This is a genomic window from Stenotrophomonas sp. SMYL41 (genome assembly GCF_036319965.1).
Lineage (GTDB): Bacteria > Pseudomonadota > Gammaproteobacteria > Xanthomonadales > Xanthomonadaceae > Stenotrophomonas > Stenotrophomonas maltophilia_R.
In genome coordinates, this window is sequence record NZ_JAWIRX010000008.1 from 54,728 (window position 1) to 109,517 (window position 54,790).

At 66.8% G+C, this 54,790-nt stretch carries 62 protein-coding genes and 1 tRNA gene (2 of these 63 cut by a window edge); 35 read left to right on the top strand and 28 right to left on the bottom strand.

What is annotated here, in order from left to right; all coding sequences use genetic code 11:
• Positions 1-628, bottom strand: the 5' portion of a protein-coding gene (locus tag V3B30_RS11130; protein WP_262083224.1) for an SDR family NAD(P)-dependent oxidoreductase. The gene continues 254 nt to the left of window position 1, outside the view; only the first 628 of its 882 coding nucleotides appear in the window; the start codon lies at positions 626-628; the stop codon falls past the left edge of the window.
• A 155-nt stretch (positions 629-783) separates the two neighbouring features.
• On the bottom strand, positions 784-1,647 hold the full coding sequence (locus V3B30_RS11135) for a DMT family transporter (RefSeq protein ID WP_262083223.1): 864 nt from the start codon (positions 1,645-1,647) through the stop codon (positions 784-786).
• Between the two features lie 132 nt (positions 1,648-1,779).
• Here V3B30_RS11135 and V3B30_RS11140 point away from each other — a divergent pair, with 132 nt between their 5' ends.
• Positions 1,780-3,159, top strand: a complete 1,380-nt coding sequence (locus V3B30_RS11140) for a PLP-dependent aminotransferase family protein (protein ID WP_262083222.1) — start codon at positions 1,780-1,782, stop codon at positions 3,157-3,159.
• Here the strand turns inward: V3B30_RS11140 and V3B30_RS11145 are convergent.
• Positions 3,098-4,042 (bottom strand): LysR substrate-binding domain-containing protein, encoded by a 945-nt coding sequence (locus tag V3B30_RS11145; RefSeq protein ID WP_262083221.1) that lies wholly within the window; start codon positions 4,040-4,042, stop codon positions 3,098-3,100. The genes V3B30_RS11140 and V3B30_RS11145 overlap by 62 nt on opposite strands.
• Positions 4,043-4,157: 115 nt before the next feature.
• Between V3B30_RS11145 and V3B30_RS11150 the strand changes: the two genes are divergently transcribed.
• Together V3B30_RS11150 and V3B30_RS11155 are read left to right on the top strand one after the other, a co-directional pair.
• Positions 4,158-4,856: a glutathione S-transferase family protein gene (locus V3B30_RS11150; RefSeq protein ID WP_262083220.1), complete on the top strand. Its 699-nt coding sequence runs from the start codon at positions 4,158-4,160 to the stop codon at positions 4,854-4,856.
• A gap of 87 nt (positions 4,857-4,943) precedes the next feature.
• The gene (locus V3B30_RS11155; RefSeq protein ID WP_262083219.1) at positions 4,944-5,618 is read left to right on the top strand and encodes a class I SAM-dependent methyltransferase; all 675 of its coding nucleotides are present in this window, start codon (positions 4,944-4,946) and stop codon (positions 5,616-5,618) included.
• A gap of 3 nt (positions 5,619-5,621) precedes the next feature.
• Here the strand turns inward: V3B30_RS11155 and smqnr are convergent, their stop codons facing one another.
• Entirely contained in the window at positions 5,622-6,269 is a 648-nt protein-coding gene (gene smqnr / locus V3B30_RS11160) for a SmQnr family pentapeptide repeat protein (protein ID WP_262083218.1), read from the bottom strand.
• A 159-nt stretch (positions 6,270-6,428) separates the two neighbouring features.
• Between smqnr and V3B30_RS11165 the strand changes: the two genes are divergently transcribed.
• Together V3B30_RS11165 and V3B30_RS11170 are read left to right on the top strand one after the other, a co-directional pair.
• Positions 6,429-7,205 (top strand): DeoR/GlpR family DNA-binding transcription regulator, encoded by a 777-nt coding sequence (locus tag V3B30_RS11165; RefSeq protein ID WP_262083217.1) that lies wholly within the window; start codon positions 6,429-6,431, stop codon positions 7,203-7,205.
• A gap of 11 nt (positions 7,206-7,216) precedes the next feature.
• Complete coding sequence (locus V3B30_RS11170) at positions 7,217-8,350, top strand: MFS transporter (RefSeq protein ID WP_262083216.1); 1,134 nt, start codon at positions 7,217-7,219, stop codon at positions 8,348-8,350.
• Between the two features lie 9 nt (positions 8,351-8,359).
• Here V3B30_RS11170 and V3B30_RS11175 read toward each other — a convergent pair whose 3' ends face one another.
• The 5 genes from V3B30_RS11175 to V3B30_RS11195 form a co-directional block, all read right to left on the bottom strand.
• Positions 8,360-9,865: a PepSY domain-containing protein gene (locus V3B30_RS11175; protein ID WP_262083215.1), complete on the bottom strand. Its 1,506-nt coding sequence runs from the start codon at positions 9,863-9,865 to the stop codon at positions 8,360-8,362.
• Between the two features lie 11 nt (positions 9,866-9,876).
• Positions 9,877-12,015, bottom strand: a complete 2,139-nt coding sequence (locus V3B30_RS11180) for a TonB-dependent receptor (RefSeq protein ID WP_262083214.1) — start codon at positions 12,013-12,015, stop codon at positions 9,877-9,879.
• Between the two features lie 129 nt (positions 12,016-12,144).
• The gene (locus tag V3B30_RS11185; RefSeq protein ID WP_262083251.1) at positions 12,145-12,543 is read right to left on the bottom strand and encodes a DUF2946 family protein; all 399 of its coding nucleotides are present in this window, start codon (positions 12,541-12,543) and stop codon (positions 12,145-12,147) included.
• A gap of 225 nt (positions 12,544-12,768) precedes the next feature.
• Complete coding sequence (locus V3B30_RS11190) at positions 12,769-13,023, bottom strand: hypothetical protein (protein WP_262083213.1); 255 nt, start codon at positions 13,021-13,023, stop codon at positions 12,769-12,771.
• Positions 13,024-13,034: 11 nt separating this feature from the next.
• Complete coding sequence (locus V3B30_RS11195) at positions 13,035-13,259, bottom strand: hypothetical protein (protein WP_262083212.1); 225 nt, start codon at positions 13,257-13,259, stop codon at positions 13,035-13,037.
• Positions 13,260-13,743: 484 nt separating this feature from the next.
• Here V3B30_RS11195 and V3B30_RS11200 point away from each other — a divergent pair, with 484 nt between their 5' ends.
• From V3B30_RS11200 to V3B30_RS11310, 23 genes are all read left to right on the top strand, one after another.
• Positions 13,744-16,080 (top strand): VapE domain-containing protein, encoded by a 2,337-nt coding sequence (locus tag V3B30_RS11200; protein WP_262083211.1) that lies wholly within the window; start codon positions 13,744-13,746, stop codon positions 16,078-16,080.
• Positions 16,080-16,355: a hypothetical protein gene (locus V3B30_RS11205; protein ID WP_262083210.1), complete on the top strand. Its 276-nt coding sequence runs from the start codon at positions 16,080-16,082 to the stop codon at positions 16,353-16,355. The genes V3B30_RS11200 and V3B30_RS11205 overlap by 1 nt, the downstream gene beginning before the upstream one ends.
• A 75-nt stretch (positions 16,356-16,430) precedes the next feature.
• The gene (locus V3B30_RS11210; protein WP_262083209.1) at positions 16,431-16,700 is read left to right on the top strand and encodes a hypothetical protein; all 270 of its coding nucleotides are present in this window, start codon (positions 16,431-16,433) and stop codon (positions 16,698-16,700) included.
• Positions 16,701-16,707: 7 nt separating this feature from the next.
• Entirely contained in the window at positions 16,708-17,346 is a 639-nt protein-coding gene (locus V3B30_RS11215; protein ID WP_262083208.1) for a hypothetical protein, read from the top strand.
• 153 nt (positions 17,347-17,499) lie between these two features.
• On the top strand, positions 17,500-17,883 hold the full coding sequence (locus V3B30_RS11220; protein WP_262083207.1) for a hypothetical protein: 384 nt from the start codon (positions 17,500-17,502) through the stop codon (positions 17,881-17,883).
• A gap of 355 nt (positions 17,884-18,238) precedes the next feature.
• A complete protein-coding gene (locus tag V3B30_RS11225; protein ID WP_262083206.1) occupies positions 18,239-18,667 on the top strand; it encodes a Mor transcription activator family protein in 429 nt (142 codons plus the stop codon).
• Entirely contained in the window at positions 18,664-19,014 is a 351-nt protein-coding gene (locus V3B30_RS11230; protein WP_005408337.1) for a hypothetical protein, read from the top strand. Before V3B30_RS11225 ends, V3B30_RS11230 begins: the two co-directional genes overlap by 4 nt.
• Positions 19,011-19,496, top strand: coding sequence for a glycoside hydrolase family 104 protein (locus V3B30_RS11235; protein ID WP_262083205.1), 486 nt, complete (start codon positions 19,011-19,013; stop codon positions 19,494-19,496). The genes V3B30_RS11230 and V3B30_RS11235 overlap by 4 nt, the downstream gene beginning before the upstream one ends.
• Complete coding sequence (locus V3B30_RS11240) at positions 19,493-19,870, top strand: hypothetical protein (protein ID WP_262083204.1); 378 nt, start codon at positions 19,493-19,495, stop codon at positions 19,868-19,870. Before V3B30_RS11235 ends, V3B30_RS11240 begins: the two co-directional genes overlap by 4 nt.
• Positions 19,871-20,228: 358 nt before the next feature.
• Complete coding sequence (locus tag V3B30_RS11245) at positions 20,229-20,783, top strand: hypothetical protein (RefSeq protein WP_262083203.1); 555 nt, start codon at positions 20,229-20,231, stop codon at positions 20,781-20,783.
• Positions 20,780-21,370, top strand: a complete 591-nt coding sequence (locus tag V3B30_RS11250) for a phage baseplate assembly protein V (protein WP_262083202.1) — start codon at positions 20,780-20,782, stop codon at positions 21,368-21,370. Before V3B30_RS11245 ends, V3B30_RS11250 begins: the two co-directional genes overlap by 4 nt.
• 52 nt (positions 21,371-21,422) lie before the next feature.
• Positions 21,423-21,761: a GPW/gp25 family protein gene (locus V3B30_RS11255; RefSeq protein WP_010483777.1), complete on the top strand. Its 339-nt coding sequence runs from the start codon at positions 21,423-21,425 to the stop codon at positions 21,759-21,761.
• A 2-nt stretch (positions 21,762-21,763) separates the two neighbouring features.
• Positions 21,764-22,660 carry a baseplate J/gp47 family protein gene (locus V3B30_RS11260; protein ID WP_262083201.1) on the top strand — a complete coding sequence of 299 codons (897 nt, stop codon included), beginning with the start codon at positions 21,764-21,766 and terminating at the stop codon, positions 22,658-22,660.
• Positions 22,661-22,880: 220 nt separating this feature from the next.
• Complete coding sequence (locus V3B30_RS11265) at positions 22,881-23,432, top strand: phage tail protein I (RefSeq protein ID WP_262083250.1); 552 nt, start codon at positions 22,881-22,883, stop codon at positions 23,430-23,432.
• A 7-nt stretch (positions 23,433-23,439) separates the two neighbouring features.
• On the top strand, positions 23,440-25,638 hold the full coding sequence (locus V3B30_RS11270; protein WP_262083200.1) for a tail fiber domain-containing protein: 2,199 nt from the start codon (positions 23,440-23,442) through the stop codon (positions 25,636-25,638).
• A gap of 1 nt (position 25,639) precedes the next feature.
• Positions 25,640-26,299, top strand: a complete 660-nt coding sequence (locus V3B30_RS11275) for a hypothetical protein (RefSeq protein ID WP_262083199.1) — start codon at positions 25,640-25,642, stop codon at positions 26,297-26,299.
• A 106-nt stretch (positions 26,300-26,405) separates the two neighbouring features.
• A complete protein-coding gene (locus tag V3B30_RS11280) occupies positions 26,406-27,608 on the top strand; it encodes a phage tail sheath C-terminal domain-containing protein (protein ID WP_262083198.1) in 1,203 nt (400 codons plus the stop codon).
• A gap of 2 nt (positions 27,609-27,610) precedes the next feature.
• Positions 27,611-28,114, top strand: a complete 504-nt coding sequence (locus V3B30_RS11285) for a phage major tail tube protein (protein WP_262083197.1) — start codon at positions 27,611-27,613, stop codon at positions 28,112-28,114.
• An 82-nt stretch (positions 28,115-28,196) separates the two neighbouring features.
• A complete protein-coding gene (locus V3B30_RS11290; protein ID WP_093817500.1) occupies positions 28,197-28,487 on the top strand; it encodes a phage tail assembly protein in 291 nt (96 codons plus the stop codon).
• 189 nt (positions 28,488-28,676) lie between these two features.
• A complete protein-coding gene (locus tag V3B30_RS11295) occupies positions 28,677-31,061 on the top strand; it encodes a phage tail tape measure protein (RefSeq protein WP_262083196.1) in 2,385 nt (794 codons plus the stop codon).
• A 2-nt stretch (positions 31,062-31,063) separates the two neighbouring features.
• Positions 31,064-31,531 carry a phage tail protein gene (locus V3B30_RS11300; protein WP_262083195.1) on the top strand — a complete coding sequence of 156 codons (468 nt, stop codon included), beginning with the start codon at positions 31,064-31,066 and terminating at the stop codon, positions 31,529-31,531.
• Entirely contained in the window at positions 31,515-31,730 is a 216-nt protein-coding gene (locus V3B30_RS11305; RefSeq protein ID WP_262083194.1) for a tail protein X, read from the top strand. The genes V3B30_RS11300 and V3B30_RS11305 overlap by 17 nt, the downstream gene beginning before the upstream one ends.
• Positions 31,721-32,794 carry a contractile injection system protein, VgrG/Pvc8 family gene (locus V3B30_RS11310; RefSeq protein WP_262083193.1) on the top strand — a complete coding sequence of 358 codons (1,074 nt, stop codon included), beginning with the start codon at positions 31,721-31,723 and terminating at the stop codon, positions 32,792-32,794. The genes V3B30_RS11305 and V3B30_RS11310 overlap by 10 nt, the downstream gene beginning before the upstream one ends.
• Before the next feature lie 31 nt (positions 32,795-32,825).
• On the opposite strand, the gene V3B30_RS11315 is transcribed toward V3B30_RS11310, so the two are convergent.
• The gene (locus V3B30_RS11315; RefSeq protein WP_262083192.1) at positions 32,826-33,206 is read right to left on the bottom strand and encodes a tautomerase family protein; all 381 of its coding nucleotides are present in this window, start codon (positions 33,204-33,206) and stop codon (positions 32,826-32,828) included.
• A gap of 567 nt (positions 33,207-33,773) precedes the next feature.
• Here V3B30_RS11315 and V3B30_RS11320 point away from each other — a divergent pair.
• Together V3B30_RS11320 and V3B30_RS11325 are read left to right on the top strand one after the other, a co-directional pair.
• Positions 33,774-34,181, top strand: a complete 408-nt coding sequence (locus V3B30_RS11320) for a hypothetical protein (RefSeq protein ID WP_262083191.1) — start codon at positions 33,774-33,776, stop codon at positions 34,179-34,181.
• Positions 34,182-34,233: 52 nt separating this feature from the next.
• A complete protein-coding gene (locus tag V3B30_RS11325; RefSeq protein WP_262083190.1) occupies positions 34,234-34,797 on the top strand; it encodes a hypothetical protein in 564 nt (187 codons plus the stop codon).
• 85 nt (positions 34,798-34,882) lie between these two features.
• On the opposite strand, the gene V3B30_RS11330 is transcribed toward V3B30_RS11325, so the two are convergent.
• From V3B30_RS11330 to V3B30_RS11395, 14 genes are all read right to left on the bottom strand, one after another.
• Positions 34,883-34,957 (bottom strand) — tRNA-Val (locus tag V3B30_RS11330).
• 113 nt (positions 34,958-35,070) lie between these two features.
• Positions 35,071-35,424, bottom strand: a complete 354-nt coding sequence (locus V3B30_RS11335) for a PilZ domain-containing protein (protein WP_005412452.1) — start codon at positions 35,422-35,424, stop codon at positions 35,071-35,073.
• Positions 35,421-36,377 carry a DNA polymerase III subunit delta' gene (locus V3B30_RS11340; RefSeq protein ID WP_262083189.1) on the bottom strand — a complete coding sequence of 319 codons (957 nt, stop codon included), beginning with the start codon at positions 36,375-36,377 and terminating at the stop codon, positions 35,421-35,423. Before V3B30_RS11340 ends, V3B30_RS11335 begins: the two co-directional genes overlap by 4 nt.
• The gene (gene tmk, locus V3B30_RS11345; protein WP_164136938.1) at positions 36,374-37,039 is read right to left on the bottom strand and encodes a dTMP kinase; all 666 of its coding nucleotides are present in this window, start codon (positions 37,037-37,039) and stop codon (positions 36,374-36,376) included. The genes V3B30_RS11340 and tmk overlap by 4 nt, the downstream gene beginning before the upstream one ends.
• The gene (gene mltG, locus V3B30_RS11350) at positions 37,036-38,097 is read right to left on the bottom strand and encodes an endolytic transglycosylase MltG (protein WP_100471464.1); all 1,062 of its coding nucleotides are present in this window, start codon (positions 38,095-38,097) and stop codon (positions 37,036-37,038) included. The genes tmk and mltG overlap by 4 nt, the downstream gene beginning before the upstream one ends.
• A gap of 231 nt (positions 38,098-38,328) precedes the next feature.
• Positions 38,329-39,693, bottom strand: a complete 1,365-nt coding sequence (locus tag V3B30_RS11355) for an aminodeoxychorismate synthase component I (RefSeq protein ID WP_262083188.1) — start codon at positions 39,691-39,693, stop codon at positions 38,329-38,331.
• Positions 39,694-39,794: 101 nt separating this feature from the next.
• The gene (fabF, locus tag V3B30_RS11360) at positions 39,795-41,057 is read right to left on the bottom strand and encodes a beta-ketoacyl-ACP synthase II (RefSeq protein WP_100471462.1); all 1,263 of its coding nucleotides are present in this window, start codon (positions 41,055-41,057) and stop codon (positions 39,795-39,797) included.
• A gap of 142 nt (positions 41,058-41,199) precedes the next feature.
• Positions 41,200-41,439 carry an acyl carrier protein gene (acpP, locus tag V3B30_RS11365; RefSeq protein WP_005415509.1) on the bottom strand — a complete coding sequence of 80 codons (240 nt, stop codon included), beginning with the start codon at positions 41,437-41,439 and terminating at the stop codon, positions 41,200-41,202.
• A gap of 152 nt (positions 41,440-41,591) precedes the next feature.
• Positions 41,592-42,335: a 3-oxoacyl-ACP reductase FabG gene (gene fabG, locus V3B30_RS11370; protein ID WP_004146899.1), complete on the bottom strand. Its 744-nt coding sequence runs from the start codon at positions 42,333-42,335 to the stop codon at positions 41,592-41,594.
• Between the two features lie 82 nt (positions 42,336-42,417).
• A complete protein-coding gene (gene fabD / locus V3B30_RS11375; protein WP_100471460.1) occupies positions 42,418-43,362 on the bottom strand; it encodes an ACP S-malonyltransferase in 945 nt (314 codons plus the stop codon).
• 160 nt (positions 43,363-43,522) lie between these two features.
• Entirely contained in the window at positions 43,523-44,305 is a 783-nt protein-coding gene (locus V3B30_RS11380; RefSeq protein WP_100471459.1) for a serine/threonine protein phosphatase, read from the bottom strand.
• A gap of 77 nt (positions 44,306-44,382) precedes the next feature.
• On the bottom strand, positions 44,383-45,360 hold the full coding sequence (locus V3B30_RS11385) for a beta-ketoacyl-ACP synthase III (protein WP_100471458.1): 978 nt from the start codon (positions 45,358-45,360) through the stop codon (positions 44,383-44,385).
• Positions 45,361-45,451: 91 nt separating this feature from the next.
• Complete coding sequence (gene rpmF, locus V3B30_RS11390; protein WP_004154640.1) at positions 45,452-45,646, bottom strand: 50S ribosomal protein L32; 195 nt, start codon at positions 45,644-45,646, stop codon at positions 45,452-45,454.
• Positions 45,647-45,753: 107 nt separating this feature from the next.
• Complete coding sequence (locus V3B30_RS11395) at positions 45,754-46,263, bottom strand: YceD family protein (RefSeq protein WP_094001990.1); 510 nt, start codon at positions 46,261-46,263, stop codon at positions 45,754-45,756.
• Positions 46,264-46,376: 113 nt separating this feature from the next.
• On the opposite strand from V3B30_RS11395, the gene V3B30_RS11400 reads away from it, so the two are divergent.
• Positions 46,377-46,946 (top strand): Maf family nucleotide pyrophosphatase, encoded by a 570-nt coding sequence (locus V3B30_RS11400; RefSeq protein ID WP_100471457.1) that lies wholly within the window; start codon positions 46,377-46,379, stop codon positions 46,944-46,946.
• 114 nt (positions 46,947-47,060) lie between these two features.
• Here the strand turns inward: V3B30_RS11400 and V3B30_RS11405 are convergent, their stop codons facing one another.
• Positions 47,061-48,896 carry a glycosyltransferase family 39 protein gene (locus tag V3B30_RS11405; RefSeq protein ID WP_262083187.1) on the bottom strand — a complete coding sequence of 612 codons (1,836 nt, stop codon included), beginning with the start codon at positions 48,894-48,896 and terminating at the stop codon, positions 47,061-47,063.
• 42 nt (positions 48,897-48,938) lie between these two features.
• Between V3B30_RS11405 and V3B30_RS11410 the strand changes: the two genes are divergently transcribed.
• Genes V3B30_RS11410 through V3B30_RS11425 form a run of 4 tightly spaced genes read left to right on the top strand, consistent with a single transcriptional unit; the run spans position 48,939 to position 53,305 of the window.
• Positions 48,939-49,892: a MoxR family ATPase gene (locus tag V3B30_RS11410; protein ID WP_262083186.1), complete on the top strand. Its 954-nt coding sequence runs from the start codon at positions 48,939-48,941 to the stop codon at positions 49,890-49,892.
• 23 nt (positions 49,893-49,915) lie between these two features.
• Complete coding sequence (locus tag V3B30_RS11415) at positions 49,916-50,839, top strand: DUF58 domain-containing protein (protein ID WP_262083249.1); 924 nt, start codon at positions 49,916-49,918, stop codon at positions 50,837-50,839.
• On the top strand, positions 50,832-52,781 hold the full coding sequence (locus tag V3B30_RS11420; protein WP_262083185.1) for a DUF3488 and transglutaminase-like domain-containing protein: 1,950 nt from the start codon (positions 50,832-50,834) through the stop codon (positions 52,779-52,781). Before V3B30_RS11415 ends, V3B30_RS11420 begins: the two co-directional genes overlap by 8 nt.
• The gene (locus V3B30_RS11425) at positions 52,778-53,305 is read left to right on the top strand and encodes a Slp family lipoprotein (RefSeq protein ID WP_014036182.1); all 528 of its coding nucleotides are present in this window, start codon (positions 52,778-52,780) and stop codon (positions 53,303-53,305) included. Before V3B30_RS11420 ends, V3B30_RS11425 begins: the two co-directional genes overlap by 4 nt.
• A gap of 80 nt (positions 53,306-53,385) precedes the next feature.
• Here V3B30_RS11425 and V3B30_RS11430 read toward each other — a convergent pair whose 3' ends face one another.
• The 3 genes from V3B30_RS11430 to V3B30_RS11440 form a co-directional block, all read right to left on the bottom strand.
• Complete coding sequence (locus tag V3B30_RS11430) at positions 53,386-53,745, bottom strand: histidine triad nucleotide-binding protein (protein ID WP_100471452.1); 360 nt, start codon at positions 53,743-53,745, stop codon at positions 53,386-53,388.
• Between the two features lie 66 nt (positions 53,746-53,811).
• Entirely contained in the window at positions 53,812-54,411 is a 600-nt protein-coding gene (gene recR, locus V3B30_RS11435) for a recombination mediator RecR (protein ID WP_005415496.1), read from the bottom strand.
• Between the two features lie 103 nt (positions 54,412-54,514).
• Positions 54,515-54,790: the 3' portion of a YbaB/EbfC family nucleoid-associated protein gene (locus V3B30_RS11440; protein ID WP_010483846.1), read on the bottom strand. It continues 45 nt past the right edge of the window; the window shows 276 of its 321 coding nt (coding positions 46-321); its start codon lies off the right edge, out of view; it ends in the stop codon at positions 54,515-54,517.

A 54,790-nucleotide genomic window follows, 5' to 3' on the forward strand; every position in this document is an offset into this window, starting at 1 on the left:
CCCACATGCGCGTCTTCGCCACCGGCGAAACCGCGTTGACCACGATGCCATGCCCGGCACCTTCCAGCGCCAGCACATTGACCAGGCCCAGCGCCGCCAGCTTGCCCATCGCGTAAGCGGACAGCCCGCGCTGTGCGTACTGCGGATACAGCGCGCGATCGGAGGTGGTGATGACGATGCGCCCACCACCCGCCGCGCGCATTGCCGGCCACGCCGCCTGCGCCAACCACAGCGGCGTCTTCGCCGCCAGGCACAGCATCTGCTCCAGCGCCTCGTCCTCGATCACTTCCAGCGCCTGGTACTCGACCCAACCCGCGTTGTGGATCAGGAAGTCAATGCGGCCGTGAGCCTGCAGCAGTTCCTGCACCAGCGCATGGCAACCGGCGCGATGATCGATGGGACCGCTTGCGGCCTGCACCGTCAGCCCCCGCGCCTGCAGCGCTTCGACGCTGCGCAGGATGCGCTGCGGATCGGCGCCGCGGCCGTCGGTGCCAGCACCGATGTCATGCATCAGCACCTGCGCACCGCGCTCGGCCAGCAAGCGACTGTAGGCCAGGCCCAGTCCTCCGGCGGCACCCGTCACCAGGCCCACCTGGCCCTCGAAGGAAATACGAGAAATTGGCTGCATCGGCACAGCTTCAGCCAAGCGCACCGCCCCGGCCAATACCGTTGACCACCGCCCACGATACGCCCGCGCTATCACAAGAAAAGGGGACGGAGGGGATTAAGTCGCTTCAGGCACAGCAGGGTCAGTTGCGACTTAATCCCCTCCGTCCCCTTTTTTCAGCGGCTGAAGCGGCGCGCGCCGGCCACGCAGATCACCGCGACCACGGTCACCAGCACCATGCTGAGGCTGACCGCTTCGTGCAGCAGCAGCGCGGCCAGGGCCAGGCCGAAGAACGGCTGCAGCAACTGCAGCTGGCCAACAGCGGCGATGCCACCCTGGGCCAGCCCGCGGTACCAGAACAGGAAACCGATCAGCATGCTGAACACCGCCACGTAGCCCAGCGCCCACCACGCCGAAGCGCCGACTGCCGCGAACGAGGCCGGGCGCATCAGCACTGCCAACGGCAGCATCACCGGCAACGCCAGCAGCAACGCCCAGCTGATCACCTGCCAGCCGCCCAGATGACGGGCGAGCCGGCCGCCTTCGGCATAGCCCAACCCGCACACCACGATTGCCGCCAGCATCAGCAGGTCGGCCTGCAATGACGCCTCGATGCCGTTGCGCACTGCATAGCCGACCACGCAGGCGCTGCCCAGCAACGAGAACAACCAGAACGCCCGGCGCGGCCGTTCGCCACCGCGCAGCACGCCGAATACCGCGGTGCTCAGCGGCAACAAGCCCAGGAACACGATGGTGTGCGCCGATGACGCATGGCGCAACGCGAGCGCCGTCAGCAGCGGAAAGCCGACCACAACGCCGAGGCCAACCACCACCAGCCCCGGCAGGTCGCCACGCCGCGGCCACGGCTGGCGCAGCAGCACCAGCAGCCCCAGGCCAAGTACAGCGGCGATGGTGGCGCGGGCGGCGGTGACGAACCCCGCATCCAGCTGCAGCACCGCCAGACGGGTGGCCGGCAATGAGCCTGCGAAGATCACCACACCAATGAAGCCATTGATCCAACCACTCGCCGACCGTTCCACGCCTGTAATCCTGAAGTGCCGGGCGACGCCTGGCGGAGCCTGTATGGAAGCATCCAGCGCGGAACCATCCCAGCTACAATCCAGTACAGTCGCAAATAACTGTACTGCCCACACTTCCACTACAGTGCTGCCATGTCACGTCCGCTTACCCGCATCGAATCGGTCATCCAGGCCGTCCGCAACCGCATCACCGCACGCGTGGATGGTCCCGGCTCCCGCCTGCCTTCGGTACGCGCGCAGGCGGCTGCGATGGGAGTGTCGGTCTCCACCGTGGTCGAAGCCTACGAGCGCCTCGCGGCCGAAGGCCTGATCACTGCGCGCGCAGGATCCGGCTTCTACGTCAGCGGGCCCGCCGCACCGCTGGCACTGGCCGAGATGGAGCCCCGGCTGGACCGCGCCGTGGACCCGCTGTGGGTGTCGCGGCAGTCGCTGGAAACCCCGCCGGGCCACCTCAAGCCCGGGTGCGGCTGGATGCCCAGTGACTGGCTGTACCACGACGGCGTGCGGCGCGGCCTGCGTCGGTTGGCGCGCGCCGATGCCATGCATCTGGCCGACTACGCCGGCCCACTCGGGCTGCCCGCGTTGCGCCAGCTGCTGCAACGGCGAAGCGCTACGCTGGGCATCGATGCACCGGTGGAGCAGATCGTGCTGACCGAATCCGGTACGCACGCGGTCGACCTGATCTGCCGCTTCCTGCTCAAGCCCGGCGACTGCGTGCTGGTCGATGACCCAAGTTACTTCAATTACCACGCGTTGCTGAAGGCGCACCAGGTACAGGCAGTGGGTGTGCCGTACACGCCCACCGGCCCGGACCTCGAAGCGTTCGAACGCGCATTGCAGGACCATTCGCCGCGGCTGTACATCACCAACTCCGGCCTGCACAACCCGACCGGTGCGGTGCTCTCGGCCAGCACCGCACATCGCTTGCTGGGCCTGGCCGAACGCAGCGAACTGATCATCGTCGAGGATGACATCTTCGCCGACTTCGAACTGCAGCCGGCACCGCGCCTGGCCGCACTCGATGGGCTGTCGCGGGTGATCCACGTCGGCAGTTTTTCCAAGACGCTGTCGGCGGCCTCGCGCTGCGGCTACATCGCTGCGCGCCGCGACTGGATCGAGGCGTTGACCGACCTGAAGCTGGCGACCAGCTTCGGCGGTGGCCATCTGGCCGCACAATTGATGCACATCGCGCTGACCGACAGCGGCTACCGACGCCACATGCAATCGGTGCGTTCGCGTTTGGCCGATGCGCGCCGGCACACGCTGCACAAGCTGCACACGCTTGGCATCACGCCGTGGCTGCGGCCAGAAGCCGGACTGTTCCTGTGGTGCCAACTACCGGATGGCCGCGATGCCGCCGCGCTGGCGCGGCAGTGCCTGCGCGATGGCATCGTGCTGGCGCCGGGCAACGCGTTCAGCCAGTCGCAGCGCGCGGCCGACTATCTGCGCTTCAACGTTTCGCAGTGCCAGGACGCACGGATCTGGCAGGTGCTGGCGCGGGAGTTGTGTTGAGCTGGTAATGCGCGACCAGCGCATCCACCACCACGCGCACGCCTGGCAACTGGCCGCGACGATGTGGCAGCAGCACGCTGGTGGTCACTTCGCCGGCGTGCCACGCCGGCAGCACGTGCTGCAGGCGACCGGCCACAAGAGCCGCAGCACACAGGCTGTAGGGCAGCACGGTGATGCCAAGGCCCGCCTCGGCCGCCGCGATCAGCAGCTGCGATTCATTGCCGACCATTGCCACCTGCGGCTCCACCTGCACGGTGCGGGCGTCGGGGCCGTGCAGCGTCCATCGCGTGGCGTGGCGCGCGGTGAGCAGGCCGGCATGCGCGCGTAGTTGCTCTGGTGCCACCAATGCTGGTGCAGCTGCCAGATAGCCAGGGGACGCGACCAGCACGATGCGTTCACTCCCCAACGCGCGTTGCACCAACCCCGAATCCGGCAGCGGACCGAAGTGGCTGCGCAGGGCGATGTCGATGCCCTCCTGAGCCAGATCGATGAAACGATCACTTGCTTCAACTTCGATCCGCAGCCGTGGATAGCGGCGGGCCAGTGCAGGCAGGCACGCGGCGAGCTCGCCCTGCACCACCGGAATCGAAGCGCTGATGCGCACGGTGCCGCTGGGTTCGGCCTGGCGGTCGCGGACGATGGCCTCGGCGGCCTCCACTTCAGACAGGGCCGTGCGTGCGCGTTCGAAGAACGCCTGGCCGACCTCGGTCAACGCGAAGCGACGCGAGCTGCGTTGCAGCAGCCGCACCTCGAGGTGTTCTTCCAGCAGCGCCACGCGCTTGCTCAGGGTCGAGCGCGGCAAGCCCAGATGGCGGCCACCAGCCGCGAACCCGCCCTGCTCCACTGCGGTCACGAATAGGGCCAGATCGTTGAGATTGAGCATGCGCAACGTCCACAGATGTGGACTTCAGGATGCCATTCTGACGGCTTCCGGGGCAATGTCCACGCAGGCACGCTTTCCTCACCCGCCGCATCGCGGCTTGAACCGGAAACCTGCCATGACCCCGATCCTCTTCTACGGCGTGCCCTCGGGCTGCTCGTTCGGCTCCATCGTTGCCCTGGAGTGGCTGCGCCAGCCTTACCAGCTGTGCCGCATCGACATGCCCGGCCAGGTGCAGGGCGAAGACTACCGCCGCCTCAATCCACTGGGCGAAACCCCGACCCTGCGCACCGCGCAGGGCGAACTGCTCAGCGAAAGCCTGGCCATCCTCAACCATCTGGCCGCGAAGGGCATCGCGCAGGGCCTGGGCTTCGCACAGGGCACGCCCGGCTTCGATCGCCTCAACCACCGGCTGGCCTATCTCAACACCAGCTTCTTCGGTGCCTACGCCCCGCTCTGGCATGCACTGGAACACGCGGAGGGTGCCGAAGGTGAAGCGTTGCGCCGGTACGGCACGACCAAGGTCCGCCACGCACATCAGGCACTGGAGCAGATGATCGGCACGGGCACGTGGCTGCTGGGCGCACAGCGCAGCTTCGCCGATGCCTACTTCGCCGGCATCGCGCGCTGGAACGATTACCATCAGGTGGTTGATCGTCGCGAGTTCCCCAGGGTGCAGCAGCTGTTCGAGCGCCTGCAGGACGACGCCGGCGTGCAGTTCGCCCACGCCATCGAGGCGCAGCAGCCGGCAACCAGCAGCGGTGGTTTCCTCGGCGAGGTACGGCTGCAGGACGTACTCGGGGCCGCGGCGGCCTGATCCCTGTCCTGCCCGCGCGGCAGCGGCGCGCAATGCCTCTTGCGCGCCGCGCTACAGTGGTATGTCCCCCGCCGCAGGAATCCGCGCATGTCCACGTTCTCCGATCCGCAGGCGGTGGCCCGCTATGCCGAAGCGCCGCTGCGCCAGGTGCCGGGTTTCCTCGCCCTGCAGCAGATGAGCCGTCTGCTGCTGGCCGAACGTGTCCCCGCGCAGGGCCGCGTGCTGGTACTCGGTGCCGGTGGCGGGCTGGAGCTGAAAGCCTTCGCCGAGGCGCAACCGGGTTGGCAGCTGCTGGGCGTGGACCCGGCCGCGCCGATGCTGGCCCTGGCCGAGCAGACGCTGGGCCCGTTGAACGCACGCGTTGAGCTGCTGGAAGGCTACATCGACGATGCCCCGGACGTGCGCTTCGATGGTGCCAGCTGCCTGCTGACCCTGCACTTCCTCGACGCCACGCAGCGCCTGCACACGCTGCGCGAACTGCACCGGCGCCTGCAGCCCGGCGCGCCGCTGGTGCTGGCGCACCACAGCGTGCCGCAGGATCCGGCCGGCAAGCTGCGCTGGTTGCAGCGCTACGCAGCGTTCGCCGAAGCCTCTGGCGTTGCCCACGCCGATGCTCAGCGCGCGATCGAGGCCATTGCCGAGCGATTGCCGCTGCTGGCTCCCGAACAGGAAGTGGCACTGCTGCAGGAAGCCGGCTTCGAGAGCATCGAGCTGTTCTATGCCGGCTTCAGCTTCAGGGGCTGGGTGGCGTACGCCGGATGATGCCTACGGCACTACGGTAATGCCGATGCGCTGCATCAACAGCGCTACCTGCTGCACGTCCAGCGTGGCGCCGCGCAGGTTGGTGCTGCGCAGGTCCAGCTCGCCCAGCTCCGAGCGGGTCAGGTCACAGTCGGTGAAGTTGGCGCTGTTCCAGTCGATGCCCTCGAACTGGCCGCCGGACAGATCCGAACCGGCGAAGCTGGCGCCACTCAGGTTCGCGCCATCCCAGCGGTTCTCCCACAGTTCGCACTTCTCCAATGTCACCCGCGAGAAATTGGCATAGCGCAGGTTCGACTTCTTGATGAAGGCACTGCAGAACCAGCTGCGCGTGGTGACCTGGTTCATGAAGCTGGCGTTGCTGAAATCCGCGCCCTGCGCGCGGCATTCGCTGATCTCCAGGCCCAGTGCCTTGATGAAATTGAAATGGCACATGCTGATGTCGCAGCTGCGGAAGCTGGCTTCCTTCAGCGTGGCGCCATTGAAGCGGCAGCCGGCGCGGCTGTCGGCGTCGTAGAAGCTGCAGTTGATGAACTCGGTGGCGGTCAGGTCGGCACCGGAAAAGTCGCACTCATGGAACTGCTGGTCGACCACTTTCTGGCCGGTGTACTGGTCCGCGCCGATGCGCAGCTTGCGGTGAACGGTGGGGGACATCGTGGATTCCACGCCAAGGGCCCCGCCATGATGCCGGGCCGCAAAGGTGATCCATAGACGCGGGCGCGGGCCGGTTCACCGGCAGTCCAGCCGTTCTGTGTCCACTCCCGCCCAATGCACGTTGTTGCACGTTAATGCACAAACGTGCAGACTTGCATCATGAGCTCCGATCCCAGCCCCCTCCCCGCCCAGCGCACCCAGCAGATCCTTGAGGAACTGCGCCAGCAGGGCCGCGTGGTCGCCGCCGAGCTGGCGCGCCGCTATGCCATCTCCGAAGATTCGATCCGCCGCGACCTGCGCGAGCTGGCGGCACAAGGCCTGTGCCAGCGCGTCTACGGCGGCGCCGTGCTGCCGCCGCCAAAGGAACGCCCGCTGCGCGAGCGACTGACCCGCGACCGCGGCGACAAGGCCGAGCTGGCCGCCCGCGTCTGCGCGCTGCTGCAGCCCGACCAGGTGGTACTGCTCGACGCCGGCTCGACCAACCTGGCGGTCGCCCAGCAGTTGCCGGCCGCCCTCGGCCTGACGGTGATCACCAACGCGCCACAGATCGCCACCGCCGCCAGCATGCTCGAAGGCACCTCGGTGCTGCTGATCGGCGGGCGTTTGGCCAACGGTGGTGGTGCGGTCGGCGCCGAAGCACTGGCCCAGGTGCAGCGCCTGCGGGCCGACGTGTACCTGCCCGGCCCCTGCGCGGTGGACGGCGACACCGGCGTGTGGGCGATGGATGCGGAAGAGGCCACGCTGAAGCGCGCGATGGTGGCGTGCAGCAGCCGCGTCATCGTCGCCGCCACTACTGAAAAACTCGGTGCACGCGGCAACTGGCAGATTGCCAGCCTCGACGAGATCGACGACCTGGTCCTGACCACCTCGGCACCGCCTGCGCTGGCCGCACGCTTCCGCGCCGCCGGCATCGCGGTGCACCCCACGCCTCCCTGACCGTACCGCTCATGTCCCTTGCCAACCGCGCGCGTGCCGAACAGCACGCGACCCGCGCTGCATTCTTCATTCCCGGCTTCGCCACCGCGCTGTGGGCCACCCTGGTGCCGTTCGCCAAGGCGCGCACCGGCATCAACGACGCCACGCTGGGCCTGGTGCTGCTCTGCCTTGGTGCCGGCTCGCTGCTGGCGATGCCCTTGTCCGGCGTGCTGGCCGCGCGCCTCGGTTGCCGCCGGGTGATGGTGGCCAGCAGCCTGCTGATCTGCCTGACCGCGCCCGGCCTGGCACTGGCCGGTTCGGCCTGGACGCTGGGCCTGGTGCTGTTCGTGTTCGGCGCCGCCGTGGGCGCGATGGACTGCACGATGAACGTTCAGGCCGTCATCGTCGAGCGCGAAGCACGCCGCGTGATGATGTCCGGCTTCCATGCCTTCTTCAGCATCGGCGGCTTCCTCGGCGCGGCCATCATGACCGTGCTGCTGTCCGCACAGTTGCCCCCTTTGGCATCGGTGATGATCGGCATCGGCGCCATGCTGCTGGTGATGCTGCTCTCGGCCGCGCACTGGCACAGCGAACGCACGCCACACGACACACCGATGCTGGCCCTGCCGCACGGCATCGTGCTGTTCATCGGCGTGCTGGCGTTCGTTGCCTTCCTCGGCGAAGGCGCGATGCTCGACTGGAGCGCGGTCTTCCTCAGCGATGTGCGTCGCGTCGATGCCAGCCTCGCCGGTATCGGCTATGTGACCTTCACCCTGACCATGACCGTCGCGCGCCTGTTCGGCGATGCGCTGGTGGCGCGCGTAGGCCGTGAGCGCGCGATCGTGTTCGGCGCGCTGCTCGCCGCCGCGGGCGTGCTCGTGCTGACCCTGGTCACGCCGTGGCAGGCGTCACTGCTCGGCCATGTGCTGGTCGGCCTTGGCTGCGCCAACATCGCACCGGCGTTGTTCTCGCTGGCCGGCCACCAGACCCGCATGCCCGGCGCACTGGCAATCACCGCCGTTTCCACGCTGGGCTTCGCCGGCATCCTTGCCGGACCGGCGTTGATCGGTTTTGCCGCCAACCACTTTGGCCTGATCGCTGCGTTCATCGGCGTGGCCACGGCCTTGTTGCTGGTGGCCGTCTCCACGCGTTGGCTGCGGGTGTAGCCCGCGGCATCAGCGTCGCCTGCGCCGCAGTTTCATCCGCAATCGCCGATAGCCGATCACCGTCGCCGTGGCACACAACGCGGTGCCGGCAGCGCTCAGCAGCAGCAACACGGCCAGCCGGGCACCTTCCTGGCGCAACATCGCGGGCAGATCCCAGCTGTGCAGGAAGTAGAACAGCCAGCGCCCCACCCGCTCGCGATGCCCCATCGTCAGCAACGGATCACCGGTGGCCAGGTCGAGATAGACGCGCGTCGCCTCGGCATCGCCGAAGTCCACCACGGCTACCGGGAAGCGCCGTACCGCTGCGCCATTCATGGCCTCGGGCGCACGCGGATAGAAGTACGCGTCCGCTGCATGCTGCACCACGAACTCCTGCATCGGCGCATCGGACAGCGCCCGCACCTTCTGCTGCAGCCACGCCGCCGGCAGCAGGCGCGCAACCTGCAGATGCCCATCGCTGCCGGACACGATGCGGGTATCGCCCTGACCGTCCAGCAGCACTGCGAACAGCTCGCCTCCGACGCGGCGCCACTGGATCTCCACCGGCCGGAAGCGCTCGGCATCGGCTGCGGCCAGAAGTGTCGCCGGCTCACCCAGCGCGCCATCCACCGCCACCACGCCGCCACGATAGCGCCCGCTGTCGATCGCTTCACGCGTGCTGCTGAAGATGCCCAGTGGATTCATCGACATCAGCCCGCTGAAGATCCAGGTGAACACGAAAGCCGCAGCCACCAGCCCGATCAGATGATGCCAGCGCATCCACGGCTCGACGTACGGCGTCTTCGCACCGGACCGATAGTGCCCCCGGAAACGCCAGCGCCACACACCCACCACGATGCCGCTGATCGCCGCCAGCGTGCACAGCGCGGACAGCACGATCACCACCCACGTCCACACCGGGTCCACCGACTGCATGCGCAGGAAGTACAACCAGTGCAGCCAGGCACCCACGTAGTTCCAGCGCTGCTGCACATGCGGTGCATCCAGCACCACTTCACCGGTACGCGAAGATACATACAGGTCGCCGGGCCGTGCGCCACCCACCTCCACCCGGTACAGCGGCCGGTGCACGTCCAGCGCGCGCGAATGGGTCCAGCAATCCTCGTCCACGCGCGTCACGCCCACGAAGGCCTGGCCGCCGGCGAACTGTGCAGCGGATGCTTCGGCACGCTGTGCCGACACCGGCAGCAGGGCCTGCCCGGTGGCGGCTGACCACGCCCCCACGTTGCTTCCCGTGCGCACCACATACGCAGGCTCGCCACGCAGCGTGGTCAGTGCCACGGTCTCCGGCTCGGCCTGCACGGCTGCAGGCAGCACCGACAGCCCGTTCAGATCGCGGGCCTCCGGCAGCACCGGCAATGCCGCCAGACGTTCACCGGGCGTCAGCTTCGGGTAGCCGATGAACAACATCACCATGCCGCTGACGAACCACAGCAGCATCAACAGGCATCCGCCGATGCCGAGCCAGCGGTGCACCAGGTAGGTCCAACGCTTGGCAGTGGATCGCAGCGACATGGTGCGCGTCCTCAGAAGCGACGGTCGACGGTGAATTCAATGCGCCGGTCCGCACCCAGCAGCCACTGCGTGCTGGTGTAGTACGCGGTGGCGTAGTACGCCTTGTCGAACACGTTGAACAGGCGCGCAGACAATCGCGTGCGCGGTGCTGCCTGCCAGGTCAGCGCCAGGTCGGTGGTGCTGTAGCCGGGCAGTTCCAGCGTGTTGGCATTGTCGGCATAGCGCTTGCCGACATAGCGGACGCCGGCCGCCGCGCTCCAGTCCGGCAGGAACTGCCAGCTCAACCATGCATTGGCCAGGCGTTCGGCTACGTTCGGCGGCACGTTGCCATCACGCGACACCAGCATCGGCGGCGAGCCGGTCGTCTCCAGGAAGTCCTCGAACTCGGCCTTCAGCACCGTGGCGTTGGCGTCGAGCGACCAGTGCGGCGCGAAGTTCCAGTTCAAGGAGGCTTCTATGCCACGCGAGGTCTGCGCGCCCACCTGCACGCGGCGATCCGGCACCAGCGGATCGCGGCTGAGCAGTCCGGTCTTGCGGATGCGATACGCGGCCAACGTCCACTCGCCGCCGTCGAAGGCCTGCTTCAGGCCCACTTCGATCTGCCGCCCCTTGGCCAGGTCGAACGCTCCGTTGGCCGGGCTGATCATCAGCAGTCCGCTGACAGGGTCTGCCGCCTGCGAGTACTGCGCATACAGGCTCAGCGTCGGCTGCAACGCGAACACCGTACCTGCGCGCCAGCCGGTGCTGCTGTAGGTCTTCGAGAACGCGTTCTGGCCGCCGATCAGATCGGAGCGATCGATGCGCGCGCGGTCGTGGCGCAGCCCACCCAGTACCGACCAGCGTTCGCTCAATGCCAGCCGGTCCTCCACGAACAGCGCGTATTGCTCGGCACGGTTGCGGTAGCGCGGCAGGTTCGGCGCGTCGCTGGTGAACTGGCCCGGAATCGGATCGAACGGATCGACCGGACCCGAGCTGCCGGCATAGCTGTTGTTGGTGTGCTTGAAGTGCGCGCGGTTGGCATCCAGGCCCACCGCCAAGCTGTTCGCCCAACCGCCCACATTGCCCTGCACACGCAGCGTTGAGGTCAGTCCGGTCTGGTCCTGGTTGTGGGTGATCTCGGTATTGCCCGATCGATCAATCAGACCGGTGGCGCGGTTGTAGACATAGGCCTCGGCATTGCGCCAATCGCGCTGGCTGTCGATCTGGTAGAGGCGCGTGCGCCATTCGACGTTCGCGCTCGGCGTCCACAGTGCATCGAGCTGGGTCCAGCGGTCGCGATAGCGGATCTCGCTGTCATCCACGTTGTAGTTGCGGTGGCGCAGCGCCTCCAGCTGGCGGCCATCCACCAGCGGCGTGCCAAAGTAGCGCATCGGTTGCTGGTAGCCCTGCGCATGGGTGAGGGTCAGCTGCAGGTCCGCACGCGGCTGCCACAACAAGGCACCGGAGAAGGTGGTGTCACTGTTGCGGCCACGGTCAACCCAGCCACCGCCGTAATTACCACTCACGTCCAGCCGGTAGGCCAGCTCGGGCGTCAGCGCGCCACCACTGCCGAAGCCCAGCCGCGCGGTGTCCTCGCTGCCCACGGTCACGCTGATCTCGTTCTCGATGGCGCCGCGCGAGGGCTTCTTCGGCACGATGTTGACCACGCCGCCGATCGCACCGTCGCCATGGATCACCGAGGCCGGTCCACGCAGCACTTCGATGCGCTCGATCGACCAGGTATCGAACGGGAACGTGATGCCCACGCCGCCGTACTGGCGCAACCCGTCGTACAGGCGCATCACCGAAGCGCCGTCGGTGAAGCCGCGGCTGGACAACGCACTCAGGCCGTTGCCGGGGTGCGGCATGGCACTGATGGCGCCTGCCCGGCTGATCGCATCGTTGAGGTTCGTGTCACCGCGCTGCTCCAGCTGTTCGCGCGAGATGACGGTCAAGCTCGCCGGTGTCTGCAGCACGCTCAGGCCCAGCGTGGAACCGGCGCTGGCGGTGGACGAAAGTTCGCCGCTGCGGGTGTCGACCACGCGCACGGTATCCAGCGTCGTCGGTGGTGCCGCGTCGGCGGCAAGCAGGGGCGCGGCATGCAGGAGCAACGCGCACAGGACAGGCAGCGTCGCCCGGCGCAGGCGCGTGGAGTTGGGGGTCGTTTTCATTTTTTCACGGCATGCAAGGCCACCCCGCGATGGCAGGGCAGCAATCAGAAAGTGACAAACACGCGCGTGCGGGCGCCGGCCATGGCCGGCAACCTCATGGATGGAAGATCAATGCAGCGCGCGTGCGGCTCAGGCGGCCATGAAGGCCGGCGGTCCGCGCGCTCCCAATGTGCCGCTGATCCGTTGCGGCAACGCCCGCACTGCACCGCGCAACGCGCGGCAGACCGGTTCCATCGGCGCCAGCAGCAGCAATGCGGCCACCAGCAGGGTGATCAACCGCGCGGCGATCAGGCAGTAATCGCAGTCCACGCCCATCCCATGGTCGGCGTGTGGATCGGCAGCCGGCTTCGGCGCTGGTTCAGCGTGCCGCATCGCCATCGCGTGATGGCCGCGGTGGCCCTCCATCGCGTGCTGCGCATGCTCTGCGTGCGTCGCGTGGCCCATCATGGCTGCCACCGGTGCGGCAGCGACCACGTGGCCTTGTGCCAGCCAGCGGCTCACCAACGGGGCGAGCAGCACCAGCAGCATGGCAAGCCATGCCAGGGCCTGGAACCGGCGGTGGAGGACAGAACGACGCACGCCACCATTCTACGGGGCGATGGCCAACCTTGGACCACGTTCAGGGTTTCCAGAAAGGTGCTGCGACGTTATGACGCAGCCTCGGGATGACGCAGCCTCGGGCACGGGCGCCCTCCATGGCCCCAGGGGGACGGAAGGCGACCTTACGGCCCCTTCCGTCCCCGCGTCACATCGCTAGAACCGTGCGGGCTGCTGCACCGCGCGTTCCAGGAACATGACGCCCGCCTGCAGGTTGTTGCGGGCGTTCTCCAACCAGCGCTCCGGATCGGCCACCGCGAATCGCTCCTGTGCATCCACATCACCCGAGTCGGCCAGGTCAGCCAACTGCAGATGGATGTGGTTCTCCACCAGGCTCACCAACAGGGCGAGCTCGGCCGACAAACCGGCGATGCGTTCGGTGAAGCCAGCGTCGTTGCTGTTCAGAGACATGTCCCCTGTTCCTATGCGTTGCGGTGTTGATGGATGGCTTCGAAACGCTCGGCACAGGCAGGCCCACAGAACAGCCTGGCCGGATCGTTGTCGAAGTCTTCGCTGCAGTCCGGGTTGTGGCATTCCCCATTGGGCGTGAGAGGGGCAGCGCTGCGGGCCCGCGTTGCGTGCTGGGCCAGTGCTCGTTGCAGATGGCGCGCGTCCAGTTCCTGCGCTTCGTCGATGGTGTCCGTCATGCGGGTTGTATTTTATCGAGGGGTCGTCGCACTGATTGAGAACGTCGCGTCCGCGGTCTGCGGCACGTATGCGCCGGGCCGGGGCATTTCATTGAGGTCGGCTTCAGTCATGCAGGCTCCTTGTGCATGGACGCCCTGGCGGGCGTTTGAGAGAGAGTGAAGGGCCGCTTCGAACGGCCCGACCATCATCCGGAAACCGGTTCTCGCCGATTGCGACACAAGGCGGCGATGATGCTGATCTGCGATCGCAGTCGCATGTCCAACGCATGGAGCGCCGACGGCGGCTCCGGGGATGACAGGTATCCAAAGGTGTTGCAAATGACAGGCCCATCCGACACCATGGTCGCGTCACCACCTTCCACCACCTACTAACCACTTCGCGTCGGGCCGCCGCCGCGTGGCCTGCACATGGCAGGCATCGCACAGCGCTGTTGCCGTCCACGGCCGCTGTGTACCGAACAACGCTCCAAGGGGGTCCCGCCGAATGTACACACCGCACCCAACGCAGGACATCGTTCCAGCGTTCCTGCAGGCCATGCATGCACACGGCATCGTGCCGGACGCGCGCGGACGCGATGCACTCAACGCCAACGGCACGCTGGTGCGCTTCCACGTGGAGGGTGACCGCCGTGGCACGCGCAATGGATGGGCGGTCCTGTTCGGCGACAACGTGCCCGCCGGCGAGTTCGGCAGCTGGCGTACCGGCACCCGTCACGCCTGGTGTGCGCAATCACCGGCCACGCTGAGTCCCACTGAGCAGCGCGCGATCCGGCAACGCCAGGAATCGGCCCGGATCGAACGGGAGCGGCAACAACGCGAGCGCGAGGATGCCGCGGCCAAAGCCGCCAACGTACTGTGGCAGCGGGCCATGCCCGCCGACGACAGCCACCCCTATCTTGCCCGCAAGGGCGTACGCGCCCACGGCGTGCGCGTGGCGGCGTGGCCGGTACGCAACAGCGATGGACTGGTGTTCCGCCACATCGAGAATGCGCTGTTGGTGCCGGTGGTGAACACTGCCGGACGCATCGTCTCCCTGCAGGCGATCTTTCCCCATGCCGACCCGGCACTGGGGCGCGACAAGGACTTCCTGGCCGGCGGCCGCAAGCAGGGCTGCTTTCATGTCATCGGCAAGCCATTGCCCGGGCATCCCATCGCCATTGCCGAGGGCTATGCCACTGGAGCGTCGATCCATCAGGCCACCGGCTGGTGCGTCGTGGTAGCGTGGGACGCGGGCAATCTGACGGCGGTGGCCCGTGCCTGGCGCAACGCCGTGCCCGATGCCTCGTTCGTGCTCTGCGCGGATAACGACCAATGGACGCGGCAACCGCTGGAAAACCCTGGTGTCAGCCAGGCTACGCAAGCTGCGGCGGACATCGGTGCGCGGGTGGTCTGGCCGGAATTCGCCATCGTGCACGGCGACGATGATCGCCCCACCGACTTCAACGACCTGCATCGGCGTGAAGGCCTGGAGGCACTGCGCGCGCAACTTGCTCCCGACCCGCCGTGTGCGCCGGATGAAGCACCCGTCGACACTGGCACAAGCTCCCCGGCCGCCGCGAGCTATCAGGTTCCCGGCAACCTCTCCGCCTTCGATACCTTCACTCCGTTCCCGGACAGCAGCGCACGCGGTCGCCCGTTGCCGACTGCGCGCAATCTCGCCGAGCTGTGCCGGCGTACCGGCGTTACGGTGCGCTACAACGTCATCCGCAAGGATCTGGAGATCCTGGTGCCGGACCTCCAGTCCACGATCGACAATGCCAAGGAGGTTGCCGCCGGCGAAGTGATGGACTGCATGCACCGCGCCGGCATGGCCACCGCCAGCTTCGAGACCAACCTGTGCCAGGTGGCCGAAGCCAATCCCTACAATCCCGTTGCAAGCTGGATTACCTCACAGCCCTGGGATGGCCAGTCCCGCCTCCAGGCGTTCTTCGATACCGTGCAGGAAGCCCAGCCCACGCGCATGGCCGATGGCCGCATCCTGAAGGAGGTGCTGATGCGGCGCTGGCTGATCTCCGGCGTGGCGGCGGCCTTTGAACCGGATGGTGTGGTCGCTCGTGGTGTACTGACCTTCGTCTCCAGGCAGAATCTGGGCAAGACGCGCTGGGCACGGCAGCTGGCACCGGCCGAACTGAAGCTGATCGCCGATGGCGTGGTACTCGATCCCGCCAACAAGGACAGCGTCAAGCAGGTCATCTCCAAGTGGATCGTGGAATTGGGTGAAGTCGACGCCACCTTCCGCCGCACCGATATCGCCGCACTGAAATCATTCATCTCGCGCAGCCACGATGAAATCCGCCGGCCTTACGCGCGCACTGAATCGCGCTATGCGCGGCGCACCATCCTGTTCGCCAGTGTCAACGACGAGCGCTTCCTGCGTGACGCGACCGGCAACAGCCGCTGGTGGACCGTGCATGCCGTGGCATTGGGTGAGCCGGCGCGGATCGACATGCAGCAGGTGTGGGCCGAAGCCCATGCGCTGTACCGCAATGGCGAGACCTGGCACCTGTCCACCGAAGAGCTGGATGCCCTCAATGCGACCAACAGCGAGCACGAGCCCATCTCGCCGATCGCCGAGCTGATCGACCGCCACTTCGACTGGTCCCTCCCCGCCGAGCATTGGAGCACGCACTACCGTGCCACCGAGATCGTCATCGCGGTGGGCATCGACAAACCGAACCGGCGCGAGGTCAACGAGGCCGCCGCCTACGTGGTGAAGCGGCATGGCGTGCGTACCCGCGTGGTGGGCAAGGAGCGGGCAAAGGTGTGGCTGATGCCGCCGCGCAGCCGCAGCCTCGCCGAACACATCGCAGGACCGTTCTGATGCCACGTACCCATGATGGCCGCGAGGTCGGCAGCGACAGCGCCGAGTGGCGCCTGGACTGCGAGGCACGTCGCCTGCTGCAACTGGCGGGCTACCGCTGCATCGACGCTCAAGGACGGTGCAGAACGATCAGCCCGCGCCGGCATCGCCAGCAGTACCTTGAGCGCGTTCAGGTCGCCCGGGGTCCTGTGGAGCGCGAGCGGTTGGCATCGCTGGCGGTACGGCAATGGAGCGTCAATCCAGCCTCCCGGCCCGATCAGGATGATAGTGGATGAAAGGTGTTGACTGGATCGATCCGCAGGGGCAAGATGGCTGTATCGGCCACGCCACCTTCCAGGAGCGCTTCCGCCATGCCTCGACCCCGACTGCATGCCTTCGAAGGTGAGCAGCTCACCGTGCGACAGATCCACCAACGTGTACCGGTACTGTCCGAGCGGACCATCCGCGATCACCTTGCTGCCGGCCGTCGTACGCGTACCGCCATGTTGTGCTTTGACCCGATCGCGGCGGCAGCGCGGGGTGGCCGGATCACCCAGCGCATCCTGCGCGCCCGCAGCACCGCCGAACCGCCGCACGGGATTCCTGATCCACCGGCAGCGGCCACGTTCTTCCAGGAGTAGATTCCCCATGATTCCCGCTTCCCTCGACAGCGGCCATCGCATGATCGCCGACACGCTGGCCGCGTTCCGTGCAGGGCCTGCCCTGGCCAGCACTGCGCTTCGCGCACGCCCTCAAGCGGGTCCGCCGCTCTACATCGGCATCGCCGGCGCCAAGCGTGCGGGCAAGGACACCCTCGCCAACGGGCTGGCGTCGGCACTGGCACTGCCCTGCGACAGCTTCGCCGCACCCCTTCGGCAGTTCGTCGCGTCCATCCTCGGGCTCTCCCTGTGTGAGCTGGACCGCCGCAAGGAGGACACCATCGACTGGCTGGCCAAACTCACCCCTCGCCACCTGATGCAGACTGCGGGTACCGAATGGGGCCGCGACCGCGTCCATCCCGAGCTGTGGGTACGCTCGCTGTTCGCGCGCCTGCCTGCGGGAGGACTGGTGCCCGACGTCCGCTTTGCCAATGAAGCCCGCGCGATCCGTCGCCGCGGTGGTGTCGTGATCCGCGTCAGCCGCCCGGGCCATGGCAGCCATGACACCCACGCCAGCGAGCAGCCACTGCCCGATGAGCTGGTCGACATCGAGGTGAGCAACGATGGCAGCCAGGCCGATCTGGTACGCAGGACGCTGGACCAGCTGCTGTCGCGCGGCGTGATCTGAGCCTGGAGCAGGGCCGCGCTGACCTGTCTTTTCCCTGACCCAACCGCAGGTTCCGGCCCATCATCGGCGAAAATGATGTAAGGTCGTCCCCCATCACCGACGGCACCTGTCGTCACCCTGCATCCCCAACCATTTTCGCAGAGAGGAATTGTCATGGAGGTCGAACAGTTCACGTCGACGCGCCAGAAGGCCATCGAATTGTTCAAGTCGCAGCCCAAGGGTGGCAAGGACATCGTGAGCCTGGACGCGATCTTCATCTCGTTGTGCTCGCTGGCCAACGCGGGGGCCGAAACCGGCACCACCCGGCAGGATCGAACGGCAGCCCGTCCCGGCAGCCAGCAGCCTCCGGCGCCGTGGTTTACCGAGACCCTGGCCGCCCTGAAGGGCAAAGGCGAATCGATCACCGTGGCGCGGTTCCTGATGTTCGCCAACCGCTTCCCGGTCAAGCGCATGGACCAGGTCAATGCGGCGCGTTGGCTGCGTGACGCCGGTTACATACCGCGCAAGACCGGCGGCAACCTGGTGTTCGACCTTTGATCCAGCACCACCTGCGGTTCTGAAGCCCCGGCACTGTCCGGGGCTTCTTCGTTTCAGGGCCTGCTCACCTGCATGAGGACGGCCAACGGGAAGCCATCCTCACCCCGTACCTGCCACATCCCCTTGATCTGCCTTTCCCTCCCCCTGTGAGGACTGCGAGTACGAAGGAAAGAGCGACCATCCGCAGCGACAGCCCACGGCCGCAGGGCGTCGCGGGCCGCCGTGCGGCCCTCCTCACCCGTCCTCGGGATGCCGATGAATATCTTCAGCACGCACACCCCGAAGTAGACGAAAGGTGTTGACTAGCACTAAGGGATGGCAACAGTGGAGATCAATGCCACTGAAGACATCCTCCATGAATGCCCTGCCCGACAGCATCCAGACCCTGGCCGAGGTCATCGGCGAATCCGCAGCCCTCACGCTGGTGCGTACGTGGCCGCCGACCACCTCCAGCACCACCGGCCGTCATCGCGTCATCGTCTACGTTCCCTCCACCCTGCCCGACCGGCATCGCCTGATCGACATCCTCGGCCGCGACGTTGCCCAACGGCTGGTCACCCACTTCGGTGGCGAGCTGCTGTTTCTGGCCTCGTGCTTTGCGGCCAACGCCCATGAGCGCCGCGAGCAGATCGCACGAGCGGTCGCCTGCGGCATGCCGCGCGAGCACGTCGCGCGCGAGTTCGGTGTCTCGCAGACCACCATCAAGCGCGCCCTGCGTGGCGCGCGTTCCGCGCCGCCACCCGCGGTCCATCCAGCCCTGCTCAAGGGGTACGCGCGCGCATGAACGAGAGTGACCTGCTGGCCGGTGTACCGGACTGGGCCAAATATCTGGGGGGAACTTCGGGTGTGCTGATCGCGGTGTCGCTGTGGCTGCGCCAGTGGTTGTCGTCGGCCAAAGTCGACCGCACCGCAGACGAGGCCACCAGCAACACCCTCCGCACCCTGCAGGAGCAGCTCGCAGCCGAGCGTACCCGCGCCGACGGGCTGATGCACGAGCGCGAAGCAATGGCCCAGGAAATCGGCCAGCTGCGCGGCGAGGTCAGCGCCCTGCGTGCGCAGATCGCCCAGCAGAGCGTGCAGATAGACGCTCTGTTGAACCTGGTGCGCAAGCAGCCGGGGGCCGCCGCATGACCGCCGCTGCAGCCAGCGCCCTCGGTGGCGCCAACGTCGCCGCATTCCTGGACATGCTGGCGGTATCCGAAGGCACAGACATTCCCAGCCAGCGCTCGGATGACCGCGGCTACGATGTGATCGTTGGTGGCCAGCTGTTCAACGACTACCGCGACCATCCCCGCGTGCTGGTGTCACTGCCACGCTATGGCATCAAATCCAGTGCCGCCGGTCGCTACCAGTTCCTGCGCAGTACCTGGGATGACCTGCGCGCGCGGCTGGGCCTGCCCGACTTCGGCCCGGTTTCGCAGGACCGCGCAGCCGTGGCGCTGCTCAAGCAATGCGGTGCCTACGAGTTGATCCGCCTCGGTCGCTTCGACGCCGGCATCAACGCCGCACGACGCATCTGGGCGTCGTTGCCGGGCGCCGGCTACGGGCAGAAGGAGCACGCGCTGGAAACACTGCGCATGGCTTACCGCGCCGCCGGCGGAGGCCTGCAGTGACGCCCGTCGCCCTGCGTTTCCGCATGGGCCTGCTGGTCCTTGCCGGTACCCACGCATGCTGTGCCTGGCTGGGGTGGACGCTGCGGGACCGCAGCGCGGACCTTGCCACCGCCACCGACCAGGCCGCACGGCAGGCATCCCGCGCTGAAGCGGCGCAGGCCGCACATCGGCAGGACCTCGGCAACGCCCGCGCCGGTGCGCAGGCCGAATCGCAGCGGCTGGCCACGCAGGCCCAGCGCACCCGGCAGTTCCAGACCCTGCAACAGGACATCGAGACCCATGCCAAGACTCCTGGCCGTGACCGCGGCGATGCTGATGCTGAGTTCGTGCGCATCTGGCGCGAAGCCAACGCCGGCCGCGCCCTGCCGCGTTGATCTCAGCATCGCACCCGCGCAGCTGCGTGCGCCGGACGAGCTGCCGGACCTGCAAGCGGCCAACGACGATGCGCTCCTACGCAATCACGTTGCGGTCGCACGGCAGTACCACGCACTGGCCGACCAGCTTCGTGCCCTGCTGTGCAGCCTCGGCAGCCAGCAGGGAATCACCCTCAACGGCACGCCGCCAACAGCCCCCGCGGAGTGTACGGCCACCGGCACTGTCTCCGCACAACAACTGCGCTGATCCCCGCGGCCACGCCTGCAATGTCCCATGCCACGGGGATGGCAACACTGGATGCAGACAGCGCGCGCCCCCCCAACCAGGCGCGCCCTCCCATTCAACGCACGAGCTGACATGGCAACCGACGCCCCCTCTTCCATTCTCGACACACTGCACTCCGCCATTGAAGCCGCGGTCCGCGCGCGCTTCCCGGACTTCGCAACCGTCGATTTCTATCGCGAATCCAGTGCTGAAGGCCTGGCCACACCGGCTTGCCTGCTGGCGATGACCCGCTGTGATCGCAGCAAGGACAATGACGATGGCAGCGGGCAGATGCAGGCACTGCTGCGCTTCGAGGCACGCGTCGTGGTCGCTGCCACCCCTGCCGACGCGGCACTGCAGCTGCGCAAGGCCGCCGTCGCGCTCGCCACCTGGTTGCACCAGCTCGGGCGGTTCCCCGGTGCGGCCAGTGGCGCGATCGAAGTGATCAGCGCACTGCCCGAAGACGCAGCCACGGCACAGCCGGGCTTTCGCACTTGGGTCGTGGAGTGGTCGTTGCCGGTCGCCTTGGGCAGCAACGCCTGGGAGGAGACCGGAGGCGTAGTTCCCCAGGCCTTCTACAGCTTCGTGCCGGAGATCGGTCGTGCGCACGAAGCACGCTATCAGCCCATCGACGGAGCAACACCATGAGCGCCGAACAGGCGCGGCTGATCGGCAACCTGCTGATGATCGGCGTCGTGCGCGAGCTGGACGAAGCGGGCGGCCGCGTGCGCGTGGATGCCGACGGCATGCTGACCGACTGGATTCCCTGGCTGGAGCGCCGTGCTGGCCCGGGCGTGCGCAGCTGGTGTGCACCCGAACCCGGCGAGCAGGTGCTGCTGGCGTGCCCCTATGGCGACCCGGGCCAGGCCCTCGTTCTCGGCAGCCTCTACCAGGACCGGTTCCCGGCGCCGGCCGACTCGCGACTGCGGCACCGCACCGAGTTCGCCGACGGCAGCGTCGTCGAGTACGACCGGGAAACCGCCACGCTCAACGTCGATGTCGGCAGCGGCAAGGTGATCGTCGCCTGTGCAAGTGCACAGGTGATCGCCAGCGAATCGATCGTGCTCGATACGCCATCGATCAAGGCGACTGGCGACCTGGACGTCACCGGTGCGATCAGCGCCGGCAAGGACATCAGCACACCGGGCGAGGTCAAGGCCGGCGCCATCGGCCTGAAGGCACACAAGCACACCGCACAGGGTCCGACCGCACCCACCACGCCCGCGCAGCCCTGAGCGGCCACGCGCGCAATGCCCTGAAAACCCGCACTCCACGACGATAGAGGCCATGCGAGGAATCGACGCCAACACCGGAAAATCACTGGATGGGCTCGCCCATCTGCACCAGTCCGTGCGTGACGTTCTCACCACGCCCCTTGGCTCCCGGGTACTGCGCCGTGAATACGGTTCACGCGTGTTCGAACTGATCGATGCGCCAACCAACCGCTCACTGCGCATGGACCTGATCGCGGCCACCGTCGACGCACTCGCGCGATGGGAGCCGCGGCTTCACGTCGAGAACGTCGACGTCTCCCTCCCCGCCCCCGGCGTGATGATCCTGGCAGTGACCGGGATCCACCTGCCGGACGGCGAGGCCATCACCATCGAAGGAATCGAGGTTCGCTAACCGTGGCATCCGGCTCGTTCACCAGTGTCAATCTATCCCAGTTGCCTGCTCCGGCGGTCATCGAAGTGCTCGATTTCGAAGCCATGTTCGATGAGTCCCTGACCGCATTGCAGGCGCTGGATCCCACTTTCGACGCGCTCCTGCCGTCGGACCCGGCGTTCAAGATCCTGGAGGTCTGCACGTACCTGCGCCTGCTCGATCGCCAGCGCGTCAACGACGCTGCGCGGGGCGTGATGCTGGCCTACGCGGTCGGCAGCGATCTGGACCATCTCGCTGCGATCTTCGGTGTCGCCCGCCAGGTGCTGGACCCAGGCAAGCCTCAGGAGGGCGTTCCGCCGCGCTACGAGAGCGATGAAGATTTCCGCCGGCGCATCCAACTCGGGCCGGAAGGCTTCAGCGTGGCTGGGCCGGAAGGTGCCTATGTGTTCCATGCACTGAGCGCCGACCCGCGAGTACTCGACGCAAGCGCCACCAGCCCTACGCCGGGCGAGGTCGTGGTCTCGGTGCTGTCGCGTGAGACGGATGGAACCGCCACCCAGGGCCTGCTCGACATCGTCGAGGCGAAGCTGAGTGCGGATGATGTGCGTCCGCTGACCGATCACGTGCTGGTGAAACCGGCAGCCATCGTCAACTACACGGTCGACGCCGCACTGTTCACCTTCGCCGGCCCGGACTCGCAGGTGGTGCTGGCCGAAGCACGCACCCGCCTGGACCGCTACATCAGCGAATCGCATCGGCTGGGCCGTGACGTCACCCGTTCGGGATTGTTCGCCGCACTTCACGCCGAGGGTGTGCAACGCGTGGAGATCGCCAGCCCGGCAAAAGACATCGTGGTCGATCGCACCCAGGCCACGTATTGCACCCGCATCACGCTGACCCATGGCGGCAATGATGAGTGACGACATCACACGCCTGATCGGCGCGCGTCTTCGCGGTGCCATCGATGGGCGCAACCGCATCTTCCGTCACCCGGGTGGTGCACTGGCGACCTTGCAGACGGTCTACCTCACCGACGAGCAAGGGCGGCAGCGGTTGCGCGAAGTTGCCATCAGCGGCGCAACGGTCACCCTGCCGGCCGCCCCGGCACCCGGCACCCGGATCGAAGGCGACGCGCAGATCGTGGTCCCACGTGGCGCAAACCTGCTTCCCCCCAACGCCACCCGCGCCGAACGTGGACTGGCCTGCGCCATCGTCGCCCGTCCGCTGCCGGTGGACATCACCGCACTCTGGGACGCCGACCGCTGTCCAGCCACCTTGCTGCCATGGCTGGCCTGGGCCTTGTCCGTGGACGAATGGAAGGCGTACTGGCCCGAGCCCGTGAAGCGCGCGCGCGTACGCACCGCCATCGCCATCCAGCGCCGCAAGGGCACGGCCGGCAGCGTGCGCGATGTCGTCGCAGCCTTCGGTGGTTCGGTCCTGATCCGTGAATGGTGGCAGCTTCAGCCCAAGGGTCCGCCACACACCTTCGAAGCCGTGATGACCATCGCCAACCAGGGCGGCCAGGCCGCAACGGCCATGTTCGTCGAGGACGTCATCGATGAAATCCGCCGGACCAAACCTGTGCGATCCCACTTCACCTTCACCCAGGGCATGCAGGCCGACGCAGCTGTCGGCGTACTTGCAGGTGCCCACGCCACGGCCTTCCGCCGCATCCAACTGATCGGAGAGTAATCCCCGCATGCGCTTGAAAATCACCGACGCTGGCTTCGCCAAGCTGGTCAACACGCCGAACACCGGCACCAATGCCGTTCTGGTGACCCAGATCGGCCTGACCTCCACTGCCTTTACGCCCTCGGCCGGGCTCACCGCGCTGCCTGGCGAAATCAAGCGCGTCGCCAGCTTCGGCGGACAAGCGGTGGGCGATGACACCGTGCATGTCACGATCCGCGACGACAGCGCGACGGCCTACGCCCTGCGCGGATTCGGCATGTACCTGGCCGACGGCACGTTGTTCGCCACCTACGGCCAGGCCGATCCGATCATGGAGAAGTCGGCCGCCTCGATGCTGCTGCTGGCCACCGACACCCGCTTCACCGAGGTGGACACCACGCTGATCCAGTTCGGTGACGCCGGCTTCATCTATCCGCCCGCGACCACCGATATCGTGGGTGTGGTCGAGCTCGCCACCACGACCGAGGCGGAAGACGCAGCGGACACCCAGCGTGCAGTCACTCCGCGTGGGCTGCGTGCGTTCACCGACAAGCGCTTCGGCAGCACTGCCCCAACCCCACTGGCGAAGACGCTGCTGGCTGCGTCCAGCACGACAGCAGCCCGCGCAGCCCTGGAACTGAAGGGCGCCGCACTGAAGGATACCGGCCATGGCAATGGCCTGGATGCCGACACCCTGGACGGCAAGCATGCCTCCGAGTTCGCCCTGGCCGGTGACTTCGCCACGGTGGGCCACAAGCACGCGATTGCTGATGTGAACGGACTGCAGGGACTGCTGGATGCCAAGGCGGTCAAGGGAACCAATAGTTTCACTGATCAGCAGTTCGTGGGTGGTAGCGCGCCCCTGGTTGGCTTCGGCTCGGCCGGCGCGGAACAGTCGTTTATCGGTGGATGGGCCAACACCGGCATCTGGCGCGTCTACAACACCGACCGCACTGCGAACGGTGAGTTGATCATCAAGCACGGCGATACCCCGCGCTGGAACGGCGCTGCGATGTGGCATGCAGGCAACTTTGCGCCGGACACCAAAATGGACAAGACCGGGGGTACGTTCACCGGCCACGTCGCAGTGAACGGAAACTCGCTGCGCTCGTATGGCTGGAACGGTACCGCCAGCGATGGCGTGCTGGTTCTGGGCGACGCGAGCTCGTACCTGTTCAAGAACGGCCCGAACTTCACCTTCGCCAATTCTGCGGGTGGTTACACCGCCACGTTGAATGCAGGTGGCTCGATCTGGACGAGCGGCAACTTCGACCCGGCGGCGAAGGTGAACAAGGGTGGCGACGTGATGTCCGGCTCTCTGACGACGACCGAACTTTGGTTGAAGAACGGCAGCAACGCCAACGGCTGGATCGGCACAGGACCGGATGTGGTCTACATGGATGCCCGCCTGAACAACTCGCAGAACCCGGACGCGCATATGCGTTTGCGGGCCGATGCGTTCACATGGGCCAACAAGACCGGCGCCATCTGCGCTGCCATGAATGGCTCTGGCGAGTTCCGCCCGACCAGCCTGCATATTCCGCACAATGCGGATGGCACTCGCATTGCCTGGAACCAGAATGGTGGCGAGAACGGCTACGGCTGCTCGGAATACTACAATTTCAAAGGTGGCGGCACTGGCGGCCACGTCTTCTACTCCAGCGTAGGCACGAACCATCGGCGGACGATGCGTTTGCGGGATGATGCTTTCCTGGAACTTCCTGGCGGCTTGATCCTGCAAGGCATCGACAACCAGATTCGCTACGAGTGGCCGGGCACCGAGACGATTCGACTGGTAGTCAATCAGTCATCCGGCAACATTGGCTGGTGGCAGGAAGGTCTCAACCAATGGTTGTTCCAAATCAATAAGACCTGGGGCAACACCACAATCAAGGGCAGCTGCACCGCTGGTGGCGGCTTTGATGTCGGTTCCTCGCGCAAACTGAAGGCTATCGACGGCCCCGTGCTCTACGGTCTGGCTGCCGTCGAGCGCATGGAACTGGCAGCCGGCCACTACAAGCCCGGATACAACGACGACGGTCGCCGTCGCCTGTTCTTCGTCGCCGAGCAGCTGGCCGAGCTGGTGCCGGAAGCGGTCGACCTGGAGGGCGTCGAGTTCCAGGGCGAGCGTGTCGCGTCCGTCAAACTCGACCAGCTGCTGCCGGTCATGGCCAAGGCCATCCAGGAGCTGGCGGCCGAAGTTCGTGCCCTGAAGGCGGAGCGCTGACATGGCCAGCGGCTATCGCTCATCCGGGATCGACTTCGACGACCTGTTCGATCCGTACGTGGAAGGCCCAATGGCACAGGACTCGGGACGCCGTGTCGGCGGCACCGACCTGAGCCGCCGCTACGCCCATATCCAGTACGGCAGCAAGCGGGCGGATGTTGGCTATCGTGTCGGTGGAATGGATGTATCAAACCTGTGGGCGGCCAGAGGTTCGGCCACCTATCGCCTGCCCTTCCACGGACAGGCCTTCTCGGCAAGCAATGGCGCAAAGACCAATTCTTCCGGGTCGGCGTCGGCGTCCATTTCGATCGACATGCTGTCCGATGGCAATTACAGCATCCGGCGCAGCGTCAACGGCGGAGGCAACAGCAGCAACACCGTCGTTGCCTCCGGCCGCTGGCTTCCGGCGGGTGCGAATCCATCCGAGTACGACGTGCGGTTCAGTGCCGGCAACCCCGGTGCTGCCAGCTTTGGCACCAGCGCGCCGTCATTCGTCTCCCTGGCAACGTCCCGATCAGCGAGTGTCTCCATCAGCGTACCCGCGGCGTCGACCAGCTACGAACGTGCCGCTGTTGCTGTGAATGTGCATCTGCGTCGTGCAGGTGGCAACGAACAGATCTCGACCTTCACCGCCAGCGTCAGCGCGTCCGGCTGGGTCTGACCGATCACCAGGCCACCGCTGCAATTATCGGGACGTGCGCCTTATCCGAACATGTCCCCGTCGCCTGCACCTGCCGGCACACACCCACACCAAGGAAAAACCCCGAATGACCGAATTTCTCCATGGCGTACAGGTCGTCAACATCGATACCGGTGCCCGTTCGATTGCCATCGCCTCCAGCAGCGTGATCGGCATCGTCGGCACTGCACCGCTGGCTGACACCGAAGCGTTCCCCATCAACACCCCCGTCCTGGTGACCTCGCCATCGCAGGCCGCCAAGCTGTCGGCAAAGACCGGTGCGGAAGCCGGCACCCTTCCGGGCGCACTCGATGCGATCTTCGACCAGTCCAGTGCCGTCGTCGTCGTCATCCGGGTCGAGAGCGGCGCCAACGAAAGCGCCACCATCGCCAACGTGCTGGGCGGTGTGAACGCACAGACCGGCGCCTACGAAGGCGTGCATGCCCTGCTGGCGGCCAAGTCCATTGTTGGTGTCAAACCGCGCATCCTGGTCGCCCCGGGCTTCACCCATGTGCACCCGACCGATCCGGCCAAGCCGGAAGCGGTGCTCGCCAACCCGGTCGTGGCCGAACTGCTCGGCATCGCCGACAAGCTGCGCGCGGTGATCATCAAGGATGGCCCGAACAGCAACGACGACGCCGCCAAGAGCACCACCGCTCTGACCGGTTCCAAGCGCGTCTACGTGGTCGACCCGGCGCTGCTGGTGCAGTCCGGTGATGCCATCGTCACCCGCTACGCCTCCGGTGCCGTGGCCGGTGCCATTGCCCGCAGCGACAACGAACGCGGCTGGTGGGCATCGCCGTCCAACCTCGAACTCAACGGCGTGGTCGGTACCGCGCGTGCGATCGACTTCGGCCTGTCCGACGCGACCAGCCGCGCCAACCTGCTGAACCAGGCGAACGTGGCGACCATCATCCGCGAAGGTGGCTTCCGCCTGTGGGGCAACCGTACCGCCAGCAGCGACCAGAAGTGGCAGTTCCTGTGCGTGGTGCGCACTGCCGACATCATTGCCGACAGCCTCGAGGCCGCCCATCTGTGGGCCGTCGACCGCGGCATCAGCAAGACCTACGTCGACGACGTGCGCGAGGGTGTCAACGCCTTCCTGCGCGGCCTGAAGACCCAGGGCGCGATCCTCGGCGGCAACTGCTGGATCGACCCGGAGCTGAACGCAGCGGACAGCGTGGCCCAGGGCCGCTTCTACTGGGACTTCGACTTCACCCCGACCTACCCGGGTGAGCAGCTGACCTTCCGCATGCACATGAACAACAACTACGTCTCGGAGATCTTCTAAGCATGGCGCGCAAGATCCGCAAAAACTTCAACTTTTACGTCGACGGCAAGGGTTTTGCTGGCAGCGTAGTGTCCTTCACCGCCCCCAAGCTGTCGCTGAAGACCGAGGACTTCCAGGCCGGCGGCATGCTGGCCCCGACCGAAATCGTGCTCGGCCACGACAAGCTGACCGCCGAGGTCACCTTCGCCTCCGATGACGCGGAGATCATGTCCAAGTTCCACGTCATCGAGAGCAAGGAGTACGGCTTCACCGCCCGCGAGGCGCTGGAAGCCGACGATGGCTCGGTCACTTCGGTCGTGCACAACATGCGCGGCAAGGTGAAGACCCTCGACCGCGGCGAAACCAAGGTCGGCGAAAAGGGCACGGTCAAGGTCTCCCTGGCACTGAGCTACTACAAGCTGACCCATGGCGTGCAGGTCGTGCAGGAGATCGACGTGACCAACATGATCGCCCGCCAGGGCGGCGTGGACGCACTGGCCGGCATCCGCGGCGCCCTGGGCATCTGATCCCCGCACCGCCTCGACGTACACGGGGGCGCACAGCGCCCCAGGATCCACCGCAACTCCATCCACACCCGGGAACACAGCCATGTCCAGCAAGACCAAGACCACCGCCGACACCGTCATCGAACGCGATGGCTATGCCGAAATCACCCTCTCCCGCCCGCGCCAAGTCAACGGCGTGGACACCGCCGTGCTGCGCATGCGCGAACCGACCGTGGAAGACATGGAGCGCTACCAGGACGACAAGGGCACCGATGCCCAGCGCGAAGTGCGCATGATCGCCAACCTGTGCGAGATCGCACCGGATGACGTGCGCAGGATGCCGCTGCGCGACTACGCCCGCCTGCAGGCCGGCGTCGCGCTTTTTACCACCTGACCCTGCCGCAGATCAGGCAGGGAGCGCTCGCCCTGGCCGGCCACACCGGCTGGGGCCTGCGCGAGATCATGACGCTGCGGGTGTCGAAGTTCATCTGGTGGATACAGGGATTGCCGGTACATGGCGAGTAACGTTCAAACGACAACGATCACGATCGGCGGCTCGGTTTCCCGGTCGTTGCAGGACGCATTGTCCTTCAGCAACGATGGCCTGAAGCGCCTTGGCGATGAAGCCGACAAGCTCGAGCGCAAGCTCAATGTCATGGGCAGGTCGAGCAACCAGTTCGCCCGCATGCGTGCCGAGGCCGATGCGTTGCGCGCTTCCCAGGAAGCGCTGCAGCGGATCGAGGACAAGCGCACAGCGAATCTTGAGAAGCGCGAGAAGCTGGGTTCGGCGTTCGGCGATGCGCGCGGCATGCTCGGCAGCGCCATCACCACGCTGACCAAACCGGTGGAGAATGCCGCCGGCTTCGCGCGCGAGAACCAAGCCATCGGCAACGCCGCCAACCTGACCCGCGCACAGGTCGCTGCGCTGGGCCAGACCATCCTTGCCGAATCCAGCCGCACCCACCAGGGCGCGGGCGAGCTGCAGCGGGCGGTCAGCCAGCTGGTCGCCGCCGGACTGGATGCGCAGACCGCGCAGTCCAGCCTGGGTGCAATCGGCCGCACCACCACCGCTACCGGCGAGAGCATCGACGATGTCACGTTGGCCGCATCGGGCCTGCAGCAGGCACTGAAGATCAATCCGGCCGGCCTGCAGTCGGCGCTGGATGTGCTGGTGGTGGCAGGCAGGAACGGTGGCCTGGGCCTGAAGGACATGGCCGGTGCACTCCCGGTGCTCGGCAGCGCATTCCAGTCGCTGCAGATGCACGGCAACGCGGCCGCCGCCACCATGGGCGCTGCCCTGGATGTCGCCCGGCAGGGAGCCGCTGGTGCCGACGAAGCGGCCGGCAACATGCAGCGCTTCATGGCCAGCATCCTCTCGCCCGACCTGCAGGCCCGTGCCAGGAAAGGCTTCAAGCTGGACATGCGCAGGATCATCAGCGAAGCGCAGAGCAGCGGTGGCAATCCGTTCGACGCGGCGATGCAGGCGATCATCCAAGCCACCGCCGGTGACCAGACGAAGATCGGCAAGCTGTTCGGCGATGCACAGGCGCAGAACTTCGTGCGTCCGATGATCCAGAACTGGGATGAGTACATCCGCATCCGCGACAAGGCGCTCAACCGCTCGGCGGGCACCACCGACAGCGGCTTCGCGGCCAAGCTGCAGACCGACCCGGAAAAGATCGAAGGCGCGAAGATCGCCGTCGACAACCTGTCCAAGGCCTTCGGTGGCGCGCTGCTGCCGGCTGTGGGTGAGGCGGCGGTGAAGCTGACCGAACTGCTGAACGGCGTTGCGTCGTTCGTGCAGGAAAACCCGAAGCTGATCGCCAATACCACCCAGGTCGTGGTCGGCCTGATGGGCATGCGCACTGCGGTACTCGGCGTCCGCTATGCGTGGACGCTCCTGCAGGGCCCGATCCTGGCGGCGCAGAAGGCCTTCGAGCTGTTCCGCGGCGGCAGCCTGCTGGCGCAGATGGGGCAGTTCGGTCCGACGGCAATGCGCCTGGCATCGGGGTTCCGCGTGGTCGCCACCGCCGTCGGCGCCATCGGCGGTGGTCCGATCGCCATCGCCATCGCCGCCATCACCGCCGGCGCCCTGCTGGTGCGCAAGTACTGGGAGCCGATCAAGGCCTTCCTCGGCGGCGTCTGGGATGGCCTCAGCGGCGCAGGAACCACCGCCATGGGCGAACTGATGCGCGCCGTCGAGCCGCTGCGCCCGGCATGGGAAGCGGTCGGCGGGCTGCTGGGCCAGGCATGGGACTGGCTCTCCAGAATGCTGGCTCCCGCGCAGTACACCGGCAACGAACTTTCGCGCGTAGCGGAGATCGGCTCGCTGGTGGGCACGGCATTGCTGGCCAACTTCCGTCTGGTCATCCAGGTGATCGGTGGCGTGGTTCAGACCATCGCCTGGCTGGGTGACATGCTGGGTATCGCCGCCGGCTGGATCACCGTCACGTTGGGCGGCGCCTGGGACGCGATCATGGCATCGGCAGGCGCGGCCATCGACTGGATCATGGGCAAGCTGCAGCCGTTGCTCGATGGCATCAGTTGGGTGTCGGAGAAAGTGGGAGGCGGTCTGGGCTTTCTCAAGGACAAGGCCGTCGAAGGTGCGGGCATCGCCATGGACCGCGCAAACATGGGCAAGGCGGTCTACGGCTCCATGACAGCCAACGGCGGTGGCGGCATCGGCGACATGGCGCGTGCTGCATATGCGGTCGGTACCAATGACAACAACGGTCTCAAGCGCCGCATGTCAGACCTGGGAGGCGCGCAGCAGGGACGCCAGGCACCGCCGATGCCCTCCTCTACCACCGCACGCACCCCCACCACGGTGCAGCAGCAACAGACCAACAACATCACCATCCACCAGCAACCGGGTGAGTCCAGCGAGGCGCTGGCAAGGCGTACCGCCAACGCGCTGCAGCACCAGCAGGCCGTGCAGGCCCGCGCCACCCTGGGAGACAGGAACTAAGCATGAAGCGCGAGTTCGTAACCGGCGCAGTGGACAAGCTGCTGTCGCAATTCAAGGGCAATGATTCCGGCAACGCGCCGGTGCTGCTGATGCTGGGCGGCTTCAAGTTCAGCCTCAACACGGCCGCATTCCATCAGATCCAGCAGTCCAACGATTTCCGCTGGCAGGCCCAGGATCGCGTCGGGCAGATACCTGCACTGCAGTACACCGGCCCGGGCTCGGCCACCATGACACTGCCAGGCGTTGTCTACCCGCTGTTCCGTGGCGCTGGCAACGAGATGTCGCAACTGCGCAGGCTGGCCGCCCAGGGAAAGCCGCAGCGCCTGCTGACCGGCAAGGGCGGCAACCTGGGTTTGTGGGTCATCGAGAAAATCGACGTCACCTCCAGCGAATTCACCGTCGACTGCCAGATCCAGAAGCAGGACTTCACACTCACTCTCCGGAAGCACAGCGATGGCACGAACGTATAACACCCGCGATGGCGATGTCCTCGACCGCGTTGCCTACGCGCACTATGGCGAGCAATCGCCGGCGATCCTGCGCGCGGTGTCCGATGCCAACCCCGGCCTGGCCGCGCGCGGCCCGGTGCTCACGGCTGGCGTGGCGATTGTCCTGCCGGACGTGCAGCGCCCCGCCAAGGAACGCAAGGGAGTATCGCTGTGGGATTGAACATCGCACCTGCGTTCCGCGTGGTGGCCAACAGCCAGGACATCACCGACAAGATCATGTCGCGCTTCAAGTCACTGCGCATCACCGACGAGACCGGCAACAGCTCGGACACGTTGGAGCTGCAGTTGGCCGACCACGATCCGAACGATCCGATCCAGCTTCCGCCGGTGGGCGCGGAGCTGGAGGCCTTCATCGGCTACGACGGCGAAGTGCGGCACATGGGCCTGTACGTCTGCGACGAGGTGGAGATTTCAGGCTATCCCGGCAGCATGACCCTGCGCGCACGTGCCGCGCCGTTTGAAACCAGCAATGGCGGCAAGAACGATCTGCAGACGCAGAAAACGCGCACATGGAAAAAAGGCACGACGATTGGCGACATGGTCAAGCGGATGGCCGCCGAACACGGCCTGAGCGCTGCGGTAAGTGCGTCGCTGGCATCCATCGTGCTGCCGCTGACGGTGCAATCGCAGGAGTCGGACATGAACCTGCTGCTGCGCTTGGCCAAGCAGCACGACGCCATCGCCAAGCCGGGCGGCGGCCGGCTGATGATGGTCAAACGTGGCGAATCGATCACGGCCAGTGGCGAACGCATTCCGGAGGTGACCCTTACGCCGGCCGATGGCAGCAGCTACCGCGTCACCATCGCCGCCCGCGACGATGCCGGCACCACCATCGCCTACTACCGCGACGTGCGCAGTGCCAAGCGCCAGGAAGTGAAAGTGGGCAGCGGTGAACCGATCATGCGCCTGCGCATGGCCTATGCCGACCGGGAGAGCGCAGAGGCGGCGGCACGCGCCAAGCATCGCGAACAGGCACGGCAGACGCGGACGCTCAGCTACACCCTACCCGGCCGCGAGACACTGATGGCCGAAGCCACGGTGGTGATGCAGGGCTTCCGCGATGGCGTGGATGGGCAGTGGCTGGTCAAGCGTGCCGAGCACAGCATCGGCAGCGAGGGCTACGTCACCCGCATCGAATGCGAACAACCCAACAGCGCCGACGCAGTGAAAGCGGCCAGCAATGCCCCGGCCAGCGAAGGCGAACAGGTCGGCAGCGAGGTGTAGATCCACGCCATGCGTGGCTGCGTTTCGCGCGTCAACTCACGTACTGCGCCACGCCATTACCGAAGGACCAGTTCTCCTTCTTCACTTCCACAAGGTTGATGAACACATCCTCGCGGCGGATGCCCACCGCCGCGTGCAGTCCCTCGGCGATGCCCGCGTACAGCGCCTTCTTCTGCTCCAGCGTGCGCCCTTCGTTCCAGGTGATCTGGATGCAGATGAAATCGTCGGTGCGGTCCACGCCCAGGTAGCCGGGGTCGTAGATCAGCGTGCCAGGCGCGTGTTCCTGGAAGATCTGGAAGCGATCGTTCTCCGGCACGCCCACCGCGCGCAGGGCCTGGTAGATGGTTTCGCCGACGCGTTGCAGGTAGTCGGCGGATTTACCTTTGCGAAGATCGATGCGGGCGAGCGGCATGGTGGCACTCCAGGGTGGATGGGCATGGCAACGGGCTGAGACTACGCCTGCCCGGGGCGGTGGGACAGCGCAGGGGTGGAACCCTCTGGCTCCATGCGTGGCATGGTCCCGCCTCCGCCGCGCGGGGTGACGCGATTGCCGTGGTGGCTCCGCTGTGGAGTCGTCTTGTGCACGGTCGGCATGGGCGGCGATGTGCGCCATCAGTGATCGGCCGCACTACTCGCGGGTGCTGGACGGCACACATCGGGAAACGCCTGGCCTGCCTAGGGACAGTTGAGAATTTTCCTTACAGACCGATGTGATTGCCCGGCTTGAAGATCGCCGCGCCGGGGCAAGACGCCTTGGCCGGGATTGGCGTCTCGAATAAACGAACAGGCTCACAGGATGTTGCGATATGGATCGCAGCAAAGAGAATGCACCGATTGCCTTCAATGGCGGGCGGTGTGTGGGGATCGCAAGATCCGCCGGGCTTTTTCTCCCTGTGAGCTTTTCAGCCTCGGTACGCCAACCCGCACCGTCCGCCACCTTCACTCCGGAAGGTGGCCTTACGCCAATGAGGGTTTCGCCATGACCAACCGAACAGCCGTCCATCCCCGCCTATTCGCCCTGATCGGTGACGTCGCCACCGACGTGCCCGAGGGCCTTGCGCGTGAGATCGAGTGCGCACTGAACGAACAGAACCTGCCGGCGCAGTCGGCCACGTTCTTCGCCCGTCTCAATGCGATCAACCATGCCGACGGTGATGACGGACAGCCGTGCACCAGCCTCACCCTCGGCGCCAGCAATCACGCTTCGTTGCGCCGCTCGCTATCTGGGCTCGGCGCAGTGCTCGATCTGCTGCAAGCCGCCGACCATGCGCGCAACGAAGGCGGCCCGGACGAACAGCTGGGCGCCTTCCATATCGACGGACTGATCGTGGCCGCACGACAGTTGGTGCGCGAGGCACATCATTGCCTCTCCAGCGGCGATGCCTGACCGGCCCGGATGTGCGCCCGCTACAATCGCGCAGGGAGCGCAGGAGACCGCAATGGACGCCGAACACCTGGAATACTTCAAGGCCGCACTGGAAGGCCGCGCAACCGTGGGCTGGAACGTCTGGTTCGCCGCCAACCAGCACGCGCTGGCACAACAACTGAGCCGCCCTGCACTGCTGCGCTTGAAGTTCAGCAAACTGGATGAAGCCGAACGCCTGCTGGCCGAGGCCGGCATCGCGCCCAGCAGCACGGTGGGCAAGCGCTACGAGATGTACTGCGCGCAGTTCTCGGCGGACGTGGTGGACGCGAACGGTCGCCCGCTACCGGCCCTCTGGCGCGCGGCGCACGGCGGTGCCATCGGCCTGCTGGCCGATGGGCAGCAGGAGGCCGGCCAGGCGAAGCTGCTCGCGGAGTTCCGCCGTGTCCGCAAGCGCGGGCTGCAGCAGGCCCACGAATGGTTGGCCGATCTGTGCTTTGAAGGCGAGATGGAGCTGACCAGCGGCAATGCCGAGGTGGGCCGTAGCCTGCTGGCGGTGGTGGTGCGGGCCGGCAGCGGTCAGGACCTGCTGGATGCCACGGCGATGATCGCGCGCGCGCTGCTGGACGGACACGGCTGAAACGGTGTGCGCTTTCAGCTGATCTTGCTGGATCGCAGGCAACAAAAAAGCCCCCATTGCTGGAGGCTTCTTTCGTTCTGCAACATGGTGGGCGGTACAGGGATCGAACCTGTGACCCTTGCCGTGTGAAGGCAATGCTCTACCGCTGAGCTAACCGCCCGGTGTGTTGCTGAGCCGCTCATTATAGGGGCTTTTCAGAGGCCGTCAACACTTTTCACATTCGTGTTCATGCGCGTTCCCACACGCGCCGGGCATGGCCCGGCGCAACCGCAATCACATCGTATGGGTCGGCTTGTCCGAGCCGGTCAGCCCGGCCAGCAGGGTCTCGATCTTGTGGCGCACGCCCTCGCCTTCGGCACCGTCGGCCAGCTGCACGCCGATGCCGGCGGTGCGGTTGCCCTGCGCCCCGGCCGGGGTCACCCAGATCACCTTGCCGGCCACCGGCAGGCGCTCGCTGGAATCGGGCAGGGTCAGCAGCAGGAACACCTCGTCGCCCAGGAAGTAGCGCTTGGGCGTGGGCACGAAGATGCCACCGTTCTTCACGAACGGCATGTACGCGCTGTACAGCGCGGCTTTGTCCTTCACGGCCAGGGACAGGATGCCCTGGCGGGCGTTGCTGGCACTCATCGATTTCCCCTTGCGGCAGGCCGCTCGTTCACCTTGTTCCAGGCCAGCAGCAACTCGACCACCGCAAGGTCTGCGCGCACCGTGGTGCGCAGCAGGTCGCGGGTGCGGTTGGCAGCGTCGAACCAGGCTGCAAGCTTGTGCAATCGCTCCGGCGTGGTCAAGGCATCGGTGCTGGCCTGGGCCAGCGCCAGGTCGGCAGCGAAGCGCAGGCGCAGCGCCGCGTTGTCGTCACCGCACCACTTCTGCGCCAGCTCCACCGCACCGGTCTTGCCGGCGGCCAGCTGTTCCAGCTCGCGGCCCACTTCACGGCGCAGGCTCAGGCCATCTTCGCGCAGCCAGTTGTCGGCCTGGCCGGGATGGCCGCGCGCAGCCTCCAGCGCTTCGCGCGCCGATGCTTCGCTGTGGCCCTGCTGCTGCAGCCAGGCCAGCGCTTCGTGCGGCGGCGGCAACTTGAATTCCAGGCGCTGGCAACGGCTGCGGATGGTCTGCGGCAGGCGCGCCGGATCGCTGCTGATCAGCCACAGGTAGCGCCCGGGCTGCGGCTCTTCCAGCGTCTTCAGCAACGCGTTGGCCGCCGAGCGATTGATCGCATCGGCGGGGTCGACGATCACCACCTGCGCCACGCCGTACTGCGGGGTCAGCGCCAGCTTGTCGGTGATCTCGCGCACCTGCTCGATGACGATCTCGGTGCGCAGCTTGTCGCCGCTCTTGTTCGGAATGAAGCTGACCAGCTGCAGGTCAGGATGGGTACCGGCAGCGATCAGCTGGCGCGTGCGCGTGGCATGCGCGGCATCGCCGCGCGCCAGCACGTGGTCGGCCAATGCCAACGCCACCTCGCGCTTGCCCAGCCCGGCCGGACCGCAGATCAGCAGGCCATGGCCGAGGCGACCGGCATCGAGCGCGGCCACGGTCTGGTCGAACGCGCGCTGCTGCCATGGTGAAAAGGGACTCATGCGCCCTCCCCGCCCTGCAGCCAGCGTTCGACACGCGCGACCACATCAGCGGCCACGCGCGCCTGCTCCTGGCCCGCATCAATCAACGCAAAGCGCTGCGGGTCCTGCTGCGCGCGGCTGCGGAATACTTCGCGCACGCGCTGGAAGAAATCGTCCTGTTCGCTCTCGATGCGGTCCGGCCACAGGTCGCGGCCATTGGCGCGTGCGCGGCCCACTGCCACGTCCACGTCCAGCAGCAGGGTCAGGCCCGGCAGCAGGCCCACCGCGCGTCGTTCCAGGTCGGCAATCCACTGCGGATCGAGCCCGCGGCCACCGCCCTGGTAGGCATAGCTGGAATCGGTGAAGCGATCGCTCAGCACATAGGCACCGCGCTGCAGTGCCGGCTGGATCACCTGGCGCACGTGCTGCGCACGTGCAGCGAACACCAGCAGCAGCTCGGCTTCGGCGCTGAGCGGTTCGGCAGCGATCTCGGCATCGGGCTTCAGCACCAGGCCGCGGATGCGCTCGGCCAGCGGCGTACCGCCCGGCTCGCGGGTCAGTACCACCTCGTGGCCGTGGCTGCGCAGGCAGTCACGGATGGCATTGATGGCGGTGGTCTTGCCCGCGCCCTCGCCGCCTTCCAGGCTGACGAAACGGGGGTGGCGAAGCAGCGCGGGACTCATTGCGCCGGGGTCTCCTGGGTACGTTGCTGGCGCAGCTGCTGCAGGTAGCGGGCCACTGCGGCGTTGTGCTGGTCCAGGCTGGGCGAGAACACGTGCGCGCCACTGCCATCGCCCACGGCGACGAAGTACAGCGCGTCGCCCGGTGCCGGCTGTGCAGCCGCCATCAGCGCATCGCGGCTGGGCATGGCAATCGGGGTCGGGGTCAGGCCGGCACGGGTATAGGTGTTGTAGGGCGTATCGGTGGTCAGGTCGCGGCGGCGGATGTTGCCGTCATACGCAGCGCCGATGCCGTAGATCACGGTCGGATCGGTCTGCAGGCGCATGCCGATCTTCAGGCGGCGCATGAACACGCCGGCAATCTGCGGGCGTTCGCTGGCCAACGCGGTTTCCTTCTCGATGATCGACGCCATCGTCAGCAGTTCGTAGGGCGTGTTGATCGGCAGGTCTGGCGCGCGGCTTTCCCACGCCTCATCCAGCGCCTTCTCCATCGCGGCATGGGCGCGCTTGAGCACGTCCAGGTCGCTGTCGCCGCGCTGGTAGACGTAGGTCTCCGGCAGGAAGCGGCCTTCCGGATGCTGGCCACCGAAACCGAGACGCTGCATCAACGCGGCGTCATCAAGATTGTCGGTGGTGTGCAGCAGCGGCTCGGCGCGCTTGAGCGCGGCACGCAGCTGGCGGATATTCCAACCCTCCACGATGGTGACGCGGTGCTGCAGCACCTTGCCGGCGCGCATGCGCAGCAGCAGCTCGCGCGGGGTCAGGTCGCCGCTGAGCGCGTACTCACCCACCTTCAGCTTGCCGGCGGCATCAAGCTGGCGCGCCAACAGCTGCCACTGGGTGTCCTGGCCCTCGTCCACGCCGGCATCGCGCAGCTTGCGCAGCACGCTGTTCATGCCATCGCCGCTGGCGATGACCATGCTCTCGGCGGTCGGGGTGATCGGGGCGTCGGCGAACCGGGTCTGCTGGTAGAAGAACCACGCGCCCGCACCGGCCACGACGGCGGCCAGCACCACCACCAGCGTTACCACGAACAGACACCCGCGCTTGGCTCCCGCCATGGACTACCTCTGAACTCGATTCCGTCGTGCAGGATACCGTGCCGGTGGATTGGGGTCATGACCGGGGACACACCCCCGTGCCGACCAACGGTCGGCACCCACCAAGCGCCCCATCCGGCGCGGCCATCAGTAGATCCACGCCATGCGTGGATGAACGGCCATGGAGGCATCCGCGCCGACCAAGGTCGGCACCCACCGTGGGGGAATGGGGTTGCCGGCCAGCGGCCGACACTACCCCTGCTGGCCCAGCGCGCGCAGCAGGCCGCGGGCCTTGGCGCGGGTCTCGTCCAGTTCCTTGTCCGGGTCCGAGTCGACCACGATGCCGGCGCCGGTGCGGAAGCGCACCTCGTGGCCATCCACTTCGGCGGTGCGGATCAGGATGTTCAGGTCCAGGTCGCCATCGCGGTTCAACCAACCGAACGCGCCGGTGTAGGCGCCGCGCGGCACCTGCTCCAGCTCGCTGATGATCTGCATGCAGCGCACCTTGGGGCAGCCGGTGATGGTGCCACCGGGGAACGTGGCGGCGATCACCTCGCCGGGAGTGACCTCCGGGCGCAGGTGGCCGCTGACGTTGCTGACGATATGGTGCACATGCGCGTAGCTCTCCACCGTCATCAACTCATCGACCACCACGGTGCCGGGCAGGCAGATGCGGCCCAGGTCGTTGCGTTCCAGGTCGATCAGCATCACATGCTCGGCACGCTCCTTGGGGTGGCCGACCAGCTCCTGGATGCGCGCGGCATCGTCATCGCCTTCAAACCGCGGACGCGTGCCGGCAATCGGACGGGTCTGCGCATGGCCGGCATGCACCGACACCAGCCGCTCTGGCGAGGAACTGACCACATGGCGGCCGTGCGCGCTGAACAGGCCGGCGAACGGTGCCGGGTTGGCGCGGCGCAGCTGCGCGTACAGCGCCTGCGGGCTGACCGGGGCGGCGAACTGCGCGCTCCAGCGCCGTGACAGGTTCACCTGGAACACGTCGCCGGCACGCAGGTACTCGATCACCCGGCGCACGCCGTCGGTGAAGCGCTGCGGCGCATCCTCGCCCACCGACTGCGGCGGCTGCCAGCCCTGCCCGGCTTCGGGCAGCGTGGCCGAGGCCAGTGCCACCAGCGCATCCAGCAACGCCTGCTCGCCAGCTTCGGCGATGACGAAGCTGGCCTCGTTGTGGTGGTCGTGCAGCACCGCGGCCGGACAGCGCAGCGCCAGCGCGGTCGGGCGACTGTCCTCGCGCGCACGCGCCGGCAGCACCGGTTCGATCTGGCTGGCCACTTCGTAATCGAGCATCAACGCCCAGCCGCCGCGGAACGGCAGGCTGTGGCTGCCATCATGCGGCAGGCGTTCGCGCTGCCAGGCACGATCCAGCACCTGCAGGAAGCTGCCGGCGTGTACCGCATCGTGCTGGTCGCGCACCTGGCCATCGGCATCCAGCCGCAGGCCATCGCCCTGCGCGGCCAGCAGCAGGCTCCAGCGGCCCTGGGCGGTGCCCGAGGCGGTGGATTCCATCAGCAGCGGGAAGCGTGCCGGGTCGTGCTGCTGCAGGGCAAGCAGATCGATCGGGTGCGGCAGCGGGTGGATCAGCGGTGCGTGGGTCATGGCAGCCAGTTCAGGGGTTCAGATGCACGGAAGCCGCCTTGCGGCGGCCTCCTCGTGCGTAACGCACGTTCAGTCGAGCATGGCTCGACTGTACAACTCGGTCAGACGCGCTTGAAGATCAGCGTGCCGTTGGTGCCGCCAAAACCGAAGCCATTGGACATCACCACGTCGACCTTGGCCTGGCGTGCTTCATTGGGCACGTAGTCCAGGTCGCAGCCTTCGCCCGGCTGCTGCAGGTTGATGGTCGGCGGAATGACGTTGTCCTGCAGCGCCATCACCGAGAAGATCGCTTCCACGCCGCCGGCAGCGCCCAGCAGGTGGCCGGTCATCGACTTGGTGGAGCTGACCATCATCTTGTAGGCGTGGTCGCCGAAGGCGGTCTTCATCGCCATGGTCTCGCCCAGGTCGCCCAGCGGCGTGGAGGTGCCGTGCGCGTTGAGGTAACCGACCTGTTCCGGGGTGACACCGGCGTCCTTCATGGCCATGACCATGCAGCGGGCGGCGCCTTCGCCGTTCTCGCTCGGTGCGGTCATGTGGTACGCGTCGGAGCTGGCGCCGAAGCCGGCCAGTTCGCAGTAGATCTTCGCGCCGCGCGCCTTGGCATGCTCGTACTCTTCCAGGATCAGGATGCCGGCACCGTCGCCCAGCACGAAGCCGTCGCGGTCCTTGTCCCACGGGCGCGAAGCCTGTTCCGGAGCGTCATTGCGGGTGCTCATGGCCTTCATCGCGCAGAATCCGCCCACCGCGGTCGGCGAGGAGCCACGCTCGGCACCGCCGACCACCATCACGTCGGCATCGCCGTACTGGATCATGCGCATCGCGGTACCGATCGAATGGTTCGAGGTCGCGCACGCCGACACCGCCGAGAACGACGGGCCCTTCAGGCCGGTGATGATGCTCAGCTGGCCCGGCAGCATGTTGATGATGGTCTTGGGCACGTAGAAGGGCGAGATCTTCTTGCCCTCGTGGAACTCGATGGTCTGCTCTTCGATGCCGAGCAGGCCGCCGATGCCGGCGCCAACAATGGCGCCGATGCGATCGGCATTGGCGTCGGTGATTTCCAGGCCCGAGTCATGCAGGGCCATGAACGAGGCACCGAGGCCGTAATGGATGAACGGGTCCATCTTCTTGGCATCCTTGCCGCTGACCCGGAACTTGCCGAACAGTTCATTGTCGGCGGTGATGTCGAATCCCTTGACCTCACCTGCAATCTTGGTGGTGAACCGATCCAGATAGGCATCAGAAACGTTGGTCAGCGGACCGATGCCCGAACGACCCTGGGTGATGCCTTCCCAGCTGCTGGCCAGATCATTGCCCAACGGCGAGACGATACCCAGGCCGGTTACGACGACGCGACGCTTCATTGCTGATTCTCCTGGCCCGGATGATTTCAACGGGCAACTCGGTTTGCTTCGGTGTGATGCTCAAACACACGGGGCCGCAACAGCGGCCCCATGGGGTGCGGTGCGCGGCGAGCGTGGCCCGCGCGCGCACTGCCGTCTGACATCAGGCCTTGACGTGGGCCTTGATGTAGTCGATGGCGGCCTGCACGGTGCTGATCTTCTCGGCTTCTTCGTCCGGGATCTCGCACTCGAATTCTTCTTCCAGGGCCATCACCAGCTCAACGGTGTCCAGCGAGTCAGCGCCCAGGTCATCGACGAACGATGCGCTGTTGGTGACTTCTTCTTCCTTGACGCCAAGCTGTTCGACGACGATTTTCTTGACGCGTTCTTCGATGGTGCTCATGGGATCTCGCTCCAGATGGAGTTGTGGTTCAAAAGTGGTCGCCATCAAAGGCGATGGCCGTGGGATAGTGTAGTGGAAACCGACGCGGCCTTGCATTGCAGCAAAAACCCTCGCAGATCAACCACTTGCGGCGCAATCCCTGCGCCCCTTGCTTACGGCATGTACATGCCGCCGTTCACATGGAGGGTTTCGCCGGTGATGTAGCCGGCAGCCGGGCCGGCCAGGAAGGCCACCGCATGGGCGATGTCTTCCGGCGAACCCAGGCGTTCGAGGGCGATGTCGTTGATCAGCGCGGTACGCGCTTCTTCCGGCAACGCCTTGGTCATGTCGGTGTCGATGAAGCCGGGTGCGACAACATTGACGGTGACACCGCGCGAACCGATTTCCTTGGCCAGCGACTTGCTGAAGCCGATGATGCCGGCCTTGGCCGCAGCGTAGTTGGCCTGGCCGGCATTGCCGGTCACGCCCACCACCGATGCGATGTTGATGATGCGGCCCTTGCGCGCCTTCATCATGCCGCGCATCACCGCCTTGCTGGTGCGGAACACGCTGGTCAGGTTGGTGTCGATGATCGACGCCCAGTCCTCGTCCTTCATGCGCATCAGCAGGTTGTCGCGGGTGATGCCGGCGTTGTTGACCAGGATCGAGATCGGGCCGAATTCCTTGGCGATGCCATCGAGCACGCTGTCCAGCGCGGCGGCGTCGGTGACGTTCAGCGCGCGGCCGTGACCGCCGTGGGCGGCCAGGCGCTCACCGATCGCGGCAGCGCCGGATTCGGTGGTGGCGGTGCCGATGACGGTGGCGCCCTGGGCGGCCAGCAGATCGGCAATGGCGGCACCAATGCCACGGCTGGCGCCGGTGACCAGTGCGATTTCACCCTGCAGGGGCTTGCTCATGATGTTTTCCTCAGGCTGGGACGGCCGCCGCACCCGTGCCGCTTGCAGCGGCCACCGGCACGGGCGGCAGGAACAGGGGGTATCAGGCCGACCATGCCTCGCGGGCAGCTTCGAAGTCGCCCGGAGTGGCCAGTGAACGGCCGTCGATGGCCTTGTCGATGCGCTTGACCAGGCCGGTCAGCACCTTGCCCGGGCCGCACTCGGCGATCTGGGTGACGCCACGGCCGGCCAGCGCCTGCACGCATCCGGTCCACTGCACCGGCTGGTACAGCTGCTGCACCAGCGCGGTACGGATCGCATCAATGCCGTCATGCACCTTGGCGTCGACGTTCTGCACCACCGGCAGCTGCGGCGCCTGCCAGGCCAGGCCGGCCATCACTTCGGCCAGGCGGTTGGCGGCTTCGCGCATCAACGGGGTGTGCGAGGGCACGCTCACGGCCAGCTTGACCGCCTTGCGCACGCCCTTTTCGGCCAGCAGCGCCAGCGCACGGTCAACGGCGTCGGCGTCGCCACCGATCACGATCTGGCCCGGCGAATTGAAGTTGGCCGGCACCACCACCTGGCTGCCTGCCGCTTCAGCACAGACGTCCAGCACCAACTGGTCCTCGGCGCCGAGCACGGCGGCCATGGCACCGACACCGGCCGGTGCGGCGTCCTGCATCAGCTGGCCGCGCAGGCGCACCAGGTGCGCACCGTCATGCAGGCTCAATGCGCCCGCGGCGACCAGGGCGGTGTACTCGCCCAGGCTGTGGCCGGCCAGCACCGACGGGCGCGGACCGCCCACGGCGCTCCAGGCGCGCCACACGCCGATGCTGGCGGCCAGCAGGGCCGGCTGGGTGTATTCGGTACGGTTGAGCATTTCCTCCGGGCCACCCTGGGACAGCGCCCACAGGTCGACGCCGGCACCATCGGATGCCTCGGTGAAGGCTTCACGCACCTGCGGGTGCAGTTCGGCCAGCTCGGCCACCATGCCCACAGACTGCGAGCCCTGGCCGGGGAAGACAAAAGCGAGGGTGGATACGGTCACGCGGTCATCCGCTTGTTGCAATCGAAGCGGGCCATCATAAGGGGGAACATGCCGTGTCGTCTGTACGTGCGCGTATGCACGCGTATGGTGGGCGGCCGGGCAAGCGCAACGGGGTCAGATCCCTTTTCCGCAGGAAAAGGGATCTGACCCCTATCAGCCATCAGCAGAACAGCTGCAGGACGTCCAGATCGCCGTCGGCGAGGAAATCCACGCACAGGCCCAGCAGCATCAGAACGCCTGCAGTACTGGCGCCATGGGTGATGAAGATCGAATGGGCCAGCGCGCGCGCCGAACGGCCCAGCTTCATGCACACTCTGGCCAGGCTGCGCAGGCGGCCACTGACCGCATGCACGTGCTCGCGCACCGGCGCCTGAACGTCGCCCATCGCTTCGGCCATCATCCCCTGCAGACGCTCAGGGCGGTCTGCGTAGTACTTGGCCACGCCATAGCCGAACATCAGCCAGTCGCGGGCCTGCGCTTCGGACAGATCCATCACTTCCAGCGGATCTTCCTCGAAGTCGATGAAACCGACCTTCTCGCCGTCCCAGGTGAGGTTGCGCGGCAACGGCTGCCCGAAATAGGCACCGCGGGCATGCGCTTCAGCAATGGCCTGCATTGCCGCCATCACCAGCCGATCGCGACCGGCCTCATCGGCTTCACGCAGGCAGGTATTGAACGAGCTGCCGTTGTCGCCGATCACCAGCGCGGCATGGCCGGTGCCCAGTACGCCAGGCACGTTCACGCCCTGTGCCTGCAGTTCCCCCAGGCGGCGGGCTTCGGTTGCGCGTGCGGCGTCGCCGCCGCGATGCGGTGGCGGGCGCAGGGCATCGAGATGGAAACGGCGGGCGACGAAATTGAGCAGGCCCAGGGCCAATGCTCGGCTTCCCTTGCCGTACTGCTTCAGCCAGGCACGCTGCCCTTCGATGACGATGGGCTCAACCATGACAGGTCCTCCTCAAACGCGTTGCGGCCCCAAAGGGGCCGCAACGACAAAGCTTCACATTGTCGTAACTTGCACTATCAATAGCGCAACAGGGCCGAACCCCAGGTGAAGCCGCCGCCAAAGGCTTCCAGCAGCAACAGCTGGCCACGTTCGACCTTGCCCGAACGCACGGCGGCATCCAGTGCCAGAGGCACCGAGCCGGACGAAGTGTTGCCGTGCTTGTCGACGGTCACCACGACCTGGTCCATCGACATGTCCAGCCGCTTGGCGGTCGCTTCGATGATGCGCAGGTTGGCCTGGTGCGGGATCAGCCAATCCAGGTCGGACTTGTCCAGGCCGTTGGCGGCCAGGGTCTCGTCCACGACCGAGTCCAGCGCCTTGACGGCGTACTTGAACACGTCGTTGCCCTTCATGTTGATGGTGCCACCACCGTTGGCGCCGTCCTTGAAGCCGGTCGAAACGCCGACCGGGTTCCACAGCAGCTCCTTCTTGCTGCCATCGGCATGCAGGTGGGTGCTGAGGATGCCGGTCTCTTCGTCGGCCTTCAGCACGACAGCGCCAGCGCCATCACCGAACAGCACGCAGGTGGTGCGATCGTTCCAGTCGACCATGCGGGTCAGCGTTTCGGTGCCGATCACCAGCACGTGCCTGCAGTCGCCGGAACGGATGAACTTGTCGGCCACGCCCAGCGCGAACACGAAGCCCGAACAGGCTGCGTTGACGTCGAAGGCGGGGCACCCGGCCACACCGAGCTTGGCCTGGATCAGGCACGCGGTGGACGGGAAAATGAGATCAGGGGTGGTCGTGCCGACCACGATCATGTCGAGCTGCGAGGCATCGATGCCTGCGGCTTCAAGCGCGCGCAGGGCGGCGTTGTAGCCAAGGTCGCTGGTGGTTTCGCCTTCGGCCGCGATGTGCCGTTCACGAATTCCGGTGCGCGACTGGATCCACTCATCCGAGGTTTCGACCATTTTTTCCAGGTCGGCGTTGGTCAGGACTTTTTCCGGCAAATAGCTACCGGTGCCCGCGATCCTCGAATAGATCCGCTTGCTCATCATGTTTCCTGTTGCGCGGGCCGCCGATCACCGGCACACCCGGGAAAGAAGGCAAAGGCCGCTGCCCGGAGGCAGCGGCCTTCCCGGCACATCAATCTTCTTCGACGGCCGAGGTCTTGGTCTGGATGACCTTCTTGCCGCGGTAGAAACCATCGGCAGTGATGTGGTGACGCAGGTGCACTTCGCCGGTGGTCGGGTCGGTCGACAGCTGCTTGGCGCTCAGGGCGTCATGGGCACGACGCATGCCGCGGCGGGACGGGGTGACACGGGATTTCTGCACAGCCATGGGATTGCTCCAAACTCGGTTCGATTTGCTTCGTCGTATCGTCGCGCAGGACGCCAGCGCCCAGCACACTTTCGCTTTCGCCGCAGCCGCCGACGACAATCCGGCTGCTATTGTTTCTTCAGTGCTGCCAACGCCGCAAACGGGTTGGCCTTCTTCGTTTCTTCTTCGCTCGGCGCCCAGTCCTTGTCGACTGCCTCACCGTCGGGCGACAGCGGCACCACAGGCACCGCCAGCACCAACTCGTCCTCGACCAGGTCCAGCGGGCGGAGCTGGCCGTCTTCGGGCACCAGCAACGCCTCGTATTCCTCCGGCAGGGACGATTCCTCGTCCTCGTCGCGGATCAGGCCAAGCCTCTGGGTCACCTTCACCGGCAACAGGAATCGCTGCATGCTGCGCTGACAGGTCAGCGGCAACGCGGTGTCGATGGTCAGTTCCACATAGGATACCCGCAAGACGTCGTCGCGACCGAATTCAAGCGAGTAGGCACACTCGCCGTCGGTATCTGCGACCAACCCCTGCAGGCGGGTCAATTCAGCCAGGGAGACCTGACCGTCGAAGCGCCTTCGCGCTACAACCATCCGCCAGGCATCCAGCGTTTCGGGCACGTTCGCGGACATAAGCCGCTGAATACTAAGGATCGCGTCGTCCGCTGTCAAATGCCCGCCATACAGGGCTTGCCGCTGGCGTCGTGAAGGGGCCAGACTGCCGTGCCCTGTCCCGGTATTGTCGCATGCCACTGGTTCTGGCCTCCACCTCCCGCTACCGTCGCGAACTGCTGGAACGGCTGGGCCTGCCCTTCGACTGTGCACGCCCGGACGTGGATGAAACCCCTCTGGGCGCCGAGATTCCGCTGGCCCTGGCCACGCGCCTGGCCGCCGCCAAGGCCGCCGAAGTGGCCGCCCGCTACCCGGGTGCCTGGGTAATCGGCTCGGACCAGGTGGCGGACCTGAACGGCCAGCCGCTGGGCAAGCCCGGCACCGTCGATGCGGCCTGTGCGCAGCTGATGGCGATGTCCGGGCAGACGGTGCGCTTTCACACAGCGATCAGTCTCAGGCGTGATGGAGAATGCCTCGCCGCCCTGGACCTGACCGAAGTGCGCTTCCGCGCGCTGGACCCGCAGGAGATCACCCGCTACGTCGCGGCCGAGCAGCCGCTGGACTGCGCCGGCAGCTTCAAGTGCGAGGGCCTGGGCATCAGCCTGTTCGAGGCGATCGACAACCGCGACCCGACCGCGCTGGTCGGCCTGCCGCTGATCGCGCTGTGCGGCCTGCTGCGCCAGGCGGGGTTCGCCGTGCCCTGAACAGCGGGATTCGCGCCGCCCCGAACGGCAGAGTCGAGCCACGGCTGCTTTTGCTGGCCCCTGCCCTCCGGAACAGAAGCAGTCGAGCGCGGCTCGACTCCACCACAGCAGGACTCAACGAACCTCGAACGGCTGCTCCTGCCACTGCTCCACACTGCCGTCGCGCCCGTGCAGGCGCAGGCCAAGCCAATGCCGGCCCGGCGCCAGCGTGGTGGTATCCAGCGATGCATCGAAGCCCACCGCCGGATGCTGCGGATCGGTGCTGTCCGGCCAGGTGTGGCGGATGTCGAACATGCGCCCGTAGCGCGCATCACCGATCGAACGGCCATCGACCAGCACTTCGATGCGCGCCAACCCGACGCCATCCTTGAATGCCCAGCCCTTGATGGCGAGCGTCCCGGAGACCTTTTCGCCGTTGGACGGCGCATCCAGCCAGGCCATCGCCGGCGTCACGCACGGCCCCTGCGCACGCTGCACCGGCAGCCGGAACAGCAGGAAGCGCTGGAAGCCATGATCGCTGCTGACCACGCGCGGCGCCGGCAGCGGCCCCACTTGCTCGCAGATGGCGTGATAGCGCGCCAGCAGCTCACGGTAGCGCTGGTCGCTGGGCGACAGCACCAGCAGCATCGGCGCGCGGCGCGGGCCCTCGTGCAGCAGGCCCCACTGCGCCAGCTGTGCGGTCCGCCCATGCTTGTCGTTGAGCGGATGCGGCAACACCTCGATATCACCACTGCCCAGCTGGAAGCCCAGTTCGGCACCGACCTTGAAGTTGCCCGCCAGCACACGCGTGCCCGGCGGCATCTGCCGCAGTTCGTCGCGCACCGCCACGGCCAGTGGCTGCCAGCCGGCAAAGTTGCGCGGGTAATACTTGCTGCCGGCCATCTGCTCGCGCAGTGCCGGCGTGGACGCCATCAGGTAGTAGCCGAAGGCCAGCACGGTACCTGCAGCCGCCAGCCACCAGCCGGTACGGCGCAACCAGCGCGGCCAGCCATTGAGGACTACCGGCACGGCTACCAGCAGCGCCAGGTAGCCCGGCAACGGCCAGTGGAAACTGATCCGCTCGACATCGGTGAAGAAGCCCAGCAGGAAGATGCCCAGCGTCGACACCCCACCCACCAGGCCGAAATAGCGCCACTGCACCCGCGCACCACCACCGCTGCGGGTACCCGCCAGGGCGACCTTCCACATCGCGATGCACAGGATCGGCGTCACCAGCATCGGCTGGATCACCAGGAACCACAGCCCCTCCCACTCGAACGTCCACGGGTGGCGTTCGACCACCTGGAACTTCAGGCCGGCATCATGGTTGTCCGCATTCCAGGCCAGCAACGGCAGCCAGGCCAGTACGCCCACTGCGATCGCCACCCATACGCGCGGGTCGGCCAGCATGCGGCGGCCCTGCGGCAGCGCCAGCAACGCAATGAAGCCGACACCGATGACACCAATGAATCGGTAGTGGCTGAGCGCGCCGATCAGCAGGCCCAGCGCCAGCTTCATCGCCGACGACGCATCCACGTTGTGCAGCAGGCGGGCACCGGCGTGCAGGCAGATCACCGCCGCCAGCGCCATCGGCACATCCGGTACGGCCAGCAGGCCCAGGGTGGCCGACAGCGGCATCAGCAGGGTCAGGCTGCCCGCCTGCCACCCGGCGACGTTGCCGAACCAGCGCGTGGCAATGCGCACCACCAGCAACGGCAGCAGCGCACCGATGGCCAGGAATGGCAGGCGCAATGCGAGCACGTGATGGCCACCGATCTCCACGCCCAGGCGCGCCAGCCACGCCGTCAGCCCTGGCAGGTCGGAATAGGCGGCGGCCAGGTGCTGGCCCTCCTGCCAATAGAACGCCTCGTCGACAAACAGGGGCAGGCGCGCAGCCACCACCAGCTTGGCCGCTGTGATCAGCGTCCATAACCAGAGAAATATTGTCCGCGCGCGCTGTTCGCCTTGCATTGCTCTATGGATAATCGAATGGATTCCAGACCTGAGACGATCATGCCTGCCTCGTCCCCCAATCCCAGCATGCTAACCGATCAACTGCGCCAGGCCCTGCGGGAGGCACAGGATCAGGTGAACGCACTGGTGCTGGGCAAGGTGCCGGAAGTCAGGCTGGCCTTTGTCGCCCTGCTTTCCGGCGGCCACCTGCTCATCGAGGATCTGCCCGGCCTGGGCAAGACCACACTTGCGCATGCACTGGCCAGCAGCCTCGGGCTCAGCTTCCAGCGCGTGCAGTTCACATCCGACCTGTTGCCGGCCGATGTGCTTGGCGTATCGGTGTACGAGGCTGGCAGCCGTCAGTTCCAGTTCCACCCCGGCCCGGTGTTCACTCACGTGCTGCTGGCCGATGAGATCAATCGTGCACCACCGCGCACGCAGAGCGCGTTGCTGGAAGCGATGGCCGAGCAGCAGGTCACCCTGGATGGACAGACGCATCCGCTGCCCGACCCGTTCTTCGTGATCGCCACGCAGAACCCGGTCGACCTGTCCGGCACCTTCCCGTTGCCGGATTCGCAGCTGGATCGTTTCCTGCTGCGGCTGGCGATGGGCTATCCGAGCGCGCAGGCCGAGCGCGAGCTGCTGCGTGGCAGCGATCGTCGCGACCTCATCGCACGCGCGGTGCCGAAGCTGGACGACACCCAGGTGCGTGCACTGCGTGAAGCCGTTGGCCAGGTGCACGCCAGCGATGCGCTGATCGACTACGTGCAGGCATTGCTGACCCGCAGCCGCCAGCATGCCGGCGTACGTGTGGGCCTGTCACCGCGTGCCGGGCTGGCCCTGCTGCGCGCGGCCAAGGCCCACGCGCTGCTGCTCGGCCGTGGGCATGTGGTGCCCGAAGACGTGCAGACCCTTTTCATAGCGGTGGCCGGCCATCGCCTGGTGGCAGAGGCCGAAGCCAGCTCCGGGCCTGCACTGGCACGGGCGATCCTGCAGACCGTCGCGGTGGACTGAAGGTGGCCACACGCTGGGCACGCATGCAGCTGCTGGCACGCCCACGCAGGCCCGAAGCCTTGCCGCAGCGGCTGGATCGCCATCGCATCTATGTACTGCCGACCCGTTTCGGCCTGTTCGTCGCCACCCTGCTGTCGGCGATGCTGCTGGGCGCATTGAACTACAACAACAACCCTGCGCTGCTGCTGGCCCTGTTGCTGGCTGCAGCGGCGATCGCCAGCGCCATCGCCGCGCACCTGCAGCTGTCCGGCATACAGATCGATGCAATCTCCGCCGAACCGGTGCCGGCCGGGCACCCCCTGCGCCTGCGCCTGGACCTGTCGCTGCGCGACCCGCGCGCGCGCCATGGGCTGCACCTGCAGCTGGGCGCAAGCGAGGCCTGGGTCGCACTGCCTGCACACGGTCGCGGCGAAGTGGAGCTGGATGTCCCCAGCGAGCGCCGCGGCTGGCTGGAACTACCCCGCATCCGCCTGTCGAGCACGCAGCCGCTGGGACTGGTGCGGGCATGGTCATGGGTATGGCCCGAGCAGCCGCTGCTGGTCTATCCGCTTGCCGAGGCTCTGGCACCACCCCTTCCGGAAAGTGGCAGCGATCCACTGCACACCCGTGCCCATGCCAGTGGCGACGAGCTGCATCAGCTGCGCCCCTATCGTGCCGGCGACGCCCCGCGCAGCATTGCCTGGAAACACTCGGCACGCCGCGACAGCCTGCTGGTACGCGAGTACGAAAAGCCGATCGGCATCGACGTGGTGCTGGACTGGCGCGCGCTGGCGCCGATGGGCCATGAAGCGCGCATCGCGCGGCTGGCGCGCTGGGTCGACATGGCCGAGCGCGAAGGCCGCCGCTACACGCTGCTGCTTCCGGCCCAGCCACCGCTCGGGCCCGGCCAGGGCGCCAGCCACCACCACCTGTGCCTGCGCGCACTGGCGTTGATGCCCCATGACTGAGCCTGCCGTCCTGCTCGATCGCAACGCCCGCAGCTGGACCCTGGCCAGCGCGGCGCTGGCGCTGCTGCCACTCCTGCTGCAGCTGCCGCCGGCACTGGCCGTGGTGATCGCGATCGCCGCCGTGCTGACCGCTGCGCTTTCGTGGCGGCGTGTGCTGCCGATGCCGGTTCGCCTGCTGCTGGTGCTGGCCATGCTCGCCACCATCGTCTGGCAGATGGGCATGGTGCGGCCGGGCCGTGATACCGGCTGTGCATTGCTGGCAGCGATGCTGGCGATCAAATCCAGCGAGCTGCGCAACCTGCGCGATGCGCGCAGCCTGCTGGGCTTCGCGCTGTTCTCGCCCTTCGCGGCCTTCCTGCTCGACCAGGGGCCGCTGACCACCGGATTGGCGGCGCTGGCCGCGGTTGCCGCACTGCTGGCCCTGCAGCGCCTGGCCCAGGACGAGGGTCGCAGCCCAGGCCTGCCACTGCGCGGCCAACTGCGCGGCGTCGGCCGCCTGCTTGGCATCGGCCTGCCGCTGGCACTGGCCTGCTTCTGGCTGTTCCCGCGCCTGTCCACGCCGTTGTGGGGCGTCCCAGAACGAGCGGTGGGTACACCGGGCCTGGCTGACAGCATGGCGCCGGACCAATGGTTGGACCTGATGGCCGACGACACCCCGGCACTGCGCGTGCAGTTCTTCGGTGCGGTGCCCGAGCCCGCGCAGCGCTATTGGCGCGGTCCGGTGCTGACGTCGTTCGATGGCCACCGCTGGAGCCGCGATCGCGCGACGGCCCGGCGCCCCGCTCCCATGGTCGAAGCCGCCGCACAGGGATGGGACTACCAGATCGACTACGAGCCCACCGACCGTCGCCTGCTGGTGGCACTGGACCTGCCCAGCCGCGCACCGGAGGGCAGCAGCTTCGATGCGGACATGAGCCTGCGCAGCGACCGCACGCTGTCCGCGCTCAGCCGCTGGCGGTTGCATTCGGCGCCGCCGCAACGGTTCGACACCGATCTGTCGCCCTATCTGCGCCGCGCCGCGTTGCAGCTTCCGCCCGGCTTCAATCCGCGCACTGCCCAGCTGGCACGGCAATGGCGGCAGGAGGCCGGCAATGATGACGAAGCCATCGTCCGCCGCGCGCTGCAGTGGATCACCCGCGACTTCTCCTACACGCTGGAAACCCCGGTGGCCGGGCGCGATCCGGTCGACGATTTCCTGTTCAACTACAAGGCCGGCTTCTGCCAGCACTTCAGCTCGGCCTTCGTGGTGCTGATGCGCAACGCCGGCATTCCGGCCAGGGTGGTGACCGGCTTCGCAGGCGGCACCCGCAACCGCATCGGCGACTACTGGGTGGTGCGGCGCATGGATGCCCACGCCTGGGCCGAAGTGTGGCTGCCGCAACGCGGCTGGGTCCGGGTCGACCCGACTGCGGCCGTGGCACCGGAACGCATCCTGGACACGCTGGACGACCGCCTGCAGGCCGGCACGGAGACCCCGCTGCAGCAGCGCTGGCTGCAGCTGGGGCAGATGGGTGACTGGCTGCGCCGCGGCTGGAACGACCTGGTGCTTTCCTTCGACGCACGCCGCCAGCAGCAGCTGCTCAAGCCGTTCGGGCTGGGTGATCTCGGGCCGGCACAGCTGGTGGCCGGCTTCGTGGTCGCCGCGCTGCTGGCATTGGCGTGGATGGCCTGGTTGCTGGCCCGCGGCGAGCGCGAGCGCGACCCGCTGCTGCGCGCCTGGCACCGGCTGGGGCGCCGCTATGCGCGCCTTGGCCTGGCCCGCGAACCCAACGAGACGGCATGCGACTGGGCACGGCGGGTACACGCCCAGCACCCCGACCCCGCCCTGCTGGCACTCAGCCAGCGTTTCGCCGACGCGCGTTACGCTGGAACTTGCACCGACCTCGCTTCATTATTGCGGGACCTGCGCAGGCATCGCCCGACTTCCGGAGCCTCCCCATGAACACCAAGTTCCTCCTCACCGCCGTGGCCACGCTGGCCCTGTCGGCCTGCGCCACGGCCCCCAAGCCGCTGCAGGGACAGTTCAGCCTGGTCTCCCCGCGCGACTCGGTCGCCACCCAGCAGGTCGGCACGCCGGTCCGTTGGGGCGGCCGCATCATCGAAACCAAGCCCGGCCAGGGCGAGACCTGTTTCCAGATGATCTCGCGCCCGCTCAACGCCAGCGGCCGCCCGAACACCACCTCGTCCGACGCCAGCGATGGCCGCTTCATTGCCTGCCGCGCCGGGTTCTACGACCCGGCCGTGTTTGAAGCCGGCCGCGACGTGACCTTCATCGGCAAGATCGACGGCTACCAGAACACCCGCATCGGCGAGTACGACTACCGCCTGCCGAAGCTGTCGGCCGACGTGATCTACCTGTGGCCGGAACAGCGCCAGGTCGATGTGGTGCCCTACCCCTATGGCCCGTGGGGCCCAGGCCCGTATGGCCCGTACTGGGGCGGTTATGGCCGCTGGGGCTGGTGGTGATCGCCACCAGGCTTGCGTAATGGAAAAAGGCCGCCCCTGGGCGGCCTTTTTCATCCACGCATGACGTGGATGCCGGGTGCTCAGCGGCCCGGCGTACCGAAATGCCCCAGCGGCCCACCGGCCAGCAGGTGCATGTGGATATGGAACACGGTCTGCCCGGCATGCTCGCGGCAGTTCATCACGATGCGGTAGCCGTCCTGCGCGAGACCTTCGCGGCGCGCGTACTCGGCGGCGGCCAGGGCCAGCTTGCCGATCAGGTGCGCCTGCGACGGCTGCAGGTCGTCCAGGGTCGGGATGATCTCGTTCTTCGGAATGAACAGTACGTGCACCGGCGCCTGCGGTGCGATGTCCTTGAAGCCCAGCACCTCGTCGTCCTCGTAGACGATGGTGGCCGGGATCTCGCGACGGATGATCTTGCTGAAGAGGGTTTCGTTGCTCATGGTCGGCCTCGGCGGGATGTCTTCCGCATTGTAGGCCGGACACGCCGGGCGCTGCCCGGACAGCGCTCAGTCGCGGAATTCGCTGCGCGTGCCGAACGCGTGCGACAGCGTGCCGCGGTCAACGTATTCGAGCTCGCCACCGAGCGGCAGGCCCTGCGCCAGCCGGCTGGGCTGCACCTTGCGCGCGCGCGCCAGCTGCGCCAGGTAGTGCGCGGTGGCTTCGCCTTCGACGGTGGCACTGGTGGCGATGATCAGCTCCTGCACCTCGCCTTCGGCCAGCCGCTGCTCCAGCTGCTCCAGGCCCAGCTCGCGCGGGCCGACGCCATCAAGTGGCGACAGCCGCCCCTGCAGTACGAAGTAGACACCGCGGAAGCCAGTGGCGTTCTCGATGGCCAGGCGGTCGGCCGGCGATTCGACCACGCACAGCTGGCTGCGCTCGCGGCTGCTGTTGGCACAGGTCGGGCACAGTTCGGTTTCGCTGAAGTCGCGGCATTGCGCGCAGTGGCCGATACGCTCCACCGCCAAAGCCAGGGTTTCGGCCAGGCGCTGGCCACCTTCGCGCTCGCGCTCGAGCAGGTGGTAGGCCATGCGCTGCGCGGTCTTCTGGCCGACGCCAGGCAGCACCCGCAGTGCGTCGATCAATTGTTCAAGCAGGGGTGCGGACACGGCGGCATGCTTTGTAGAGCCGAGCCATGCTCGACTGAGGGCTGGAACCGTCGAACAGTTCGATGCTACGTGGCACCCGCTTGCGCAGGTGCCACGCTGAAGATCAGAACGGCAGCTTCATGCCCGGCGGCAGCTGCATGCCGGCGGTCGCCGAACCCATCTTCGACTTCGATTCGGCATCGATCTTGTTCGAGGCATCGTTGAAGGCGGCGGCGATCAGGTCTTCCAGCATTTCCGGATCGCTGGCCAGCGACGGGTCGATGCGCACCTTGCGGCATTCCTTGGCGCCGGTCAGGGTCACGCTGACCATGCCGCCACCAGCGCTGCCGGTCACTTCGATCCTGGCGATTTCTTCCTGGGCCTTCTGCAGGTTTTCCTG

What these genes read in the sequence shown, in the direction of transcription:
- smqnr (WP_262083218.1), bottom strand. Translation starts at nt 6,269, where the DNA reads ATGTCCCCCACCGTTCACCGCAAGCTGCGCATCGGCGCGGACCAGTAC.
- V3B30_RS11250 (WP_262083202.1), top strand. Translation starts at nt 20,780, where the DNA reads ATGAGCGCCGAACAGGCGCGGCTGATCGGCAACCTGCTGATGATCGGC.
- V3B30_RS11205 (WP_262083210.1), top strand. Translation starts at nt 16,080, where the DNA reads ATGCCACGTACCCATGATGGCCGCGAGGTCGGCAGCGACAGCGCCGAG.
- V3B30_RS11175 (WP_262083215.1), bottom strand. Translation starts at nt 9,865, where the DNA reads ATGTCGCTGCGATCCACTGCCAAGCGTTGGACCTACCTGGTGCACCGC.
- V3B30_RS11395 (WP_094001990.1), bottom strand. Translation starts at nt 46,263, where the DNA reads ATGTCCGCGAACGTGCCCGAAACGCTGGATGCCTGGCGGATGGTTGTA.
- V3B30_RS11185 (WP_262083251.1), bottom strand. Translation starts at nt 12,543, where the DNA reads ATGCTGCTGGTGCTGCTCGCCCCGTTGGTGAGCCGCTGGCTGGCACAA.
- V3B30_RS11275 (WP_262083199.1), top strand. Translation starts at nt 25,640, where the DNA reads ATGGCCAGCGGCTATCGCTCATCCGGGATCGACTTCGACGACCTGTTC.
- V3B30_RS11225 (WP_262083206.1), top strand. Translation starts at nt 18,239, where the DNA reads ATGAATGCCCTGCCCGACAGCATCCAGACCCTGGCCGAGGTCATCGGC.
- V3B30_RS11335 (WP_005412452.1), bottom strand. Translation starts at nt 35,424, where the DNA reads ATGAGTGCCAGCAACGCCCGCCAGGGCATCCTGTCCCTGGCCGTGAAG.
- V3B30_RS11270 (WP_262083200.1), top strand. Translation starts at nt 23,440, where the DNA reads ATGCGCTTGAAAATCACCGACGCTGGCTTCGCCAAGCTGGTCAACACG.
- V3B30_RS11290 (WP_093817500.1), top strand. Translation starts at nt 28,197, where the DNA reads ATGTCCAGCAAGACCAAGACCACCGCCGACACCGTCATCGAACGCGAT.
- V3B30_RS11210 (WP_262083209.1), top strand. Translation starts at nt 16,431, where the DNA reads ATGCCTCGACCCCGACTGCATGCCTTCGAAGGTGAGCAGCTCACCGTG.
- V3B30_RS11280 (WP_262083198.1), top strand. Translation starts at nt 26,406, where the DNA reads ATGACCGAATTTCTCCATGGCGTACAGGTCGTCAACATCGATACCGGT.
- V3B30_RS11385 (WP_100471458.1), bottom strand. Translation starts at nt 45,360, where the DNA reads ATGAGCAAGCGGATCTATTCGAGGATCGCGGGCACCGGTAGCTATTTG.
- V3B30_RS11230 (WP_005408337.1), top strand. Translation starts at nt 18,664, where the DNA reads ATGAACGAGAGTGACCTGCTGGCCGGTGTACCGGACTGGGCCAAATAT.
- V3B30_RS11140 (WP_262083222.1), top strand. Translation starts at nt 1,780, where the DNA reads ATGTCACGTCCGCTTACCCGCATCGAATCGGTCATCCAGGCCGTCCGC.
- V3B30_RS11415 (WP_262083249.1), top strand. Translation starts at nt 49,916, where the DNA reads ATGCAGCTGCTGGCACGCCCACGCAGGCCCGAAGCCTTGCCGCAGCGG.
- V3B30_RS11400 (WP_100471457.1), top strand. Translation starts at nt 46,377, where the DNA reads ATGCCACTGGTTCTGGCCTCCACCTCCCGCTACCGTCGCGAACTGCTG.
- V3B30_RS11155 (WP_262083219.1), top strand. Translation starts at nt 4,944, where the DNA reads ATGTCCACGTTCTCCGATCCGCAGGCGGTGGCCCGCTATGCCGAAGCG.
- V3B30_RS11195 (WP_262083212.1), bottom strand. Translation starts at nt 13,259, where the DNA reads ATGACGGACACCATCGACGAAGCGCAGGAACTGGACGCGCGCCATCTG.
- V3B30_RS11255 (WP_010483777.1), top strand. Translation starts at nt 21,423, where the DNA reads ATGCGAGGAATCGACGCCAACACCGGAAAATCACTGGATGGGCTCGCC.
- V3B30_RS11145 (WP_262083221.1), bottom strand. Translation starts at nt 4,042, where the DNA reads ATGCTCAATCTCAACGATCTGGCCCTATTCGTGACCGCAGTGGAGCAG.
- V3B30_RS11425 (WP_014036182.1), top strand. Translation starts at nt 52,778, where the DNA reads ATGAACACCAAGTTCCTCCTCACCGCCGTGGCCACGCTGGCCCTGTCG.
- V3B30_RS11150 (WP_262083220.1), top strand. Translation starts at nt 4,158, where the DNA reads ATGACCCCGATCCTCTTCTACGGCGTGCCCTCGGGCTGCTCGTTCGGC.
- V3B30_RS11355 (WP_262083188.1), bottom strand. Translation starts at nt 39,693, where the DNA reads ATGACCCACGCACCGCTGATCCACCCGCTGCCGCACCCGATCGATCTG.
- V3B30_RS11325 (WP_262083190.1), top strand. Translation starts at nt 34,234, where the DNA reads ATGGACGCCGAACACCTGGAATACTTCAAGGCCGCACTGGAAGGCCGC.
- V3B30_RS11200 (WP_262083211.1), top strand. Translation starts at nt 13,744, where the DNA reads ATGTACACACCGCACCCAACGCAGGACATCGTTCCAGCGTTCCTGCAG.
- fabG (WP_004146899.1), bottom strand. Translation starts at nt 42,335, where the DNA reads ATGAGCAAGCCCCTGCAGGGTGAAATCGCACTGGTCACCGGCGCCAGC.
- rpmF (WP_004154640.1), bottom strand. Translation starts at nt 45,646, where the DNA reads ATGGCTGTGCAGAAATCCCGTGTCACCCCGTCCCGCCGCGGCATGCGT.
- V3B30_RS11300 (WP_262083195.1), top strand. Translation starts at nt 31,064, where the DNA reads ATGAAGCGCGAGTTCGTAACCGGCGCAGTGGACAAGCTGCTGTCGCAA.
- V3B30_RS11285 (WP_262083197.1), top strand. Translation starts at nt 27,611, where the DNA reads ATGGCGCGCAAGATCCGCAAAAACTTCAACTTTTACGTCGACGGCAAG.
- V3B30_RS11405 (WP_262083187.1), bottom strand. Translation starts at nt 48,896, where the DNA reads ATGCAAGGCGAACAGCGCGCGCGGACAATATTTCTCTGGTTATGGACG.
- fabF (WP_100471462.1), bottom strand. Translation starts at nt 41,057, where the DNA reads ATGAAGCGTCGCGTCGTCGTAACCGGCCTGGGTATCGTCTCGCCGTTG.
- V3B30_RS11220 (WP_262083207.1), top strand. Translation starts at nt 17,500, where the DNA reads ATGGAGGTCGAACAGTTCACGTCGACGCGCCAGAAGGCCATCGAATTG.
- V3B30_RS11215 (WP_262083208.1), top strand. Translation starts at nt 16,708, where the DNA reads ATGATTCCCGCTTCCCTCGACAGCGGCCATCGCATGATCGCCGACACG.
- V3B30_RS11235 (WP_262083205.1), top strand. Translation starts at nt 19,011, where the DNA reads ATGACCGCCGCTGCAGCCAGCGCCCTCGGTGGCGCCAACGTCGCCGCA.
- V3B30_RS11170 (WP_262083216.1), top strand. Translation starts at nt 7,217, where the DNA reads ATGTCCCTTGCCAACCGCGCGCGTGCCGAACAGCACGCGACCCGCGCT.
- V3B30_RS11420 (WP_262083185.1), top strand. Translation starts at nt 50,832, where the DNA reads ATGACTGAGCCTGCCGTCCTGCTCGATCGCAACGCCCGCAGCTGGACC.
- V3B30_RS11340 (WP_262083189.1), bottom strand. Translation starts at nt 36,377, where the DNA reads ATGAGTCCCTTTTCACCATGGCAGCAGCGCGCGTTCGACCAGACCGTG.
- V3B30_RS11165 (WP_262083217.1), top strand. Translation starts at nt 6,429, where the DNA reads ATGAGCTCCGATCCCAGCCCCCTCCCCGCCCAGCGCACCCAGCAGATC.
- V3B30_RS11430 (WP_100471452.1), bottom strand. Translation starts at nt 53,745, where the DNA reads ATGAGCAACGAAACCCTCTTCAGCAAGATCATCCGTCGCGAGATCCCG.
- mltG (WP_100471464.1), bottom strand. Translation starts at nt 38,097, where the DNA reads ATGGCGGGAGCCAAGCGCGGGTGTCTGTTCGTGGTAACGCTGGTGGTG.
- V3B30_RS11245 (WP_262083203.1), top strand. Translation starts at nt 20,229, where the DNA reads ATGGCAACCGACGCCCCCTCTTCCATTCTCGACACACTGCACTCCGCC.
- V3B30_RS11315 (WP_262083192.1), bottom strand. Translation starts at nt 33,206, where the DNA reads ATGCCGCTCGCCCGCATCGATCTTCGCAAAGGTAAATCCGCCGACTAC.
- V3B30_RS11410 (WP_262083186.1), top strand. Translation starts at nt 48,939, where the DNA reads ATGCCTGCCTCGTCCCCCAATCCCAGCATGCTAACCGATCAACTGCGC.
- V3B30_RS11320 (WP_262083191.1), top strand. Translation starts at nt 33,774, where the DNA reads ATGACCAACCGAACAGCCGTCCATCCCCGCCTATTCGCCCTGATCGGT.
- V3B30_RS11190 (WP_262083213.1), bottom strand. Translation starts at nt 13,023, where the DNA reads ATGTCTCTGAACAGCAACGACGCTGGCTTCACCGAACGCATCGCCGGT.
- V3B30_RS11180 (WP_262083214.1), bottom strand. Translation starts at nt 12,015, where the DNA reads ATGAAAACGACCCCCAACTCCACGCGCCTGCGCCGGGCGACGCTGCCT.
- acpP (WP_005415509.1), bottom strand. Translation starts at nt 41,439, where the DNA reads ATGAGCACCATCGAAGAACGCGTCAAGAAAATCGTCGTCGAACAGCTT.
- tmk (WP_164136938.1), bottom strand. Translation starts at nt 37,039, where the DNA reads ATGAGTCCCGCGCTGCTTCGCCACCCCCGTTTCGTCAGCCTGGAAGGC.
- V3B30_RS11305 (WP_262083194.1), top strand. Translation starts at nt 31,515, where the DNA reads ATGGCACGAACGTATAACACCCGCGATGGCGATGTCCTCGACCGCGTT.
- V3B30_RS11380 (WP_100471459.1), bottom strand. Translation starts at nt 44,305, where the DNA reads ATGGTTGAGCCCATCGTCATCGAAGGGCAGCGTGCCTGGCTGAAGCAG.